We start from the raw sequence: 57,009 nt of genomic DNA on the forward strand, positions 1-57,009 counted from the left end.
CTCTGCCATTGATCCCGCACCATGAATTACCGTCACGCTTACCACGCTGGCAATTTTGCCGATTGCATGAAACACGCCTTGCTGGCGCGCATCCTGTTGCATCTCGGGCAAAAGGACACGCCGTTCCGTGTTATCGATACCCACGCCGGGATCGGTCTGTATGACCTCGGCGGGGTCGAGGCTGGAAAGACGCTGGAATGGCAGGAAGGAATTGGCCGGCTTGAGACGCCTCTCAATGGCGAAGCCGAAGAGTTGCTTGCCCCCTTCCGCGAGGCCTTGCGCGAGGTGAAACTCCGCTTCGGCGATAACTTCTATCCCGGCTCACCCCTGATCGCGAGTTTGCTCCTGCGCGCTCAGGACAAGGCCATTTTCGTCGAAAAGCACCCGGCGGATGTTGTGACGCTCGCCGGGCATCTCGCTCGCGACCGCCGGTTGAAGGTGCTTGAGATGGACGGCTGGACGGCGCTCAAGGCCATGATTCCTCCGGTGGAGCGGCGCGGCGTCGTGCTGATCGATCCGCCGTTTGAGGTGGAGGGCGAACTGGCCCATCTCGGTCATGCGCTGATTGAAGGCCGCCGTAAATGGAATAATGGCATCTTCGCTGGCTGGTACCCGATCAAGGATCTCGGTCACACGGAGCAGCTCGCGGATATCCTGCGCGATTCCGGTGTGCCGCGAATCCTGCGGCTGGAATTGCTTGTCGACCGAGGCGACGATCCCTCACGCCTTAACGGCTGTGGGCTCGTGGTCATCAACCCGCCGTGGAAGTTGGCCGCCGATGCGGAAGTGCTGTTGCCCGCACTGGCAGAACGGCTTGCCCGCGACGATCATGCGGGCTTTCGTTGCGATTGGCTTGCCGGCGAATAAAGCCCATTCGAATCCGTGAATCTGCTTGAAATATCATCTGGCCACGGCAGCACTGCCTGGTGGTGGATGGCTCATGCCACGCGTTTTTGGCAAAAGCATCTTGGCAATAAAAAACCCCGGAGGCTTGCGCCACCGGGGTAATCTTTGCCGATCCGAGAAGGATCAGCTCAGGGATCAGAACGAGTTGAACTTGTAGTTCAGACCAGCGCGGACCACACCGATTTCGGTGTCGTTGCGGTTGTGGTAAGCGGTCGGCAGGAAGTGGTTGCGGTCTTCCTTGCCGAGGTTGATGTACAGACCTTCGACGCGAGCCGTGATGTTGTCGGTGAAGGCGTACTCGAGACCACCACCCAGCGTCCAGCCCGTGCGGGTGCTGCGGTTGTTCTCGTAGAAGAAGCCGTCGTAGTAGAAGCCGTGGCCGTTGCCGCCGCCGCCGTAAGCGAAACCACCGGTGGCGTAGATCAGAGCGCGGTCGATTGCGAAACCGAGACGAGCGCGAACGGTGCCGAACCACTCGATGCCCTGGTCGGAAGCGCCGAGGTAACCGGCGCTCGGGTCGATTGCGAGAGCAACGTTGCTGTTCTTCTTCAGATCAGCGTAGTTGATGTCGGCTTCGACACCAGCGACGAACTGGCCGAACTGGTAGTTGTAGCCGATCTGGCCACCGCCGGTGAAGCCACCGTCGTTGCTGTTGCTGCTGTTAACGAAGTACGTGCCGTTGAACACGCGGTCGCTGTTGTTGCTGTTCCAAGCGTAACCAGCGTTCACACCGACGTAGAAACCGGTCCACGAGAAGATCGGAGCAACGACCGGAGCGATCGGCTCGATCTGACGGCTGGGAAGATCGGCTGCGAAAGCGGCGCCCGAAGCGACCAGGCTGACTGCTGCAACCCCTGCGAGAAGAACCTTTTTCATCTTTCACTCCTTAAAAGCTATTTCTTCGATCAAACGGCGGAAGCCATTCGTGAAGTTGACCCATACATAACCCAACTTCCGCCGCCCGTCTGTGATTTTCTTGCCACAGCGACCTCGCCAATAACGGCGGGAATATGTTGCTGCAATGATTTCGGGCCGATTGGCGAAGTTGCGGAAACGCTGAGCTTTCGCGCGCTGTTTCCGCAACCATTTGCGTGGAAAGCATAATTTTTCACGATGCTCTTCACGCGCCAGTGCCTTTGTCATTTTTGCCAATATTGGGGCGGTCGATAATCGCGTAAGGCGGGATTATGCCATTGATCGTCATGGATAATAGAACGTAAATATCCATTGTTCCATGCGTTCGTCAGAAAAGATGTTTATTATGCCAGCTTAAAAATGATACTTCAGTGTTGCGGTCAAGGCCCCCTTCACCGGAAGTGGGGGACGGTTTTGACCACCGTATAACGTGTGCCTGAGCCTTCCCTTCTGGCCGTCATTTTGTGTGTCGGCGCTCGTGCGATGCGCGGGCGGGGTTGCGGCGAGCCGCGCGCCGTGTCAAAGCGAGGGATGCGGTCCGGGCGTATCCGGGCCATCGGCATCGCAGGATGAATGGATTTTTGCGCCGCGCGGGCCTTGTCGGGGCCGGCGAACAGACCCATCGGTCTTTGGTGTGAGGTTAGGGATCGATGACGCAATCGCCGCTGCCATTGTCCATCTTCATCATCACCCGCAACGAGGTGGACCGTGTGGGTCGCACCATCGCGGCCGTGGCCGGATTGAGCGACGATATCGTTGTGGTCGATTCCGGTTCAACCGACGGCACGCAGGCGTTGGCCGAGCAACTGGGCGCACGGGTGATTCATCATGACTGGCCCGGTTATGGCCCGCAAAAGCGCTTCGCCGAGGACCAGTGCCGCCATCTCTGGCTATTGAACATCGACGCCGACGAACTGGTGCCGCCTGATCTCGCCGAAGAGATGCGCGCGCTGTTCAGCAAAGGCGAGCCCGATGCCGATGCCTACGAGATTCGCATCGCCGAGGTGTTTCCGGGCGAAAAGGCGCCCCATCCCCTGGCCTATGCACTCGCGCCCGTGCGTCTCTACCGCAAGGATAAGGGACGCTATGCGTCGTCGACAGTTCACGACCGCGTCCAGCTCGCGCCGGGAAGCCGGGTCCGGCGGCTGAAAGGCGTCATTCATCATTTCTCGGTGCGTTCGCTCGGCGACCAGCTCGCCAAACTGAACAGTTACACCGATGCTCTCGCCCTTGACCTCGACAAGCGCGGCGCGCGGGTGTCCATTCTTCGCCTGTTCGTCGAGTTTCCGGCCTCTTTCATCAAGGCTTATATCGGCCGCCGGCATATCGTGCGGGGGGTCTATGGCTTCATGACAGCGATGAACTTTGCCTTTTTCCGCTATTTGCGCGTCGCCAAGCATATCGAGCGGCGTATGCTGGCACGCCAGCAGGAGGAGCCACCGGTTGCGACTGTTTTGCAGCCCGGCGCTTCCGAAACACACGGTGAGGGAGACAGCAAGGCATGAGCGAATCGGTTGCCCTTGTCACCGGCGGTGCGCGCCGAATCGGCCGTGCTATTGTCGGTGCGCTTGCCGAAGCAGGATTTGCCGTTGCCATCCATTATCGCCATTCGCGCAGCGAGGCGGAGGAACTGGCCGAGGCTGTGCGGGAAAAAGGTGCGCGCTCTGTCATTCTGGATGCCGATCTGGCCGATGCCGAAGCCGTGGGAACGCTGGTTCCACGTGCGGTGTCGGCGCTTGGGCCGGTAACGCTGCTTGTCAACAACGCCTCGATCTTCGAGCCGGATGACGTCGCCGACCTTGGCCTTGAACTGTGGGAAAAAACGTTCGCCATCAATCTGCGAACGCCGGCCATGCTGGCGCGCGATGTCGCAGCCGCCTTGCCGGAGGGTCAACGCGGCGCAATCGTCAATATTCTCGACCAGCGCGTGCTGCGGCCCAATCCGCATTTCTTTTCCTACACGCTGACCAAAAGTGCGCTGGCAACTGCCACGCGCACCATGGCGCAAGCGCTTGCGCCGCGTATCCGCGTCAATGCCGTCGCGCCCGGTCCGATTATCGTCGGCCCTCGCCAATCAGCCGAAGACTTCGCCCGCCAGAGCGCGGCGACGTTGCTGGGACACGGCCCGTCGCCCGCCGATGTTGCCGCAGCGGTGCTTTACCTGGCAACCGCAACCGGCGTGACAGGCCAGATCCTTGCCGTCGACGCCGGCCAGAACCTGCAATGGCGTACCGTCGACGTGGACGGAATTCCCGAGTAGGTCTCGTCGAAAACATCTACATATCGCACGAACCGTTCGAGCGTCATCTCCGGAAGCGTGCTGACTCAGCCACGAATGCACCAAGGCGGGACTGTCCAGCTTCCATGACCGGCGCCCTCGCTCTTTCCCATGTCGGCAGGGACTGTTCTTCCGCCGGTTGTCGGGCAAGGCGGATCGCATCCGCAACAGCTTCTATCCGGTCGTGTATGGAAATCGCCACTGAATCGGTGAGGACGTTGATGTCCTCGATCGTGTCATAGATACCAGCCACCACACGGTTGGAGGCTTGTCGGATCTCGGCCATGCGGGCCGCGACATCCGTTGTCTCAGCCGGACTTTCGAGAGCTGCGCTCATTGCGTCGACCGAAGCCTTGAGCGCCAGTATCCGTGTCTCGCCCGCGAGATTGTGGATAAATCGGACAATCTCGTCCACTTGCGTCGCAATACCCGAAAGATTGTCGATGGTTCGAGCTGCGTTGTTCCGTATACGGTCGCTGCCGTTGTCGATCTGGTGACCGGAGTCGCTTCGCACGGTATCGAAGTGGGTCGAGATGATCAGGTCCATATCCAGCATGATCGCCCGGGATGCCGCGCTGATGATGCGTGCGGCAGTCTCGTTCGCCTGCATGGGATATCGCGGGCTTTCATACAGACATCCGACCACAGCCGCCAGGCTTCGGAGCAGGACAAGATAGCTGCCGATATAGGATGAGGGCTCAAGGCCTATCCTGTTGCGAGCCTGAACGATATCGCGGACAGATTCCTCATACCCGGTCCCGAAGCCGTCGAGGAAGAGTTTCCGCCAGTGTACGAGCTGTATCTGCTTGATATAGGCAATGCCTATTGTATGCTGATCCGGCGTCAGGCCAAAGTCAGCCAGAAGCCTGCCATGAAGTCCGGCGCCTCCATAGAACTCATCAAGAAGATCTGCAAGGTAATTTTGCACGATATGAAATATGTCGCGCATTAAAACAGAATCGTCCGCACCTATTTTCAAGAAATCTTTTTTGCGACAGATGGCAATATGCTTGTCATTCATGACTTTGGCCTGCTGAAATTTTGTACAAAATATTATAAAGAATGTAGTGCTATCTTTGGAATTCTGATGCCTGACGCAAATATATATAGCATGAACGCAAGTGTTTAGCTATAGGCTTCTTCAGTCGCCATCGCTTCACTTGCTGTCTTTTCAAAGAAGGGAGGTTGAGTTCTTGGGCATCTATTTAATTTATATGGCTATTCCGGCGCAGATTGCGGCTTTTCGGGCCGGCGTGATGTCAGGATTAACGGGGGATAATTCTTGCGATGCGCTGGCTGTTCTATGATGGGGTGGTTCACTCAGTGAGTATATTCGACGACTTGGGAATGCCAGACTGGCCGGCCTTGCGGCTTTGTTTCATTCCATTTGGGGGTCTCGTAGTGACTCTATAATAGTCTGATGGCGGCGATCAGGCGGCCATAATCCGGTTCTCCGCGATGTGTTGTGCGGCGGTAGCTGTAGAAGCGAGTTTCGTCGGCGTAGGTGCACAGGCCGAGATCTTCAAAAGTGCCAGCCCCAGCCGCTTGCGCCCGCGCGGCGATGAAGGCTGGCAGATCGAATAACGCATGCCCGGCGCGTGGCGATGGCGAGAAAAACCGGATCAGTGCTGCGTCGGCCTGCGTGAAGCGGTCGACAAACTCTGGTCCGACTTCATAGGCGGCCCGGCTGATGGTGGGGCCAAGGGCCACTGTAATGCGTTCGCGCCGCGCGCCAAGGCGCTCCATGCTGTCGAGCGTGGCTTCCAGCACCCCCGTAAACGCGCCTTTCCAGCCGGAATGGGCTGCGCCGATGACGCCTGCTTCCGCATCGGCGAATAGCAGCGGTCCGCAATCCGCACTGGCCGCGCCGAGCAGCACGTCCGGACGCCGGGTGACCATGGCATCCGCCATGGGGCGCGCGTCAGGCGTGAACGGCTCTTCCACGATGATGACGTCGGCCGAGTGAACCTGATGCAACGTCAGCAGACTTTCAGGCGGCAGATCGAAATGGGCGGTCATCCGGCGGCGGTTTTCCTGCACGGCCTCGCGTGCGTCCGCCGAGCCGACTCCGCCGTTGAGACCAGCGTAGATGCCCTCCGATACGCCGCCTTGACGGGTGAAAAACCCGTGGCGAACGCCTGTGAGCGCGGACAGCGAAGGCGCTTCGATCGGCGCGACGGCATCGGTTTTGTGCATCATGGCTGGTCTCCTGCTCCGGGTTGGCGATAGCTGCCGAAGCCGGGAAGCAGCGGCAGATCGGGATTGGCCACGGCCATCACCTTGAAGAGATTGCCCATGCCCCGGCTGTCGCTGTCGGTGAGGCGCGCGACCGCGGCGTCGATAGCGACGGCATGGGCCGGTGCATGGGCCTTCAACGTTGCAGCGCGCTCGTTGATGCCCAGATGGTTGAGGAAATCGCCCTGCAACACAGGGCCGTGCACCACCGCGCCTGTCATGAGCGCCGCCTGAGCCAGCGCTGCGAAGTCGACATGGACGGTGACATCCGATTCGCCCGGCGCTTCCAGCACGCCGACGAAGCTGTGGTCGCGCAGGGCTTGCAGCGTCTCGCCATAGCCGGTGCGCAGGTGGCCATAGTCGATGGCCAGCAAAGCCCCGCCATCGCGCGTTACACGCTCCGCGATGTGGCGCATGGCGATGAGGTGGCTCGCCGGGAACTCCATCAGCACGCCGTCCGGCGCGTCGCGGGTGAGGGCGGTTTCCGGTTCCGGTGCGAGGCCGAAGGCAAGGTTCTCGTAAGCGTCGAGGCCGATGAGGCGCTCGTGCCAGTTGCCGTTCGCCCGCACATACTGGCGCACGGGCAGGCAGTCGAAGAACTCATTGGCGATGACGATCACCGGCCCTTCGGGCACCTGCGCGAAGGCGTCATGCCAGTGCGGCGCGATATCGGAATCCGCCAGCGTCGTGGCCTGCAAGCTGCGCAGCACGGGGCTGGTTTCGACCAGATGCAGGTCGATGGCATTGCGAAATCCCGGCACGGCCTTTGCGGCGCGCAGGAAATCCCGCATCAGCGTGCCGCGCCCCGGCCCAAGTTCGACGACGCGCACTTGCGCGGGCGCGCCCATGGCGTGCCACACTTCCGCAGCCCAGAGGCCGATCAACTCGCCGAACATCTGCGACACTTCCGGCGCGGTGATGAAGTCGCCGGAGAGGCCGAGCGGGTCGCGCGTCATGTAATAGCCGTGGCGCGGGTGGCCGAGGCATAGCGCCATGAAATGTTCGACGGTGATCGGCCCGCTCGCGGCGATGGTGGTCTTCAGCTCCTGCGCCAGCGGGGTGTCGGCGGATTCATCAGCGCCTGGCGCGATGTCGTCGGGAGTGGCGTCGTCGGTCGGGTGGGTCACGATACGGTCTCCTGCGTTGACGGCTGGCGTGACAGCGCCCTGACGATCAGCCAGATGCCTGCGATGAGAAGCGGCAGGCTCAACACCATGCCCATGGTGATGCCGCCTTCCAGCGCCGATACCTGCGTGCCGAACAGAAAGCCGAGCTGCGGATCAGGCTCGCGGAAAAATTCGCACACGCTACGCGCCACCGCATAGCCGACAGCGAACACGCCCGTAACCAGGCCGGGGCGGCGGAAGCCGACAATGCGCACCACGACGGCCAGCAATATGAACAGCAACAGCCCCTCGGCAAAGGCCTCGTAAAGCTGGCTGGGATGGCGCGGCAAGGGGCCGCCATGCGGAAAAACCATGGCGAAGGGCAGGTCCGGCGCGGGCCGACCCCACAACTCGCCATTGATGAAATTGGCGATGCGGCCGAAGAAGATGCCGATGGGCGCGACAGTCGCCGCCACATCGAAAAGCGACAGCACCAGCAGGCCGCGCGCCCGCGCCAGCAGGAACATGGCGATGGCCGCGCCCGCCAGCCCGCCGTGAAACGCCATGCCGCCCTGCCATACGGCGAAAATCGACAGCGGATCTTCCAGATACTGGCCCGGACTGTAGAACAGGATGTAGCCGATCCGACCGCCCAGAATGACGCCGAGCGCCACATAGAGCAGCATGTCGTCGATATCCGCCCCGGTCGGCCGCCGGACATTGCCCCACAGCGAGGAGGCCGCGACGAGGCGGCGGGCATAGAACCACCCGCCCACAAGGCCGGCGATATAGGCGAGCGCATACCAGCGAATCGCCAGCGGCCCGATGGAGACGGCCACGGGATCTATGACGGGAAAGGCGACCACCAGAGGGGGCAGGGATAAAAACGCGGCGGACACAGGCATGATGGCTCCAGACTGATGCCGTGAACCGGCGATGCTGGCACGCCGGTTCACCCAAGCCCGTCCGATCCGAAGCGCCGGACCGGCGGCACATGCCGTCACTGTCCCTGTCAGGAGCCGCGCGTCAACCCCACCTGTGGATGGCTCGTTTGAAGATCGCCGGAGCGGTTGGCGATCAGTCGCGGCCGCTGCGGCCTTCAGGCTGGTCGAGGACCACGCCGGACATCGGCTCCACCAGCACCAGCTCGTCGCGGACTTCCCTAACGCCCGGCACGGTCTGGATCAGCACTTTCAGCGCCTCGCGCACCGTTGCGTCGAAGATGGTGCCGCGCAACGTGACGATGCCGTCCACGACCTCGGGGGCGGGGATGTAAGGCGGCGCCCACGGCTCACGCGCAATGGCCTTGGTGATGTTTTCGCGGATAGCGTCGTCGCTGGCCAGCGAGGGGCGTTCGAGATGTTTGCCGAGCGCGCGCAACAGGTCCACGCGGCTGACCACGCCGACCAGTTTTCCGTTGGCGGTGACGGGAACGCGCTTGACCTTGCGCTTCTCGAAAAGCTCGACGATCTCGAACAGCGGCGTGAATTCCGACACCGTGTAGGGCTTGGGCGTCATCACGTCGCGCACGTGGCGGGCATTGGCTTCCACGAAGTCGGCGGCGGCCTTGCCCGGCCCGAGGATGAACTCCAGCCAGCGCGTGCGCTCACGGCGGGTGTCCAGTTCGCTGCGGCGCAGAAAATCGCCTTCGGTGACGATGCCGATGAGATTGCGTTCCGCGTCGACGACCGGCAGGCCGCTGATTTTCTTGTCCAGCATCAATGTAATGACATCGGCGATGAGATCGTCCGGCGAGACGGTGATGACGTCTCTGGTCATGATATCGGCGGCTTTCACGGGGCTTCTCCGGCTTGTTTGTTCTTTCGGGAGCGTCACTATACCGTGGGAGACTGCACGCTCCCTTGACGGAGCGCAAGACCTTGACAGTGGTGTCGAGGCGATTTGGATGGAGACCGGGGCAATTTGTGGTCTTCGTCTTTTTCACGGGCGGGCGTCGCTGCTCTTGCTTGCGCGTTTCAGGGATTTGTTGCACGGTGCCGGGGCGATTGAAGCGGCAGGATTTTTTGCGAAGATGTGGCGCGAGGGGGCGGCATGATGACGATCGACCGACGGTCCATTGGTGCGTGGCTCGCGGCCACCGTGTTCGCCGCCACCTTTGCGGGCGTGCCCGCGCGCGCGGCGGACCCGATCCGCATCGGTGAGATCAACAGTTATTCCGGCATCCCGGCCTTTACCGAGCCTTATCGCAAGGGCTGGCAACTCGCGGTGGAAGAGATCAATGCCGCCGGCGGCGTGCTGGGGCGGCCGCTGGACGTGATCTCGCGTGACGACGCCGGCAGGCCCGCCGATGCCATCACGGCGGCGAACGAACTCGTTTCGCGCGAGAAGGTCGATCTGCTCACCGGCACGTTCTTCTCCAACATCGGCCTTGCGGTGTCGGACTTCGCCCGCCAGAAAAAGATCCTGTTTGTCGCCGCGGAGCCGCTGACCGACGCCATGATCTGGGAACAGGGCAGCCGTTACACGTTCCGCCTGCGGCCCTCGAACTGGGTGCAGGCGGCCATTCTGGCGGAAGAAGCGGCGAAACTGCCGGCAAAACGCTGGGCAACCATCGCGCCCAACTATGAATATGGCCAGTCGGCGGTGAAGGTGTTCAAGCAGATCCTGTCGGAGAAGCGGCCGGACATCGAATGGGTCAGCGAACAATGGCCGCCGCAGGGCAAGATCGACGCCGGCGCGGTGGCTCAGGCCACGCTGGCGACAAGGCCCGACGCCATTCTCAACGTTACCTTCGGTCCCGACCTGGTCAAGCTGGTGCGCGAGGGCAACACGCGCGGGCTGTTCCGCGACCGGCAGGTGGTGAGCTTCATCACTGGCGAGCCGGAATATCTCGATCCGCTCAAGGACGAGACGCCGGAGGGATGGATCGTCACCGGCTATCCGTGGCAGTCCGTCGATACGCCGGAGCATGACAAGTTCCTTGCTGCCTATCAGGCGCGCTTCAATGATTATCCGCGCCTTGGCTCGGTCGTCGGCTACGCGACCATTCGCACGATTGCCGCCATCATCGAACGCGCCGGTTCGCTCGATACCGAGAAGCTGATCGAGGCTGGACGCGGCGTCGAAGTGGAGACGCCGTTCGGCCTGATCACCTTCCGCCCCGCCGATCACCAGTCAACGCTGGGGGCGTTCGTGGGCCGCACGACCGTAAAGGACGGGCGCGGCGTGATGGTGGACTTCACCTACCGCAGCGGCGCGGATTATCTGCCGGATGAAGCCACCGCGGCAAAGCTGCGGCGGCCGGACTGATGGAATTTCTTCTGGTGCAGGCCCTCACGGGCCTTGCCAGCGCGGCGTCGCTGTTCCTCGTCGCTTCCGGGCTGTCGATCATCTTCGGCGTCACCCGCGTCGTGAACTTCGCCCATGGCTCGTTCTACATGGTGGGCGCTTATCTGGCCTATACGCTGACTGAGCGTTTGGCTGGTCCGCTCGGTTTCTGGGGCGGTGTGCTGCTGGCGGCGCTGCTCGTCGGCGTGCTCGGCGCGCTGGTGGAACTGCTCCTTCTGCGCCGGCTGGCGCGTGCGCCGGAACTGTTCCAGTTGCTGGCGACATTCGGCGTCACCCTCATCGTGCAGGATCTCGTCGTGGCCATCTGGGGCCCGGAGGATCTCGTCGGTCGCCGCGCGCCGGGATTGACGGGGGCGGTGGAAATCCTGGGGCAGTTCGTGCCCGCCTACGATCTCTTTCTCATTGCGCTCGGCCCGCTTGTGCTGCTGCTTCTGCATCTGCTTTTCCGCCGCACGCGCTTTGGTGTGCTGGTGCGGGCGGCGACGCAGGATCGCGATATGACGGCGGCGCTTGGGGTGGACCAGAAATGGCTGTTCACCGGCGTCTTCGCGCTTGGCTCCTTCCTTGCCGGTCTGGGCGGGGCGCTGCAATTGCCGCGCGATGCGGTGAGCCATCTCATGGATATGCACATCATCGTCGAGGCGTTCGTCGTGGTGGTCATTGGTGGGCTGGGATCGGTGCCGGGCGCATTTGTCGCGGCGGCCATCGTGTCGCTGCTCAACGCTTTCGGCATTCTGGTGTTTCCCGGCATCGCCATGGTGAGCGTGTTTCTGGTCATGGCGCTTGTGCTGGTGGCCCGCCCGCACGGGCTGTTCGGCTCGCCGCCGGAAAGTCAGCCGCAGCCGATGGCGGTGTCCGGCGCGCCGTGGCGGGCGTTCGACGGGCGGGAGCGGGCGCTGGTGGCGTTCGGGGTGCTGCTCGCCGCCGGGTTGCCGTTCCTCGTCGGCGACTATGGCCTGACGGTGGCGAGTGAAATCCTCATCATGATGCTGTTTGCCGCCAGCATTCATCTGCTCATGTCGGCTGGCGGGCTGGCGCCGTTCGGGCATGCGGTGTTCTTCGGCCTTGGCGGTTACGGCGCAGCGCTCGCGGTGAAGCTGGCCGGCGCGTCGATGCCGCTGGCGCTCGTCGCCGGGCCTGTCGTCGCCATCATGGCCGCATGTGTGTTCGGCTGGTTCTGCGTGCGGCTGTCCGGCGTTTATTTCGCCATGCTGACGCTGGCCTTCGCGCAGATCGTCTGGGCGGTCGCGTTCCAGTGGGTTGCCGTCACCGGCGGCGACAACGGCATCATCGGCATCTGGCCCGAAGGATTTGCCGCTTCCGCCAGTGGCTTCTACTGGATGGCGCTGGTGCTCTGCCTGGGCGGAGCGTTCGCGCTGCGGACCATCGTGCTGTCGCCTTTCGGCTATGCGCTGCGGGCTGTACGTGATGCGCGGCAGCGGGCGGAGAGCATCGGCATTGGCCGTTTCGGCCAGCAATGGTTCGCCTTCGTCATTGCGGGAGGCTTCGCCGGGCTGGCGGGGGCGTTGTTCGCCTATCTCAAGGGCAGTGTGTTTCCGGCCAACATGGGGGTCGGCATGTCCGTCGACGGATTGGTGATGGTTCTGCTCGGCGGTGTCGAAACCATCTCCGGCCCGCTGGTCGGTGCGATGGTCTACAAGGCGCTGTCCGTGTGGCTGCTCAGCACCACCGATATGTCGAAACTCATCCTCGGGCTGCTGATTGTTCTGCTGGTGGCGGCATTTCCGATGGGCATTGTCGGCTGGCTTTCCTCCATGCGCGAGCGCATCAGGCACGTTTCATGAGAAGAGCTGCCGGAGGATGGTTGGCGCAACAGGTTCTGCACGAAACTCTTTTGGCATAAGCCTTTTACCACTATGAGCTTCTTTGCCTGTTTTGTATGCAGGCTGCTCAATGTGTTTGAAAGAGCCCAATTTGTAAGTAATTCAAATTGGGGATGTAAATAAATTACATAACGAATGTATGGTTAATTCTGGTATTTCGCCTGTCTGTCGTCATTTTATCGGATATTGTGAGTTGTCGGTTTCATGAAATTGTGGTCATAAGTCGGCACTGATCAATCGAAGTTTCATCTGCGGGGGCGTCGTGTCGAGCAATTTCACAATCCGGCGGTGCGGACGCGTGCGGGGCGCGCAACTGCGCCGGTCCATGCAGACCCTTTCCATGCGCGTCCTTGTTGTCGCGGCGCTGCCGCTGCTCGCAGCATGCAATTCGGAAACGGAGAGCGCCGAACAGCCGCCGCGCACCGTGCGCACGGTCACGGTCGAGACCCGCGAGGCCGGCGATGTCGTGACGCTTACGGGGCATGTCGAGGCTGCGGATGAAGCCGCCGCGGCTTTCCGTGTCGGTGGGCGGATGCTTGAGCGCCTTGTCAATGTCGGCGACCGGGTAACGGCGGGGCAGGTACTGGCGCGGCTGGATGCACAGAACGCGCGCAACAATCTGCGCTCGGCGGAATCGGCCGTTTCCGCCGCCAACGCCTTGCTGACGCAGACCCGCAACACCTACGAGCGCCAGCGGCACCTGCTGGACCGGGGCTTCACCACCCGGGCGAATTACGATGCGGCCGAGCAGGCGTTCCTCTCCGCGCAATCGCAGGTCGATAACGCGCAGGCGCAACTCAAGATCGCCCGCGACAACCTCGATTACACCGAGATTCACGCCGATGCCGATGGTGTCGTCACCGTGCGCGGCGCGGAGCCGGGCGAGGTGGTGCAGGCGGGGCAGATGATCGTCCGCATCGCGCGTGAAAACGGTCGCGACGCGGTGTTCGATGTGCCGGCCAATGTTTTCCGCGTTGCGCCCTCCGACCCCCTCATCACCGTGGCGCTGAGCGACTCGCCGAATGTCACTGCCGAAGGGCGTGTGCGCGAGGTTGCGCCGCAGGCTGACCCGGTGACGCGCACGTTCCAGACGAAAGTCGGGCTGAACAATCCGCCGGACGCGTTCCGCCTTGGCGCGACGGTGGTCGGCACGCTGCGGCTCGACGCCGGGACGGCCATCGAGCTGCCCGCCACGGCGCTGACCGAGTTCAACCGCCAGCCGGCGGTGTGGGTGGTCGATCCCGGCACATCCACAGTGGAGCTGCGCAACATCGAGGTGCAGCGCTTCAATCCTTCGACAATCGCCGTCGCCAGTGGCCTGAATGAGGGCGAGATCGTCGTCACGGCGGGTGTGCAGGTGCTGCATCCCGGCATGAAGGTGCGTTTCGCGGGTGCGCCGTCATGAGCGACCGCGACACCGCAAAGGGCGGATTCAATCTTTCCGAGTGGGCGCTGGCGCACCGCTCTCTCGTCATTTATTTCATGATCGTGGCGGTGGCTGCGGGCATCCTGTCATTCCAGAAGTTGGGCCGCAACGAAGACCCGACCTTCGTCATCAAGACCATGGTCGTAAACGCCGCATGGCCGGGCGCGACCATCGAGGATACGCTGCTGCAGGTCACGGAGCGGATTGAGCGCACGTTGCAGGAAACGCCGCGCCTCGACAACCTGCGCAGCTTCACCCGCGCCGGCGTGACGACGATCTTCGTCGATCTGGAAGGCGCGACGCCTGCCAGCGAGGTGCCGGATATCTGGTATCACGTGCGCAAGAGCGTCGGCGACATGGCCCACACGCTGCCGCAGGGCGTGCGCGGGCCGTTCTTCAACGACGAGTTCGGCGATACCTTCGGCATCATCTACGGCTTCACGGCGGACGGCTTCACCCATCGCGAATTGCGCGATTACGTGGAAGCCGCGCGCTCGCGGCTGCTCAACGTGCCGGACGTGTCGAAGATCGAGGTCATCGGCGCGCAGGACGAGGTCATCTTCCTCGAATTCTCCATGGCGGAGATGGCGCGTCTGGGCATTGACCGGCAGGCCGTGCTGGCCGCGCTTCAGGCACAGAACGCCGTGCTGCCGGCCGGTATCATCGAGACGGGCGACGAGCGCATTTCACTGCGTGTCTCCGGCGCGTTCGAGAACGAGCAGGATATTCTCGGCGTCAACATCGTGGTGGGGCCGCGCATCGTCCGGCTGTCGGATATCGCCACGGTGCGGCGCGGTTTCGTCGATCCGCCGCAGCCGCTGTTCCGCGTCAACGGCGAGCCGGCCATCGGCCTTGGCATCGCCATGCGCGAGGGCGGCGACATTCTGGCCATGGGTGATGCGATCACCCGCACGATGCAGAATGAGATCATTCCGGAGCTGCCCATCGGCATCGAGGCGACACTGGTGGCCGATCAGGCTGTGACCGTGGAAGGCGCGATTTCGGAGTTCATGGAATCGCTGTGGCAGGCGGTGGCGATCATCATGGCCATCTCGTTCATCAGCCTTGGCGTGCGGCCCGGTCTGGTGATCGCGCTGGCCATCCCGCTGACGCTCGCCATCGTGTTCGCGGTGATGCTGATCGTGGGCATCGACATGCAGCGCATCTCGCTCGGCGCGCTGATCATCGCACTGGCGCTGCTCGTTGACGACGCCATGACCACAACCGATGCTATGATAACGCGATTGGGCAAGGGCGACAGCAAGGAGAAGGCTGCGACCTTCGCCTTCAAGACCTATGCCTTCTCCATGCTGGCGGGCACGCTGGTCACCATGGCCGGCTTCGTGCCGGTGGGTTTCGCCGCCAGCTCGGCGGGTGAATACACGTTCTCGCTGTTCGCGGTGGTGGCCATCGCGCTTGTGGTGTCATGGTTCGTGGCGGTGATCTTCACGCCGCTGATCGGCATCTATCTCATCAAGCCGCCCAAAACCGATAAACAGCCTAAACCCAGCCGCGTGGAAAACGCCTACAAGTCTTTCCTGGCGCTGGCGCTGCGGGGGCGCTACGTGACGATCGCGGTCACGCTTGGCCTGTTCGTTCTGTCCGTGCTGGCGCTGCCGCTTATTCCGAGCCAGTTCTTCCCGTCATCGGATCGTCCTGAGCTGCTGGTGACGATGCGCCTGCCGCAGTCCGCGTCGATTCAGGGCACGGAGAACGTGGTGAAGGCGTTCGAGGAACTGATTGCCGACGACGAGGACATCGAACGCTGGAGCACCTATGTCGGGCAGGGCGCGATCCGCTTTTACCTGCCGCTCGACGTGCAGTTGCCGAACAGCTTCATGGCCGAGGCCGTGGTGGTGGCAAAGGACGTGCCCGCCCGCGAGCGGCTGCGGAAGAAGCTCAACGACATCTTCGAAGAGCACTTCCCGCAGGTGGTGGCGCGTATCTCGCCGCTGGAACTGGGCCCGCCCGTCGGCTGGCCGGTGCAGTACCGCGTGACCGGGCCGGATGTCGCCGAGGTGCGCGAGATCGCGCTGAAGCTGTCGGGTATCGTCTCGACCTATCCGGGTGTCGAGAAGGTCAACTTCGACTGGATCGAACCGGCGCGCGAGATCCGCCTGCGGGTGGATCAGGATCAGGCGCGGCTGCTTGGGCTGTCGTCGCAGTCCGTTGCGGCGATCCTGAATACCGTGATCACCGGCTCGACCGTGTCGCAGGTGCGTGACGACATCTATCTCGTCAACGTGGTTGCGCGCGCCGTCGATGAGGAACGCATGACGCCGGACACCCTGCGCTCGTTGCAGGTGGCCGTTCCGGGCGGGCGCACGGTGCCGCTGTCGCAGTTCGTGACCTTCGAATACGACCAGCACTTCCCGATGGTGTGGCGCCGCGACCGCGTGCCGACGCTGACGGTGCAGGCGGACATGGTGCAGGGCGAGCTGCCGGAAACGGCCGTGAACGCGCTGGCCGAAGGCATCGCCGAACTATCGGCGACGTTGCCGCCGGGTTATGTCATCGAGGTTGGCGGCACGGTGGAGGAAAGCGCCGCGTCACAGGCCTCGGTGGTGGCCGTGGTGCCGCTGATGCTGTTGATCATGCTGACGGTGCTGATGTTCGAGCTGCAAAGCTTCCAGCGCTTGTTCATCGTGCTGTCGGTGGCGCCGCTGGGGCTGATCGGCATCGTGGCGGCGCTGCTGCTGTCGGGCCGGCCGCTGGGCTTCGTGGCGATCCTCGGCATCCTGGCCTTGCTGGGCATGATCATCAAGAACGCGGTGATCCTGATCGGCCAGATCGAGGCGGAGCGCAAGACCGGCAAGACCGTGCGCGAGGCCGTGACGGAGGCCAGCTCGCTGCGTTTTCGCCCGATCCTGCTGACCGCGATTTCGACCGTGCTCGGTATGATCCCGATCGCGCCGACCGTGTTCTGGGGGCCGATGGCCTTCGCCATCATGGGCGGCCTGTTCGTGGCCTCGCTGCTAACGCTGATCTTCCTGCCCGCGCTCTACGTGACGTGGTTCGGGCCGGATTCGCGGCTTGAGAACACGCCTGAGCAGAACCCTCCCGCGCATAACTCTCCAACGCAGGGGACGGTGGCATGAGCGAGGCGACGGCCGGGCGCGGAACCGCCTTTCTCATCGGCGTGATCGCCACCATTCTGGCGGTCGCGGCGCTGTCGGTGGCAAGTTCCATCATCGCGCCGATTTTCTTCGCGCTCTTCACCATCGCCATCGTGTGGCCGTTGCAGCGCGCGTTGCAGGATCGCGTGCCGCAATTGCTGGCTCTGGCCATAACGCTGGTGATTACCATCGTGGTCATCGGCGCGGTGCTCAGCCTCTCCGTGTGGGGCTTCACCCGCGCGGGACAGTGGATCATCGCCAACGCGGCGCGGTTTCAGGAGCTTTATATCCAGAAGACGCAATGGCTGGAGGATCAGGGCATCGTCGTGGCGGGCTTGCTGGCGGACAGTTTCAACGTCAACTGGCTGGTGCGGATATTCCAGAACTTCGTGCTGTGGGCGAACAACCTCGCAGGCTTTGCCGTGATCGCCTTCATCTTCCTGCTGCTGGGGCTGCTGGAAGTCGACATCATCGAGCGCAAGCTGTCCAAATCCGGCGACTGGGGCATCCGGCTGCGCAACGCTTGCGGCGAGATCGCCGAGAAGTTCCGCCGTTACATGGGCGTGCGCACGCTGATGAGCGTGATGACGGGCCTCGTGTTGTGGGCGTTCGCCGCGGTCACGGGGCTGGAGCCGGCCATCGCGTGGGGCATGATCGGCTTCTCGCTGAACTACATCCCGTTCATCGGGCCGCTGATCGCCACCGTGCTGCCGACGCTGTTCGCGGTGGTGCAGTTCGAATCGTGGCAGAGCGCGGTGCTGGTGTTCGCGGGGATGAACCTGATCCAGTTTCTGATTGGCAGCTATCTGGAGCCGCGCGTGGCGGGCAGCGCGCTTGCCGTGTCGCCCTTCATGGTGCTGTTCGCGGTGTTTTTCTGGAGTTTTCTGTGGGGAATTCCGGGCGCTTTCATCGGCGTGCCGGTGTTGATCGCCATTGTCACGCTATGCGACGAATATCAGTCCAGCCGCTGGGTCGCGGAGCTTTTGTCGGGAAAGGATGAGGCATGACAACTATCGGATCTGACATTGTCCGGGGAACTGTGGAAGATCCGTTGGGGGTCGATCTTGCGTTTCAGGGCGGAGGCTCGCACGGTGCGTTCACCTGGGGCGTGGCCGAGACCATTCTCGACGACCCGACGCTGAAGATCGAGAGCATCAGCGGCACCTCGGCGGGCGCGATGAACGCGGCGGCGCTGGCTTATGGCTATGTTCTGAACGGCCGCGAGGGCGCCAAGGCTGCCATGGAAAACTTCTGGCGCAAGGTCAGCGAGGCAGCCCGGTTCAGCCCGTTGCAGCGTGCGCCGCTCGATGTGCTGCAGGGTAACTGGACGCTGGATAACTCGCCCGGCTACGTCTTCTACGATCTGGCCAGCCGGCTGTTCTCGCCCTACGATCTCAACCCGTCGAACCTCAATCCGCTACGCGATATTCTTGAGGAAAGCATCGATTTCGAGAGGCTGCGTCAAGCGCCGATCAAGGTGTTCATCAACACTACGAACGTGCGCACCGGCCTGCCGCGGGTGTTCCGCAACCACGAGCTGACGGCTGACGTGCTGCTGGCTTCCGCCTGCCTGCCGCTGGTGCATCAGGCGGTGGAGATCGACGGCGACGCTTACTGGGACGGCGGCTTTTCCGGCAATCCGCTGCTGACACCCATCGTCCGCGAGAGCGACGCGCGCGACACCATCATCGTCCAGATCAACCCCATCGAGCGGCCCGGTGTGCCGAGGACGGCGCGCGACATCCTCAATCGCCTCAACGAAATCGCTTTCAACGCCAGCCTCAAGAAAGAGCTGCGGGCGATTGCCATGTTCACGCGCCTGCTCCGCGAGGAGGGCGAGCTTGAGCATGTCACCTGGGCTGAGGAATGGGCGGATATGCGCATCCACCGCATCACGACGCCGCTGCTGACCAAGCTGGGGGCATCGTCGAAGATGAATGCGGAATGGGAGTTTCTGACGCTGCTGCGGGAAGAGGGCAACGTCACGACCAGGGCCTTCCTGCGCGAGCACAGGGGAGATCTGGGCGTGCGGTCCACGTATGACATCGACGAACTGCTCCACAACATCCTCGAGCAGGCCTGACAAGGGATCGTACCATGAGCATTCTGGGTATCCTGATAGCCCTTGGGCTACTGATCTGGCTCGCCTATCGCGGCTGGAGCATTCTGTTGCTGGCGCCTTTGTGCGCCGTCCTTGCCGCACTGCTCGCCGGCCAGCCGCTGCTGGCCAACTGGACGCAGGTGTTCATGCCGAGCGCTGCGGACTTCGTGGCGCAGTTCTTCCCCATCTTCCTGTTGGGCGCGGTGTTCGGCAAGCTGATGGAGGCCAGCGGCTCCGTCGAAGCCATCGCCGATTACATGACGAAGAAACTCGGCACCGGGCAGGCCATCCTCGCCATCGTGCTGGCGGGCGCGTTCGTCACTTATGGTGGCGTCAGCCTGTTCGTTGCCTTCTTCGTGCTCGCTCCCATGGGGCATGCGCTGTTCAAGGCGGCCAACATTCCCCACCGCCTGATGCCCGCCGCCATCATGCTGGGCGCGGCGAGTTTCACCATGACGGCGATGCCCGGCACTCCGGCCATCCAGAACGCCATTCCCATGCCGTTCTTCGGCACCAACGCTTTCGCGGCGCCGGGGCTTGGCATTCTGGCGTCGGCCATCATGCTGGCGTTCGGCCTGTGGTGGCTGAAGCTGCGCGAAAAGCAGGCGCGGGCGGCGGGTGAGGGCTATGCTTTCGTCGGCGGGGGCGAGGAAATCGCCGAATCCGCTGCCGAGGATGAGACCATCCGCGAGCGGGCGACCACCGCGCGTGAGTTCGACCCCGAGGAAATCGGCCGCGGCGGAATGGCGCGCACGGTTCCGCCGTTTGCCGTTGCGGCGTTGCCGCTGGTTGTGGTCGTCATCGTCAACCTGCTGATGTCGTTCGTGGTGTTGCCGAATTACGATGCCTCCTATCTCACCACGGATGCGTTCGGCAACGTGACGCTATCGGCTGTCGGCGGGGTTTGGTCGGTTATCGTGGCGCTGCTGGTTGCCATTCTGGTGCTGGTGGTGACCAATTTCTCCCGCCTGCCGGATATCCGCGTCACGCTGGATTCGGGCGCGAATGCCTCCGTGCTGCCCATCCTCAATGTCGCCAGCCTTGTCGGCTTCGGCGCGGTGGTGGCCGGGCTGCCGGCCTTTGAAATGGTGAAGGAGTGGGTGCTGGGCATCGAAGGCGGCCCGCTGGTGTCGCTGGCTGTGTCCACCAACATCCTTGCCGCGCTGACCGGCTCCGCCTCGGGCGGTCTGACCATCGCGCTCGATGCCCTCGGCCCGACCTACATGCAGATCGCGACCGAAACGGGTATCGATCCCGGCCTGATGCACCGTGTGGCCGTGATCGGCGCGGGCACGCTCGACAGCTTGCCCCACAACGGCGCGGTGGTGACGCTGCTGGCCGTCGTGGGCGCAACGCATAAGGACAGCTATCTGGACATCGTGATGGCGGCCATCGTCGGCGGTCTCATCGCGCTGGTCGCCGTGGTTGCGCTTGGCTCTCTGGTCGGATCGTTCTGATCGGGCTGCAAGACCGTTCACGACGATCTCATCTCAAGGCGCTTTTCGACCCCGGCGGCAACCGGGGTCGATTTGTTTTTGCCGCGCATGGAGATACATTGACGCTCGTGATAATTTGGACGCTCGTGATAATTTGCGGGCGTATGATGAGGACGCGCAAGACGTCCGCCAGCGGGAGACAGGGAGCAGCCATGAACAAGCCGAGCCACGGCGACGATTATGCCAACGACATCACCCCGGCTGAAATCGAGGAGGCCGTGCGCTGGCGTCGTCATCTGCACGCCCGGCCCGAACTGGCGTTCGAGGAGCATGAAACGTCCGCCTTCGTCGCCCGCGAACTTGCCGGTTTCGGCTACGAGGTCCATACCGGCCTGGGGCGCACCGGCGTTGTGGGCACGCTGCGCAAGGGGTCCGGCAGCCGCACGATCGGCCTGCGCGCGGATATGGATGCGCTACCCATTCTCGAAGCGACCGGGGTTGACTATCAATCGCGCGTACCGGGCAAGATGCATGCCTGCGGCCATGATGGCCACACCGCCACGCTGCTGGCGGCGGCAAGGCTGATCGCCCGCACGCCGTTTGACGGCACGGTGCATCTCATCTTCCAGCCGGCCGAGGAAAATGAAGGCGGCGCGCGGGAAATGATTGCTGATGGCCTGCTGCGCCTGTTTCCGCTGGATGCGGCTTACGGCATGCACAACTGGCCGGGCATGGATGTGGGGATTTGCGCCGTGCGCGAGGGGCCGATGATGGCCGCTTCCGGCACTTTCGAGATCACGGTGGCGGGACGCGGTGCGCATGGGGCGATGCCGCATCAGGGCGCGGACCCGGTCGTCGCGGCCAGTGCCGTCGTCGGTGCGTTGCAGACCATCGCCAGCCGCAACGTGCCGCCCATCGAGGCGGGCGTCGTTTCGGTGACGCAGATCCACGGTGGCGATACGTGGAACGTCATTCCGGAGGCGGTGGTGCTGCGGGGCACGACGCGCTGGTTCCGCGATGCGGTGGGCGAGGTGGTGCGCGAGAGGCTGCACACGCTGGCGGCCTCAGTGGCGGCGGGCTATGGCTGCCGGGCGGACGTGGTGCATAAGGATGGCTATCCGGCCACCGTCAACAATGATGCCAATGTCGCTGTGGTGCGGCAGGTGGCGGCGCGACCTGAGGTCGGGCTGCGGATTGCCGAGTTCGATCTCAACACGGCGTCCGAGGATTTCGCCTTCATCCTGCGCGAGGTTCCCGGCGCGTATTTCATGCTGGGCGGCAAGCGGGAAGGGGAGAATCCGAATCTTCACTCGCCGCGTTTCGATTTCAACGATGCCATCATTCCACATGGCGCGCGGTTCTGGCGGGAACTGGTGCGCGTGAGCCTACCGGCCTGAGCGGCGGCGAGAGCCGAACGCCTCGCCGACGGCGATCACCGCGACGCAGATTGCCACGAGCACCAGCGATGCGGCGGCAGCGGCCGGAAAGTCGCTGCCGGTCTCGGAAATCTTGCTGTAGAGAACCAGTGGCAGGATGTTGACCTGCGTACCCACGAGCGCCAGCGCCGTGCCATACGCGCCGATGGCCACCGCCGCCGTCAGGCAGAACGCAGCGACGAGGCTGGGCATGATCTGCGGCAGCATCACGTCGATGAAGGCGCCAAATCGCCCCGCGCCAAGCGACCGCGCCGCCGAGAGCTGTGCGCGGTCGAAATTGCCGATTGCCGGCAGAACGATCAGCACGACGCGCGGTATGAGATAATACGAATAAGCAAGACCGAGCCCCAGCGGCGAGTAGATGAACGCCCCGACGACTGACGGATCGAACCCCGCTTTCGCCAACAGCAGCGTGACGAAACCGGCCCGGCCCAGCAGCAGGATGAACCCGTAGGCGACGATCAGACCAGAGAACGTCAGCGGCAGGGAGATGGCGATCAGTGTCGCCGTGCGCAGACCGGGCTTGAAGCGGGCGAGCGCCAGCGCGACACCGACACCGACCACAAGGGAAAACAGCGGTGCGGCGGTGCCCAGAATGAGTGTGCCGCGCAAGCCGTTCCAGAACACTGGATCGGCCGCAAGGCGCGCGAACGCGCCGCCGTCTTCCGCAAATGCGCCTGATAGCACGGCGCCGACCGGCAGCAAAAAGAACAGGCCGATCAGCGCCGCGCCCGGCGTGGCGAAAGCGGCGAGCATGCGGTTTGAAACGCGGGAGTTCATGGCCGGGTGCTCGCCGTCATCGTCCGGTCGTTCCTATTGCCCGAGGACGGCTTTTGCCCAGCCGGCATCGATCTCGGCCTTTTTGGCGGTCGCCTTGGCGATGTCGAGCGGGCGAACCTGCGGCGATGCCGGCAGCTTGTCGGCGATGGCCGGCGGCAGCTCGATGCCGGGCACGGACGGGCGCACATAGCCTTCGGCAAAGATCTTCTGGCCCGGATCGCTGAGCACGAAGTTGAGCCACAGCTTGCCCGCATTCGGGTTGGGGCCGTTCTTCACCAGCGAGATGGCGTAGGGCGCGGCGGCCGATGCCTCGGCGGGAATGACCACGGCGATGTCGTCGCCCAGCCCGTCCGTGTACTTGGCGCGCAGGCCGTCGTTCTCATAGCCGATCCAGATCGGGATCTCGCCCTTGATGAATTGGGCGTAGGGCGTTGTGCCCACCGTGCGCAGCACATTGCCGGCCTTGGTCAGGCGGCCCAGATAATCGATGCCCGGCGTCACGTTGTCCATGTCGCCGCCGTTGCCGAACGCGGCGGCAAACACCACCACCTGCCCCTGCCCGGTGGAGCGGGGATCCTGATAAACGATGGTGTTCTTGTAGTCCGGCTTCAGCAGGTCGGCCCAGTTTTGCGGAACCGCCTTGACCAGCTTGGTGTTGACGAGAAACGCCACGCTGAGTGTATGCACGGCAAACCAGCGGGCCTCCGGATCACGCAATTCGCCGGGCAGGCGGTCGAAGTTCACCGGGCGGTAGCTTTCCACGACCCCAGCCTTCGCGGCGTCGAGCGCCGAACCGGCGAAGTAATAGGCCGTATCGGCCTGCGGGCGGTTGCGGGCCTTCGCCAGCGCCACCACCGTCGCCGCCGATCCGAGATCGTTGTAGACGAGTTCGACGCCCGGATAACGCTCCTTGAACGCCTTGAACTCACCGGCCCAGTTGGCCCACGTCGGGCCTGTGTCGAAGGAAACGACGAGGCCCTCGCTGCGGGCGGCGTCGTAAAGCGCTCGCTCGCCCGCGTAATACTCTGCGCCGTCGAAGGCGAAGGCGGAAGTCGTCAGGCTCATTGCCATCGCGGCAGCGGTGGCGATGCCTGTCATCAGTTGCCGTCTGTTCATATCGATGGTTCCTGTCTGTCGAAATCATGATGATCCAGCGAGGCGGGGAGTGCTGGCGCAGCCCCCGCTTTACGATCTCGTGCCGGCGGCATCCGCTCCAGGCAGCAGCCGCACGGCCTCGGCGGGGATGGATACCCGCCCGACCGCGCCGCGCGCGTGCGTTTCCAGCCGGATGAGCCCGCCGTCGACGCTGAGGTCGATGCGGCGGACAGGGCCGAGGTAGCGGTCGGCGACGACCGTTCCCCGGAAATCGTTGACCCGAGGCGGCTGCTCCGGCTCGGCAGGCAGGATGCGTTCGGGCCGCACCAGCACCGTCACTGCCGCGCCGGGGGCATATCCCTCCGTGGGGCAGGCGAGGGTGCCGATGGGTGTCCGCACGCGGCCGGTCTGTTCCACTGTGCCCGGCCAGAGGTTGGACTGGCCGACGAAAGCCGCCACCTGGGCATTGACGGGCGTTTCGTACAGCTCTTGCGGCGTGCCGGTCTGAATGATCCGTCCATCATGCATGACGACGATCCGGTCGGCGATGGACAGCGCCTCTTCCTGATCGTGCGTCACCAGCAGCGTGGCGATGCCGGCGGCGCGCTGAACGCGGCGGATCTCGTCGCGCATGCTGGTGCGCAGCCCGGCATCCAGCGCCGAGAGCGGTTCGTCCAGCAGCAGGCCGCGCGGTTCGAATATGAGCGCGCGCGCCAATGCCACGCGCTGCTGCTGTCCGCCGGAAATCGCCGTCGGCCAATCATCGCCGCGCCCTTCCATGCCGACCCGGGCGAGCATCTCCTGCGCCCGCGCGCGCCGTTCCGCACGGCGGATGCCGCGCACCTTGAGCGGATAGGTAATATTCTCCCACAGGCGCATGTGCGGAAATAACGCGTAGTTCTGAAAGACGACGCCGAGGCGGCGGTCCTCCGGCGCAAGCGGGCCAACATCCTGCCCCTCGACCAGAATGCGCCCGGCATCCGGCTGCATGAAACCGGCGAGCAGTTTCAGGATGGTCGATTTGCCGGAACCGGAAGCGCCGATGACCGCGACAAGCTCACCCCGCGCGATGTCCAGCGCGATGTCGAACACCCCCGCCGTGCTGCCGGGATAGATGAAGGACACGTTGTCATAGGTCAGGCTCATGCCGCACCTCCGCTGCCGCGCGCGCCGCCAATTCTCGCCGCCGCGCCGCTGGCAAGGGAGGCGGCAACCGCGAGAACAAGAAGCACGACGGTCGCCGCGCAGGCAAAGCCGGTTGCGCCGTAGAAGGCTTGCAGCAACACAACGGGGTATGTGCGCGATAGGAACCCCGCCACGAGGTTGGAAAGCTGAAACTCGCCGATGGACAGAGCCGCCACCGTCAGCAGCGCAGACAGCAGGCTGGGTTGCAGCAACGGCAAGGTTACGTCGCGCATCCGCGCGGCAAAAGACGCCCCGAGCGTCGCGGCTGCTTGCTCATACTCGTCAAGGCGGAGCTGATCCATATCCGCCACCAGCGCCGTGACGGTATAGGGCAGGGTGAGCACAACGTGCCCGGCCGCCAGCAGCCAGAAACTGCCGAGCCACGGCAGCGTGTCGGACGAGAACACGAGGATGAAACCGAAAGCCAGCACCAGTTCCGGCACCGCTACGGGCATCAGCGTCACCAGCCGTGCCGCGAGCCGCACGCCGCCGCGGGCCCCGGCATGGATGGCGTAAGCCAGCGGCACGCCGATGAGCACGTTGAGCGCGCAGGTGAAGGCGACGACCTGAAGGCTGGTGATGAACGCGCGACGGAAGCTTGGATCGCTGGCAACCTCGGCATACCACCGCCACGTAAAGCCAGATGGCAGCAGGGTATTGCTCCACGTTTCGCCAAATGAACCAACCCCCAGCAGCACGACAGGCGCGGCCAGGAAAAGCAGATAGGCGAACGCGATAAAAGGCAACGTCGAAAACCCCGGTGCTTTCGATGGCGGATTGATGCCTGTATTGTGGCATTCTCCGAGCCGTACGCAAAGAGCCAGAGTGAATATTTTGACAGGTCTTTTTATTAAACAGCCGTAGCCCGTTAATAGATGAAACGGCTAAGTAATAGTATGCAAAGTAGTGGTCCGAAAGAACTGCGTCCGGGTTGCATCCATGCTTCGTGCCGGTTCAGGATTTGGAAAAGCGCGCCCCGGTGATCCGCAGCAAGCTGACGAAGCCTGTTTCCGGGTCGGTCCATGATCCCACTTCCAGCGTCCCGGTGACGTCGATGGGGGCGTTGTATTGCACGAATGTCTGCGCGCTCTTCAGATAAACCACGACGATATCATCCGGCCAGTCGGCATCCGAGGAGCAGAAGGGGCAGATGGACATCGGCGTCGAGGACAGGACGAAGAACTTCGCTTCCGCCTTGAGAGGTGGCGCCATGAAGCCGCGCATGGATATGGTGTTGCCCTTCAGCTCCTTGACGCGCGGGGAGAACTCAAGCCCCAGCACGCTGATCTTGCCGTAAAGCTCGTCGAACCCAAGGCTGGGCGTGGCGGCGAAAGCGGGAAGCACACCGATGCTGGTCAATCCCGCAGCGCAGGCGAAAGTCATGAACGACCGCCGGTTGAGATCGCGCATGGCGTCGGCAGCGACACCGTTTTTTCTGACATCGCGGGTCATGGTCTCGTTCTCCGTGGATCATTTCCGCGTCTCGGTAAGACGCGGAAATGATGTCGTCATGCAAATTCAGGCCAGAGCATTTCGGTATTTCGTTGAAACGCAGAGATGCTCTGTCTTGTTGGTTTTACGCGTTGTCTTCACGCAGAGGGGTATCCGCTTTGCGTGAAGACGCTTGAGTGCCTCAAGTCGGCACGTGCTTTATTCGTCGGTCTTTGCTTCGCCGAGGGAGAAGACATCGGCGAGAACGAAGAAGACGTCCGAGTTTTCCATGTAGCCGTGCAGCTTCTCGGAACCCGGACCCTGCGCCTGAAGGACGACGTCGTCAACGGCATGGACGCCGGTGTCCTCGGAGGTGGGGATGTTACCGATGCGAAGCACGGCGCCGGGCACGTTCTTGTAGGCTTCGTTGGCGACGTACTCGCCCTTTTCGTTCTTGAGGGCAGGCACGAAAGTCCCGTCCATCTTCGGCCCGAACGTTTCGTAGTAGTCGGGATAGTTATTGGCGAAGACGGCCAGCGGACGCTTCACGTCGATGGTGTCGGGATAGCCGTCGCCGTCGGTGTCCTTGTAGTCGGGGAAGCCGCCGTTCTGGTAAGTGCCGACGCGCTGGCGCATCGGGGAAGCGCGCTCGATGGAGCCTGCACCCTCGACCTGGGCGTTTTCGTTCAGCTCAAGCACTTTCTGCTCTTCCGGCGTAAAGTTCCGGTCGATGGTGCCGATGATGGAAACGCCGTGGGTGTGGTCGGCGGTGGTGATGATCAGCGTGTCGGGATGCTTCTTCGCGAATTCCTGCGCGATGCCGACAGCCTTGTCGAGCGTGATGGTCTCGACGATGGCGCGGTCGAAGTCCAGCGGGTGCTCGTACTTGTCGATCAGGGCGCCTTCGACCATCAGGAAGAAGCCGTCTTCGTTCTTTTCCAGCACGCTGAGGGCCGATTCCATCATTTCCGGCACGCTGGGCTGGTTCGGGAACTTCTTGGCATCGCCAAGGCCCAGCTGCATGTTGACGGTGCCTTCCATGTTGCCGGTGGAGAACAGGCCCAGCACCTTGCCGGAGTTGGTTTCGGCGGCAACCTTGGTCAGCTCGTCGCGGTCGGTCGCGACTGCGTAGCCCGCTTCGCGGAACTTTTCGATGTAATCGATGTCGTCCTTGCGCTTCGAGCCGGGCGTGCTCTTGGGCAGGAAGTAGGCCGATCCGCCGCCCAGAATGATCTCGGGCTGCACATCATAGAACATGCCGACGATTTCAGGCTTGTCGGCGCGGCGGCGGGTGTGCGAGACGACGGCGGCCGGCGTAGCGTCCTGCAGCTCGGCGTTCGAAACGATGCCGATGGCCTTCTTCGGCGCCATGCGGCGAATGGCTTCGGCGATGGTTTCCTGCCGGGGCTGGTCGAGCGAATTCTCGTTGCGGGTGGCGTAGACGCCAAGCGCGTTCACCGCGGACTTCTGGCCCGTCATGTAGGCGGACATCGTGTTGGCGCTGTCGGCGGCGATGGAGTCGGTGGACGACGTGCCGATGAAGGCCATGGCCGGCAGCGTATCCATGTTGAGCTTGCCGTTGGCCTTGCCCTCGGTGTTGCCCTTGGACATGATGCGTGCGCCGGTGCGCATGGAAACGGTCATGCCGTCGCCGAGGATGAAGATGATGTTCTTGGCGCGGGCTTCCTTCGGCGTGCCCGATACATCCCACTTCACGCTGCTGCGGAACGTCTTGCCTGCTGCGTCCTTGCCCTCGGCGACGACGGTGTAGGCGCCCGGCTCGACCAGCGAAACCTGCTTGATGACCAGCGAGGAGCCATCCTTGCCGTTCTCGTTTTCGATGTACTCGGCCTTTTCATCGAAGACTTCGGCGAAGGGCTTGTCGTTGAGGGTGAGCGTGATGTCGCTTTCCTTGACGACAGTCGGGAACTCGACCTTCAGGTCGAACTTGCCGCCCGAGAGCAGCCGTGCGCGATCGATGGGATAGATCTTGGTGCCAGCGCCTTCGGCAGCGATCAGAACTTCGTTTTCGAGTTTCTGCACTTCGCCGGTCTGTGCCAGTGCAACGCCCGGCACAAGAGCCGTGGTGGAAATAATGGCCAGCGTGAATGCTGCCAGTGTGGAGTGACGCATGATGTCCCCGCTTGCGTTATGCAACGTTGTTACATAGCAAAGGTCGTTATCGACTCTCTTTGCTCAAGAGTTGCGCGCGAAAACTATAAATTCTAAATGTCACTTGAATGAATACGCGGCAAATGAACATAGTTGCATTAATTGGATAGTATTATTATTTATTTTGGATGGATCCATATCTTGTTTGTCATAAACGACTGCTATCCCGTAGCTCCATCAGATGCTTCCGCCGAACGCTTAGGTTTCCGGAAGCGTCAAGGGCGCGACATCGCCGAATTGCCGCATCGTCTTCAATTGGCGGCCGCGTCGTTCCATACTTCGGGAGCAAGTGATGGCAGGGCTTTCGCTATCCGGTGTCAGGGTGGAGTTTCCGGGTCTGGCCGCCCCGGTGCTCGATATCGCGGCGCTCGCGGTGGCGCGGGGCGAGGACGTTGCCGTGACCGGGCCTTCGGGATCCGGCAAGACAACGCTCATCAACGTCATGACCGGGCTGGAAAAGCCCGCCGCCGGCTCGGTCCGCTGGGACGATACGGATCTCGTCCGGCTCGGTGAATCGCAGCGCGATGCGTGGCGTGCCGGCCACGTGGGGCTGGTCATGCAGGAATTTCACCTGTTTCCGGGCCTCAGCGCCATTGAAAATGTGCTGCTGCCGGTTCGGTTTCGCCTCTTTTCGGTTCCCGCCGCCACGCGCGAGCGTGCGCTGGCGCTGCTGAAGCGGGTTGGCCTTTCGCGGCCGGATCAGGATATCGCCACCATGTCGCGCGGCGAGATGCAGCGCGTGGCGGTGGCGCGGGCGCTGCTGGGGCGCCCGGCGGTGTTGATCGCCGACGAACCCACGGCCAGCCTTGACGCTGCAAGCGGCGCGGTGGTCGCGGATCTGCTGATCGAACTGGCGCGCGAGGAAAACGCCACGCTGATCGCCGTTACCCATGATCCGCGCCTCTCCGGCCGTCTCGGGCGGCGGTTGTCGCTGGTCGCGGGCCGTATCGCCGAAGATGTGGCGCAGGGCGAGGGCGCGGCCCCATCCTCCGCCACCCCCTATACGCCTCCGGCTGCCTCGCAGGGACAGGTGACGCCATGATTCCGGTTCGCTTCATCGCTGCCGATCTTCGCCGTTTGTGGGCGGGATCGCTGGTCATCGTGCTGTTGATCGGCCTTGCGACGGCCCTTGGCATCGCGGTCGGTATTCAGGAACGCGCCTTGCGGCTCGGCAGCGCCCGCGCCGCAGACAGGTTCGACCTCGTGGTCGGTGCGGCGGGGGCGGAAACGCAACTGGTGCTCAGTTCCGTCTTCCTTCAGGCCGCGCCGCTCACACTGCTGCCAGGCAGCGTGCTCAAGGATCTGGCTGAAGATCCGCGTGTCGATTGGGCGGCTCCGGTGGGCTTCGGCGATTCGTTCAACGATCTGCCGATCGTGGGCACCACCGGCGAATTCCTCACCGACAAGGGCCGCCGCCCGCTGGCCGAGGGCGAGGCTTTCCAAAAGCCCACTGACGCGGTTGTCGGCGCACTCGTCGATCTTCGGTTGGGCGACACCGTGAAGCCGGTGCACGGGTTGCCGGGAGAAGCCGGCCATACCCATGATGAACTGGCCTATACCGTCACGGGACGTCTCGCCGCCACGGGCACACCGTGGGACCGCGCCATCCTCGTGCCCATCGAGACGGTCTGGAGCATTCACGGACTCGATGGGCACACCGCCGACGCGCATGACCATGATCATGATCATGGGCACGACCATGCGCATGAAGACCACGATCATGATCACGATCACGACGGCGTTCAGGATCATGCGGCGGAGGATCACCTTGGCCCGCCATGGGCTGCGGGGATTCCCGGCGTTCCCGCCGTCATCGTCAAGCCGAAATCCATCGCCAACGCCTATCAACTGCGCCAGCAATATCGCACCGACACCACGCTCGGCGTTTTTCCGGCGGAGGTGCTGACGCGCCTTTATGCGACGCTGGGCGATGCGCGCGTAATACTGACGGCCATCGCGATCGGCACGCAGGCGCTGGTCGGTGCGGCGGTGGTGCTGGTCTGCGTTGTCCACCTGTCCCAACGCCGGCGGCAGATCGGTGCACTGCGGGCATTGGGCGCGCCGCGTCTTTCCATTTTCGGCGTCGTCTGGGTGGAGCTTCTGCTGCTGATCGGCCTCGGGGTTCTGCTCGGTCTCGGTCTCGGCCTGCTGGGCGCGAAGGTGGCGGCCTCCTTCTTCACGCAGCAGAGCGGCATCGCGCTGCCCGTATCGCTGGAATGGTCGGATGTCGGCTTTGCCGGGATGCTGATGCTGGTGGCGGCCGTCATCGCACTCGTGCCGGCATGGCTCGCCTATCGCCAGCCGGCTGCCGCCGCGCTGCGGGGATGAAACGGGACGGTCAGGGAGCAGGGCCGCTCTGGGGCGGCGCTTGACGCTCCCTGATCGCCAGAATGATCGGCACCAGAACGGCTGCCACGATGCCGGCTGCAAAACCGTTGTTGTAGAGGTTCAGGCCGCCGTGCAGGGCACCCACGGCCAGCGCCGCCGATGAGTGCAGGAACCCTGCGGCCAAGCCCCAGTGCCAGCCAAAGCGCCCGGCGATGGGGGCAAGGGTGGTGCCGAACAGCGCCGCGAGCACGATGGCCGGGTCGTTGGCATTCCACGGCTTGGCCAGCGAACCGAGGAACACCCCGATGATGATGGGCGTGAAATTGCCCGGATGCTTGCCCATGGCGGCAAAGCCGACGATGGCGAAGATGCCGCCGATCACCGGGCCGTTGAGATCCGCGCCGATCAGCAGGATATAGCCAAGCCCGACAAGGCCGCTGAGGCCCATGTTGACCAGCGTGGCGCCAAGCCCCGCGAGGGCGATGAAATCCGTCGGCGCTTGCCCGGACGAAGCGAGGATCGTCTTGAAACCGACGAGCCAGCGGCGGTCGAGCAGGATGCCGCCCATGATGAGCGCCCCGAACCCCACGACCAGAAAACTGCCCAGCACCAGCGTATTGCCGGATGTCCAGATCATCACCGGGGCGGGCACGAACCCATAAGATTTGTAGATGGCGACGATGAGCGTGCCGACGATGCCGGCGACGAACCCCATGTTGTAGAGGTTGTAACCCATGTGGGTGCGGAAGAGATGCGCGGCGACCGGCGGCAGCACGAAACCCGACACGAGGCTGGTAGCAACGGCGAGCGGCAGGCTGACGGGCAGCGACAGGGCGGTGCTGAACAGGATTTCCGAAAACATCGGCGCCAGCGCCGCGCCGAAGAACGCGGTGTTGATATGGACGCTGAACGGATCGCCGCGAAAGCGCGCATAGAGATAAACGCCCGCGACGGTGCACCATATGTTGAGGACGTTCTTGCCGAAAAGCGAAAACCCCAGCATGAGAAACAGGCACGCCACCGTTGCCGCGCTCAGCCGCGCCCCGCACAGGTAGTAGCAGGCAATCGACAGCAGCGTCGTGAGCCCGGCGTTGAAGAACGCACCCCCGATGCCACCGACGCCGATATAGTCCGTGATCAGCGTATCCCTGACCAGCAGGATGCGGACGAATCCGGCCAGCACATCGCCGGCCGGGTCGACCATGAAAGCGAAGGCCATGAACGCCGCCGCGCCAAGCGCCGCGACGAGCAATGCCCGCCCATCTGTTGTTGGAGCCGATGGCGCGGTGGCGGGAGAGGAGGGTGGTGAGCCCGAAAAGCGCTGCGCCGCTGCCTGCCGCATGCGGCGCAGGATTGCACTCATGGGGATGCCGGCGGGGATGCCGGTCTGGGACGCGACATGTCGAAGCGTGTCTGCGGGCTGATCTCGAAATAATCTCCGCGCCCGCCCCCGCGCGCCACCGGCAACGCCGCCGTGGTGTCATAAACGCCATCGCGCAGGCACGCCCGGTCTATATGCACCGCTACAACCTCGCCCAGCACAAGCCAGGTGTCTGTTTCGGCTCCATGCCGATCCAGCAGGCGAATGGTCTGCGTATGTCGGCATTCGAAAGCGACGGGGCTTTCCAGAACGCGCGGGGCGGCAACGATTCGGCCCGCGACCGGCGTCAGGCCCGAGAGCGCGAACTCATCGGCGCCGCGCGCCACGGGTGCTGAAGTGGCGTTCATCGCTGTCGCCAGTTCTCTGGTCACGAGATTCCAGCAGAATTCGCCGGTTTCCCGCACGTTCAGCAGCGTGTCCTTCTCGCCGCTGCTGGCGAAACCGATGATCGGCGGTTCGCCGCTGAACAGATTGAAGAAGCTGTAAGGCGCGAGATTGAACCCGCTCGCGGCGCGGGTCGAAATCCAGCCGATGGGGCGCGGAGCCACGATGGCGTTGAGCGGGTTATGCTTCAACCCATGCCCGTGCTCGGGCTCGTAAAAGTGGAACCTGTCGGACATGATGTTGCTCGCCGCCGCTCAGGAGCGTCTGAGTTGATGCCCTGCGGTGAAGAGCTTCGCCAACGCTGCCGAGGCGATGCGTGTGCGCAGCGAATCCGCCCGGCTGGTGAGGATGATCGGCACCCGCGCGCCGAGCACCAGCCCGGCGGCATCAGCATCCGCGAAATACAGCAGCTGCTTGGCGAGGATGTTGCCGGCTTCGAGGTCCGGCACCAGCAGGATATCCGCCTGCCCGGCGACCGGGGAGGCGATCTCCTTGGAGCGCGCGGCCTCCATATCGATGGCGTTATCGAAGGCGAGCGGCCCGTCCACTTTCGCGCCGGTAATCTGCCGGCGCGCGGCCATGACGGTGAGCGCCGCGGCATCCAGCGTGGCCGGCATCTTCTCGTTGACGGTCTCGACCGCTGCCAGCGCCGCGACCAGCGGCTCCTCAACGCCGAGGGCATGCAGAAAGTCGATGGCATTCTGCACGATGTCGCGTTTCTGCAGCAACGTCGGCTGGATGTTGATGGCCGCGTCCGTGACGATCAACGGCTTGCTGTAAGCCGGAACATCCATGACATAGACATGGCTGATGCGCCGTTCCGTCCGCAGGCCCGCGCCCTGCGCCAGCACCGCCGAGAGTAACTCATCGGTGTGCAGGCTGCCCTTCATCAGGCTGGCGACTTCCAGCGTTGCGGCAAGCTCCACCGCCCTTGCCGCCGCCGCATGGCTGTGCGGGACGGATTCGATCTTGATGCCCGCCAGATCGACGCCCGCTTCGTCAGCCGCCTGCCGGATCCGGTGCTCTGGGCCGATGAGAATGGGCTCAACGAAGCCCTCGCGGAATAATTCCACGGCAGCCAGAATAGAGTTCGTGGAGCACGGATGCACCACCGCCACGCGCAATGCTTCACCCTGCCGGGCTTCGTCCACGAAGGATTCGTAAAGGTCGTGCCGTCGCAGCGAGACTTTCGGCAACGTGGCACGCGGCCACTCCACCCGCTTTGTGGGCGCGATCACGGTGGCTGCGCCTGTCAGCACCACCTCGCCAAGCTGATTGACGCATTCGGTGTCGATGATGACGATGTTCTTGCCCGGCTTTTTCTCGCGCACGGTGACGGTGGCGGTGATGGTGTCACCGAGCGCCACTGCCTTCACGAAGCGCAGATCCTGGCCGAGATAGATGGTGCCGGGGCCGGGCAGCTTGGTGCCGAGCACGGCCGATATCAGCGCCGCCGTCCACATGCCATGCGCCACCACGTGGCCGAAGACGCCGCCGGCGGCGAACTCGCTGTCGAGATGCGCCGGATTGACGTCGCCGGAGACGGTGGCGAACAGATCGATGTCGTCCCGCCCGACAACACGTGTCAGCGACGCGGTTTCGCCGATCTGCAACTCGTCGAACGTGCGGTTGTGCAACAGACCGTCGTCATCGGCTGCGTCATTGCCGCCGTTGGCGGTATATCCGTTGGAGGCGTTTCCGCTGGTGGCGTTGCTCATCGTTGCGTCACCTCGTCGATACAGCGCAATGTTTGCAGCACGGGACTTGCAGCTTGGGACTTGCAGCTTGAGAACCGCGCCATCCTGCATCGACGCGCCTGCAATGTCGACACGAAAACATCGCCGGGCCGCTTGAGCGCAGCTATTTCTAGCAAGCGTGTGCGCCAGCGCGCGTGATGACAGGCCGAGAATCAGGAAGACATGCCGAGAGCTTGCAGATACAACTCCAGAATAGCATCTTCCTCGACCCGTTCCTCGACGGGCTTCTTGCGAATCTGGACGATCTTGCGAATCGCCTTGGCATCGAAGCCGCGCCCTTTCAATTCGGCGTACACTTCCTTGATGTCGCCGGCGATGGCGGCCTTTTCCTCTTCGAGCCGCTCGATACGCTCGATGAACTGCCTCAACTCATCTGCGGCAACGCCGCTGTCGGCTACGTCTGTGACCATTGAACCTGCTCTGGAATAGTCTGCGCTCACGCTGTTTTATCGCAGTGAACGCACGTTACGGTGAATATAGGACAGATCGGATCGCACCCTCGTCCCCAATCTGCGCCGCCGCACAATAGGCGCGGCGTTTCCGTGTGGCAAAAGCTTTCATGCCAGGCCAAGGTGCGACATGGGCATCATTGTGGATGGATGCCCTGCATTTCGCCTCCTGACACACATTCTCCCCGATCAGGCGATTCCATCGGATTGCAAAGCACTCTAAAAGTGGCGGGTGTCACGGCGCGTCCGCGCAGCCTACAGGAGAAGTTCGACCTCATGCATCGTTCAATGTGGCCATTTTCGATGTTGCCCCGCCTGCGGCGGGTCGCCGTGGGTCGTTGCGCGTCCATGATCGCGGTGGGCGCGCTGGCAACCGCCGCGACGATGTTGTCGACAGGTGCGGCGTTCGCTGACCTGCGCATCTGCAACATGACGACGAGCCGGGTCGGCGTCGCGCTCGGATATCGCGACAGTCGCGGCTGGCTGGTGGAAGGCTGGTGGAATCTCGGGGTGCGCAGTTGCGAAACGCTGCTCAGCGGCCCGCTCGCCGCGCGATACTATTATATCCACGCCGTGGATTACGACCGGGGCGGGGAGTGGGCTGGCCAGTCTCTAATGTGCACGAAAGAGACGGAGTTCTCGATTCGCGGCACCGAGAACTGCCTTGCACGCGGCTTCGACCGGACCGGGTTTTTCGAAGTCGATACCGGCCAGCAGAAAAGCTGGACCATCCAGCTGACCGAGCAGAACCAGCAAACTCCGGTGCCCTGAACAAATAAAGCGCCTGTGCTGACGAAATCAGACCAGGCGCTCTCAATTCTATGTTTGACGGCAAACGGTTCTCACCTTCCGATCAAATGGTCCCATCTGATCGGAAGGTTTTTAACGCTCGCCCTGATCGTCGCTTTCGTCTTCATCGTCGCCGGTGTGCGGGGCGAACACGCCGCGCAGATCGACGTTGTCCGCTGCATCACGCTCGCTGGCGGGTTCGCTGTCCTCGTCCTGCTGAAGCGTCTTGAGGCGGGCGAACACGTTCTCGACGTCAAGGTCAGCCTCGCCGCCGCGACGCGGGTCGGCCTCGTCGCTGTCGCCAAAGCGCGGTGCGGTCGAGATTTCCGCGGGCAGCAGGCTTCCGCCACTATCGACTTCCGTGCGCGGGGGAGCGTCCTTGATGGCGCGCGATACCTCGAAGTCCAGATCGATCTGCGAGCACAGGCCGAGCGTCACCGGATCGGCGGGAGACAGGTTGGCCGAGTTCCAGTGGGTGCGCTCGCGAATCTGCTCGATCGTCGACTTGGTGGTGCCGACGAGGCGCATGATCTGCGCATCCTTGAGTTCCGGATGGTTGCGCAACAGCCAGAGAATGGCATTGGGCCGGTCCTGACGCCGGGACACAGGCGTATAGCGGGGGCCGCGCCGACGCTTGGCCTCCGGCAGCTTCACTTTTGGCGGCGCGATCCGCAGCACATGCGCGGCGTTGCGCTCGCCGAGTGCGATCTCGTCACGGGTGAGCTGGCCGGAAACGGTCGGGTCGAGGCCCTTGATGCCGGATGCGACCTCGCCATCCGCGATCCCCTTGACCTCAAGGGGGTGCAGCTTGCAGAACTCGGCGATCTGCGTGAAGGTCAGCGCCGTGTTGTCCACAAGCCAGACGGCGGTGGCCTTGGGCATCAGCGGTCCGGTGCTCATAAGGTGCGGCTCCTTGTGCCATGGTCCGCCGCATCGTGCCGGGCGGCAGGTTGCGGCTTGGGTTGCGGGGGCGGTCGGCAGCAGGCAAAAGATCCCGTTCTCCGGCCCGGCTTGAAATGCCGGGGCGGTCGACAGCCACCAGATTGATGGGAAGACATCGCCCAATATAGGCCCTGTCGGCAGCATTGGCAATTGATGGTTGATGCAAAAATTGCCCATCCGAATTGCCCATGCGCCCGGATGCGCCCAGATGCGCCATTCCGCCCCTTTGTTCTGGCGGCGCGGTGTTGCGGAAACGCCGCCAGAAGCAGGGGGTTATCGCGCCTGACGATTACTGTTCGGACAGTTTCGCCAGCAACGTGTCGGAGAACTGCGCATTGGAATAAACGTTCTGAACGTCGTCGCTGTCTTCCAGCACATCGATGAGGCGCAGCACCTTTTCGGCGGCCTCGTCGTCAACGGCGACGTCGGTCTGCGCCTTCCAGATCAGTTTTGACGCGCGCGGCTCGCCGAACGTCGCCTCAAGCGCCTTGGACACGGCTGCAAGTTCGCCCTGTTCGCAATAGATTTCATGCGTTTCGTCGGTGGAGACGACATCGTCCGCGCCGGCTTCGATGGCGGCTTCCAGCACCGTGTCGGCGCTGCCAACGGCGGCGGCGAACTCGACGAGGCCGACGCGGTCGAACATGAACGACACCGCCCCGGTTTCAGCGAGGTTTCCGCCTGCCTTGGTGAAGGCCGAGCGCACTTCGCCGGCGGTGCGGTTGCGATTGTCGGTCATCGCCTCGACGATCACCGCCGTTCCGCCGGGGCCATAGCCCTCGTAGCGAATTTCTTCGTAGTTCTCGGAATCGTTGCCGGCGGCCTTCTTGATGGCGCGCTCGATGTTATCCTTGGGCATGTTTTCCGCCCGTGCCGCGAGAATGGCGGCGCGCAGACGCGGATTGAGGTTGGGATCGGGCATGCCGAGTTTGGCCGATACGGTAATTTCACGCCCCAGCTTGGCGAACAGCTTGGAACGCACCGCGTCCTGCTTGCCCTTGCGGTGCATGATGTTCTTAAACTGTGAATGTCCTGCCACAAGTGCCTCCGGGATGCGGGCGGCGCGCTGGACCCCGGACGAGCCCGGGCGGCCGGCCCGGATATGGTAATGATGCCCTGCGACTCACGACGCACAGCGAATCCCGGCCGGAATACGCTCTGACGACGGGTGCAGCAGCGATGGACGTTGTGTCATTGCGCATAAACGCAAACGCCCGCGCGCGCAACCCGGTGGCACGCGCGAAGCGGGGCGGAGAAAGGCCCGGAATGCGTTTTTGGTCTCCGCGCGTGCGTTTTGTTGCGTTTGCGACAGCCGGAGAAGGATCAGTCCCTGCGTTCGCCGATGGCAAGCGTCAGCGGCTCAAGGCCGTCCACACCAGCGACGAGGGTGTCTCCCGGCACCAGCGGGCCAACGCCGTGCGGCGTGCCGGTGAGGATGACGTCGCCCGGCGCCAGCGTGAAGAATGCCGACAGGCGGGCGATGATTTCCGGGATCGTCCAGATGAGCTGGTCGAGGTCGGATTCCTGCACCACCTTGTCGTTGACAGTGAGCCAGATGCGTCCCTTGTCGAGGTGGCCGGCTTCCGAAACCGGGCTGAGCGGACCGACCGGAAATGAACGGTCGAACGCCTTGGCGATTTCCCACGGCTTGCCGTCACGGCTCTGGATGTCGCGGCGGGTCAGGTCGAGGCCCACGCCGTAACCCCAGATGTGATCGAGGGCGCTGGCCTCGTCGATGTCGCTGCCGCCCTTGCCTATGGCTACCACGAGTTCGACTTCATGGTGCAGGTTGTTCGTCTGCGACGGGTAGGGAATGGTCGTGCCCGAATCCACAACGGCATCTGCGGGTTTCTGGAAGAAGATCGGCGGGTCGCGTTCGGCATCGCCGCCCATCTCGGCAACGTGGGCGGCATAGTTGCGGCCGATGCAGTAAACCCGGCGCACGGGGAAGCGCGCGTCCGTGCCATGCACCGCGATGCTCGCTTGCGGGGGCGGCGGAATGACGTAGGTTTTTGCGTCGGGCGTTGTCGCTGACATAACTGTGGCCTCCACTATGGACTTCAAGGCGATGGGCTTGAGCCGCGACTGTGCCGCGAACTGCCGGCCGGGGCAATGTATGCGGACGGGGTCGGCGCAAAATAAAACCGGCCGTCACGGGCATGACGGCCGGAAAACAGGCTGCAACCGCGATCAGCGGTCGTGGAAGTCGGGAGTGCGCTTCTCGATGAAGGCGGTCATGCCTTCCTTCTGGTCTTCGAGCGAGAACAGCGAGTGGAAGACGCGGCGCTCGAAGCGCACGCCTTCCTGAAGCGTGAGTTCATCGGCGCGGTTGACGACTTCCTTCGCCAGCAGCACGACCGGCAGCGAGTAGGAGGCAATGGTCAGCGCCGTCTTGATCGCGTCTTCGAGCAGTTCCGCGGCAGGTACGATGCGCGCCACAAGGCCGATGCGCTCGGCTTCCACGGCGTCGATGAAGCGGCCCGTGAGCACCAGTTCCATTGCCTTGGCGCGGCCGACGAGCTTGGTCAGGCGTTGGCTGCCGCCCATGCCGGGGATGACGCCGAGCTTGATTTCCGGCTGGCCGAACTTGGCGTTGTCACCGGCGATAATGAAATCTGCCATCATGGCCAGCTCGCAGCCGCCGCCGAGCGCGAAGCCCGAAACCGCCGCGATCACCGGCTTGCGCGTGCGGGAAAACTGCTCCCACGCGCCGAACCAGTCGGCCAGATACATGTCGGTGTAGCTCTGCGGCTGCATCTCCTTGATGTCCGCGCCGGCGGCGAAGGCTTTTTCCGAGCCGGTGATGACGATGGCGCCGATGGCGGGATCGGCATCGAAGGCCGCTGCCGCTGCCAGCACATCCTCGGTGAGCTGCCGATTGATGGCGTTGAGCGCCTTGGGGCGGTTCAGCGTGATGAGGCCAACGCGTCCGCGTGCGCCTTCGCCCTTCACTTCTGTCAGGATGGTTTCATAGCTCATCGTGCGTGCTCTCCTTCGTTCCCGCCCCGCAAAAACTGGATGATGGCGGAGAAATCTTCGTTGCCATGACCGAGTTTATCGAAGAGGTCAAACAGTTGTGTGGCATGTGCGCCAAGCGGTGTCGATGCGCCTGATGTCAGAGCAGCCGCCTGTGACAACTTCATGTCCTTGAGCATCAGCGCCGCGGCAAAACCGGGTTTGTAGTCGCGATTGGCCGGCGAGGTCGGCACCGGGCCGGGTACGGGGCAGTTGGTGGTCAGCGCCCAGCACTGGCCGGAGGATGTCGAGGCGACGTTATACAGCGCCTCGTGCGTCAGGCCTAGCTTTTCGCCCAGAACGAAGGCTTCCGCCACCCCGATGGCGGAAATGCCGAGGATCATGTTGTTGCAGATCTTCGCCGCCTGCCCAGCGCCCGCGCCGCCGCAATGGACCGTGCGTTTGCCCATGGCCGCCAGAACTGGTTCGCCGCGCGCGAAGGCTGTTTCGTCACCGCCGACCATGAAGGTCAGCGTTGCCGCCTGCGCGCCTACCGTGCCGCCGGACACCGGCGCGTCGAGAGTGAGCACGTCCCTGCCTGCGAACAGGGCATGGGCCTTGCGCGCGCTGTCCACGTCGATGGTGGAACTGTCGATGACGATGGCGCCCGGTTTGACATGCGCGGCGATGGCGTTCCAGACATCGAGCACCAGCTTGCCGTTGGGCAGCATGGTGATGACGACATCGGCGCCCGCCGCCGCTTCGGTTGCCGTGGCGACCACGGACACGCCTGCCGCCCGCGCAGCCTCCAGCGCCGCCGGTACGAGGTCGAAGCCCGTGACCCGGTGCCCCGCCTTGACCAGATTGGCCGCCATCGGCCCGCCCATATTGCCGAGGCCGATAAAGCCGATTGATGTGCTCATGCGTTCGCTCCCCTGATTATTGTTGTGTCGTGTCAGCCGGGGAGCGGCCGGCGGCAGAACCGTTCGGCTGCCCTCCCGGCCGCCCACGCGGTTTCAGCGCATGGTCGGAATGACGAACTCGGCGCCGTCCTTGATGCCCGAGGGCCAGCGCGAGGTCACGGTCTTTGTCTTGGTGTAGAAACGGATCGAATCCGGGCCATGCTGGTTGAGGTCGCCGAAGCCCGAGCGCTTCCAGCCGCCGAAGGTGTGGTAGGCAATCGGCACCGGGATCGGCACGTTGACACCCACCATGCCGACATTGACGCGCGCCGCGAAATTGCGTGCCGCATCGCCGTCACGGGTGAAGATGGCGACGCCGTTGCCGTATTCATGGTCTGAGGGCAGCGCCAGTGCGTCCTCGTAGCTGTCGGCGCGCACCACGGTCAGGACCGGGCCGAAAATCTCCTCCTTGTAGATTTTCATATCGGTGGTGACGTTGTCGAACAGCGAGCCGCCGATGTAGAAGCCGTTCTCATAGCCCTGCAATTTGAAGCCGCGCCCGTCGACCAGAAGCGACGCGCCTTCCTCCACGCCCGAGGCGATGTAGCTCTCCACGCGTTGCAGCGCGTCGCGCGTCACCAGCGGGCCGTAGTCGGCGGCGGCATCCGTTGCGGGGCCGATGCGCAGGCTCTCGACGCGCGGCACGAGCTTTTCGATCAGCCTGTCCGCCGTTTCCTTGCCTACCGGCACGGCGACCGAGATCGCCATGCAGCGTTCGCCCGCCGAGCCGTAGCCCGCGCCGATCAGCGCATCGACGGTCTGGTCGAGGTCGGCGTCGGGCAGGATGACGGCATGGTTCTTGGCCCCGCCGAAGCACTGGGCGCGCTTGCCGGTTTCAGCCGAGCGCGTGTAGATGTATTGCGCGATGGACGATGAGCCGACGAAGCCGACAGCCTTGATGTCATGATCGTCGAGAATGGCGTCGACGGCCTCCTTGTCGCCGTTGACGACGTTGAGCACGCCGGGCGGCAGGCCGGCTTCGAGGAAGAGTTCCGCGATGCGCAGCGGCACGGACGGATCGCGCTCGGACGGCTTCAGGATCATCGCGTTGCCGCACGCCAGCGCTGGAGCGGCTTTCCAGAGCGGGATCATGGCCGGGAAGTTGAACGGCGTGATGCCCGCAACCACACCGAGCGGCTGGCGCATGGAATAGACATCGATGCCGGTGCCGGCCGAATCCGTGAATTCGCCCTTGAGCAGATGCGGAATGCCGATGGCAAATTCCACCACCTCAAGCCCGCGCTGAATGTCGCCCTTTGCATCCGGCACTGTCTTGCCATGCTCGCTGGCGAGCAGCTCCGCCAGTGCGGTGTATTCCTTGTTGGCAAGTTCGAGAAACTTGATCAGCACGCGGGCGCGCTTTTGCGGGTTCTGGGCGGCCCAGCCGATCTGGGCTTCCTTGGCGTTCTCAACCGCCGCGCGCAGTTCCTCGCGGGAGGCGAGCGCCACGCGCGCCTGCACCTCGCCGGTGGAGGGGTTGAAGACGTCGGCGTAGCGCCCGCTGCGACCCGCGACGCGCTTGCCGCCGATGAAATGTCCGATTTCGTTCATGTGTTTCGCTCCCGACCCGGCTGGGGATGCCGCCGGTTTTTGTGGTTGTGTTCCCGATTGGGCAGCAATTTTGTGTAGCGTGGAAATATGCGGCATGGTACCGGCAAAATTCCTGTGTCGCTGTGCATCAATCCACATAGGGGCGCGCTAACGGAGAAACCCGAGATGGTTCAGCCCTTCAATTGGGATTTGCTGCAATCCTTCCTCGCCGTGGCGCGTGCTGGCCGATTGACGCTGGCGGCGCGGCGGCTGGGAATAGACCATTCCACTCTCAGCCGGCGTCTGGTGACGCTGGAAACGGCGCTGGGCGCTGCGCTGTTCGAGCGCACCATGACCGGCTACAAGCTCACCACTCACGGCGAAAACCTGCTGCGCCACGCCGAAAACATCGAAAGCTCAGTGCTGGCGCTGCAATCCGACATGGCGGACAGCAGTTCCACGGTATCGGGGGCGGTGCGCATCGGCGCGCCAGACGGCTTCGGCGCGGCCTTTCTTGCGCCGGTGATCGGCAAGCTCGCGGCTGCCCATCCGGGGCTGGATATCCAGATTGTGGCGACACCGCGCAACTTCAGCCTGTCGCAGCGCGAGGCCGATATCGCCATCACCCTGTCGCGCCCCTCGCATGGGCGGCTGCATGCCCGCCTGCTGACGGACTACGAACTTGGCGTCTTCGCCGCGCGCGACCGCGAAGATTTGCGACACGGCCTTGTCAGCGCCGAAGATTGCGCCAGCCGCCCGTTCATCAGCTACATCGACGATATGATTTTCACGCCCGAGCTGGACTACCTGTCGTCGATCGCACGGGACATTACGCCGCGCATCAAAAGCTCCAACCTGATCGCGCAATATCAGGCGACCGTCGCCGGGGCGGGGCTGTGTGTGCTGCCGTGCTTTCTCGTGGCGGGCGACACGCGGCTCGTGCGGGTGCTGCCTGAGGTCGGCATCACGCGCACGTTCTGGTTGCTGGTGCATAGCGACATGCGCGATCTGGCACGCATCCGCGTCACAGCCGATTTCATCGCCGACGAGGTGCGCAAGGCGCGCGGGCTGTTCCTGCCCGCTTCAGGCTGATGCTGTGGCCTGCTTCTGGCGTCGATACGCGCCGGGTGTCAGGCCGCTCCATTTGCGGAAGGCGCGGTGGAAGGCGCTGGGTTCCGCAAAGCCCAGCTCGGCGGCGATGTCGCCCACCTGCCTGTCCGTTTCCGCCAGAGCGGCGAAGGCGCGTTCGCGGCGGATCTCATCCTTGATCTCGGCGTATGTCTCGCCCTCGCGGCGCAACTGCCGCCGCAGCGTCGAGGCAGGTATGCGCAGCACCTTCGCCATGGCGTCGAAATCCGGCCATGCCTGTGGCGGTGTGTTGTTGAGACGGGCGCGCACCTGCGCGTTGATGCCGGAATCGTAGCGGTAGCGGATGAGGATATTGGCCGGCGCGCGGCGCAGGAACTCCTTCAGCGCGGCTTCCGAACGATTGATGGGCAGGCGCAGGAAGCGCGCATCGAATGTGAGCGTGCTGGCCGGCCTGTCAAAGGTGACGGGCGCGCCGAAGAACAGGCGATAGTCGCCGCCGCTGGTCGGCTCCGGCCCGCGAAAGTCCACCCCGCGCAGCGGCAGCCGGCGGCCGGCCAGCCAGCACGCCAGCCCATGCACCATGATCCAGTAAGCCCGATAGGCGAAGGCCGAACGGGGCGGCGTGTTTTCGTGCAGGGTAATGGTGCCCAGCCCGTTCTCGACGGTCAGCTCGCCGCGCGGCTCGTCGATGATCAGCGTGAGGAAGCGCAGCGTCCGGCGCAGCGCCCGCCCAAGATCGGGACTGTCCAGAACCGCCCGGCAGATCATGGTGAAGCTGCCAGGCCGCATCGCCCGCGCGCCGTGGCCAAAATACTCGTCCTGCAGCGCCTCCGCGATGCCGAGCCACATCAGGCCATATTGATCCGCCGTGATGTAGCTGTCCGGTAGCGCAAGCGTCTGCGGGTCGATCCTGGCTTTTTCCAGCACCGGCAGCACATCCAGCCCGCGCAGGCGCATGGGTTCCAGTGCCTCCCGGGCGAAGCCGGAGGTTATCATCCGCCGGGGCGGTTGGCTCGCGGGTCGCAATGGCGCGGCGGATGATTTTTCCAACATGGCAAAACCGATCACTTAATTCCGGCAATATCGGTCATTGAATGCCACATCGAGCCACGCTAGCACAAGAGGAACAAAAAGTTTCGCATGCTACCGTTTCGGGCGGCGCGCCGTGCAGGGCGCCAAAGCATGCAGAAGCAAAAGACATGCTTGATGAAAAGACATGTTTGGGAGGACAGGATCTTGGTTAACTCAGCCGGCGATTTCGAGCGCGATTACGCACAGACCTATGCTGCTTTCGATCTGGACACGGAAGCCGCGGAGCTTGTGGGCAGCCTCTCTGACGGCATCAACGCCTGTGTCGAAACCATCGACAGATACGCGGACACGGGACGTGTCGCCCTCTACTGGGAAAGTCAGGATGGTCGCTCGGCTCAATATACGTTTGCCGAGCTGCAAAAACTGTCGGCGCGTTTCGCCAACCTGCTGGTCGCGCAGGGCATCGGCGCCGGGGATGTCGTGGCGGGCCTGCTGCCGCGCACGCCTGAACTGCTCGTGACCATCCTCGGGACATGGCGCGCCGGCGCCGTCTATCAGCCCCTGTTCACGGCTTTCGGCCCCAAGGCCATCGAGCACCGCCTGCGCACCAGCGGCGCGAAGCTCGTCGTCACCGATGCCGCCAACCGCGCCAAGCTGGACGAGGTGGAGGGGCTGACGTTCAAAATCGCGCAGGTGCCATCCGGCAAGCCGTTGCCTGACGGCGACATCGATTTCAGCGCCGAACTCGACCGGCAATCCGAAACCTTCGAGCCGGTATTGCGGCGTGGCAGCGACCTCTTCCTGCTGATGTCCACCTCCGGCACCACCGGCTTGCCAAAGGGCGTGCCGGTGCCGCTCAGCGCGTTGCTGAGCTTTTCCGCTTACATGCGCGAGTCGGTGGATCTGCGGCCAGATGACATATTCTGGAACATCGCCGATCCCGGCTGGGCCTATGGTCTCTATTATGCCGTCACAGGCCCGCTGCTGCTCGGCCACGCGACCCTGTTCTACGATGGCGGCTTCACGGTGAAGGACACTTACCGCATCATCGACAAGCACGGCGTCACCAATCTGGCCGGGTCGCCCACCGCCTACCGGCTGCTGATCGCCGCCGGTCCCGAGGAAGCGGCTGGCGTCAAGGGAAAGCTGCGGCGCGTCAGCAGTGCCGGCGAACCGCTTAATCCCGAGGTCATCCGCTGGTTCGCCGAGCATCTTGCGGCGCCGATTTACGATCACTACGGCCAGACGGAAACCGGCATGGTGGTGTGCAACCATCATCGCCTCAAGCACACGGTGCATCAGGGTTCCGCCGGGTTGCCGCTGCCGGGATACAGGGTCGCCGTTCTCGACGATAACCTCAACGAGCTACCGCCGCACACGCCCGGCGTGCTTGCCATCGATATCGCCCGCTCGCCGCTGCTGTGGTTCTCCGGCTATCTCAACCAGCCGACGCCCGCCATCACCAACGGCTATTACCTCACCGGCGATGTGATGGAGCAGGCCGAAGACGGCAGCGTGGCGTTCGTGGGCCGTTCGGACGATGTCATCACCTCATCGGGCTATCGCATCGGTCCGTTCGATGTTGAGAGCGCGCTCATCGAGCATCCGGCCGTGGTGGAAACCGCTGTCGTCGGCAAGCCCGACATTGAGCGCACGGAGATCGTCAAGGCGTTCGTCGTGCTCTCTGACAAGGCCGAGCCGTCCGACGAACTGGCGGAGGAGCTGAGGCAGTATGTGCGCAAGCGCCTGTCCGCCCACGCCTATCCGCGTGAGATCGAGTTCGTGGCCGAACTGCCCAAGACGCCGAGCGGCAAGCTGCAACGCTTCATCCTGCGCAATCAGGAAATCGCCAAGGCCCGCGAGCAGGCGGTCCAATAACAACAGGAGGGGAGCATGCAGGTTGCGGACAGGGTTTTCCTGATCACCGGCGGCGCGTCGGGGCTTGGCGCGACGGTTGCGGAGCATCTGGTCGAGCAGGGGGCGAAGGTCGTTCTCGCCGACATCGGCCGCGAGGCCGGCGAGGCGAAAGCGGCGGAACTGGGCGAGGCCGCCCGTTTCGTCGCCACCGATGTCACCAATGCCGAGCAGGCGCAGGCCGCCGTGCAGCGCGCGGTTGGCGATTTTGGCCGTCTCGACGGATTGGTGAGTTGCGCCGGCGTTGCGCCGGGCGAACGGGTCGTCGGGCGGCAGGGGCCGCATTCGCTGGAGCTGTTCAACCGCGTCATCAACATCAACCTCGTCGGCACGTTCAATGTGCTGCGGCTGGCGGCGGATGTCATATCCCGCAACGAGCCGGGCGAGGATGGGGAGCGCGGCGTCATCGTCAACACAGCCTCTGTGGCGGCATTCGATGGCCAGATCGGCCAGGCGGCTTATGCGGCGTCGAAGGCTGGCGTCGCGGGCCTGACGCTGCCGGTGGCGCGCGAGCTGGCGCGCTTTGGCATCCGTGTCGTCACCATCGCACCCGGCATCTTCGAAACGCCGATGATGGCCGCCATGACGGAGGAAGTGCGTGCCTCGCTGGGCGCGACGGTGCCTTTCCCGGCCCGTCTCGGCAAGCCGGTCGAGTTCGCGGGTTTGGTGCAGCACATCATCGAAAATCGTTATCTCAACGGCGAGGTCATTCGCCTCGACGGCGCCCTGCGTATGGCGGCCAAATAACACCGTTGCAGGCAATTCGGGCATTGGGAGGAAACCAACATGACCACGCATGATCCGATCGTGATCGCAGGCTATGCCCGCACGCCCATGGGCGGTTTTCAGGGCGATTTCAAAGACGTGACCGCATCGCAGCTTGGCGCGGACGCCATTCGCGCGGCACTGGCGCGCTCCGGCGTCGATGCGCAGACTGTCGAGGAAGTGGTGTTCGGCTGCGTGTTGCCGGCAGGGCAGGGGCAGGCGCCCGCCCGTCAGGCGACGCTCGGCGCGGGGCTGCCGCTGTCCACGGGCGCGACGACCATCAACAAGATGTGCGGCTCCGGCATGAAGGCTGCCATGTTCGCCCACGATCTGCTGCTCGCCGGCAGCGCCACCGTTGCCGTGGCGGGCGGCATGGAGAGCATGACCAACGCGCCCTACCTGCTGGACCGCGCCCGCGGCGGTTATCGCATGGGGCATGGCAAGGTCTCCGACCACATGTTCCTCGATGGGCTCGAAGACGCCTACGACAAGGGCCGGCTGATGGGCACCTTCGCCGAGGATTGCGCCGAGGCTTACCAGTTCACCCGCGAGGCGCAGGACGAATTCGCCATCGGCTCGCTCACCAAGGCGCAGAAGGCCATCACGGATGGTCTGTTCCGCGACGAGATCGCGCCGGTAACGGTGAAGGCCGGCAAGGCCGAGCGGGTCGTGTCGGACGACGAGCAGCCGCCAAAAGCCAGGCTGGACAAGATTCCGACCCTGCGGCCCGCCTTCCGCGAGGGCGGCACGGTGACGGCGGCCAATTCGTCCTCGATCTCGGACGGTGCGGCGGCATTGGTGCTGTTGCGGCAGTCGGAGGCGGAGAAGCGCGGCCTGACGCCAATCGCCGCCATTCGCGGCCACAGCACTCACGCCCATGCGCCCAACCTGTTCGCGACAGCTCCCATCGGCGCCATCAACAAGCTGTTCGAGCGCACCGGCTGGACGAAAAACGATGTCGATCTGTTCGAGATCAATGAGGCATTCGCCGTCGTCGCCATGGCGGCGATCCATGATCTGGGCCTCGATCCGGCGACGGTGAACATTCACGGCGGGGCATGCGCGCTTGGCCATCCCATTGGCGCGTCGGGCGCGCGGGTTATCGTCACGCTGCTGGGGGCGCTGAAAGCGCGTGACCTGAAGCGCGGTGTCGCCTCGCTGTGCATCGGCGGCGGCGAGGCGACGGCCATCGCCATCGAGCGGCTGAACTGACACAACAATAAAAGAGGGAGGAAACAATGATCCTGACAGAAGATCAGGTCGCCATTCAGGAAGCCGCCCGCGCATTTGCGCAGGAGCGGCTCCGGCCCTTCGCCGAGGAATGGGATCGCAAACACGAGTTTCCCCACGACGCCGTTCGCGAGCTGGGGGAACTGGGCTTCCTCGGCATGCTGCTGCCGGAGGAATACGGCGGCTCCGACACCGGGCAGGTGGCCTATGCGCTGGCGGTGGAAGAAATTGCTGCCGGCTGCGGGCCGATCTCCACCATCATGAGCGTGCACTCATCGGTGGGTTGCATGCCGATCTACCGCTATGGCACGGAGGAGCAGAAGCGCCGCTTCCTGCCGGCGCTCGCCACTGGCGAGGCCATCGGCGGCTTCGCGCTGACGGAACCGCAGGCAGGCTCCGACGCCAGCGGGCTCAAGACGCGCGCGGTGAAGGACGGCGATCATTATGTGCTCAATGGCTCCAAGCAGTTCATCACCTCCGGCAAGAACGGCAAGACCATCATCGTCTTCGCGGTGACGAACCCGGAGGCCGGCAAGAAAGGCATCAGCGCCTTCATCGTGCCCACTGACACCCCCGGCTATGAGGTGGTGCGCGTGGAGCTGAAACTCGGTCAACACCCCTCCGACACCTGCCAGCTTGCCTTCAACGACATGCGCATCCACGAGAGTCTGTTGCTGGGGCAGGAAGGGCAGGGTCTCGCCATCGCGCTGTCGAACCTTGAAGGCGGGCGCATCGGCATCGCTGCGCAGGCAGTTGGCATGGCGCGCGCGGCCTTCGAGGCGGCGCGGGATTATGCGCGCGAACGCAGCCAGTTTGGCAAGCCGATCATCGAGCATCAGGCGGTGGCGTTCCGCCTGTCCGATATGGCAACGCGGATCGAGGCGGCGCGGCAGCTCGTGCTGCACGCTGCATCGCTGAAGGAAGCCGGGCAGCCGTGCCTGCGGCAGGCTAGCCAGGCTAAGCTGTTCGCATCCGAAATCGCGGAAAAGGTCTGCTCCGACGCCATCCAGATCCACGGTGGCTACGGCTATCTGGCGGATTTTCCGGTGGAGCGTATTTATCGTGACGTACGCGTCTGCCAGATTTATGAAGGCACCAGCGACGTGCAACGTCTCGTTATTGCCCGGGATCTTTAGGAGGATACAGGATGAGCGGACCTTTAGCCGGGGTAAAGATCGTGGAAATGGTCGGCCTCGGGCCGGGGCCGTTCGCCGCGATGATGCTCGCCGATCTGGGTGCGGACATCGTCCGCATCCATCCGAAAAATGCCAGGCAGCTGCTGGCGTTTCTTAACGGGCCGCATGACCTGCTGGCGCGCGGACGTCCTTCCATCGCTATCGACGCCAAGTCCGAGGCGGGGAAGGCCGCGTTGCTGGATATCATCGGCGCGGCGGATGTGCTGATCGAAGGTTTCCGCCCCGGCGTGATGGAGCGCCTTGGGCTGGGGCCGGATGTTGCGCTGGCAAAAAATCCGCGCCTCGTCTATGGCCGCATGACCGGCTGGGGGCAGACCGGCCGTCTGGCGAAGACGGCGGGGCATGACATCAATTATCTGTCCGTCACAGGGGCGCTCAACGCCATCGGCACGAGAGGCGGAGCGCCGGCCATCCCGCTCAATCTCATTGCGGATCTGGGCGGCGGTGGCATGCTGCTGGCGCTTGGTATCGTCAGCGCATTGCTGGAAGCGCGTCAGTCCGGCAAAGGGCAGGTCGTGGATGCGGCCATGGTGGATGGCGTCGCGTCCTTGTCGGCGATGATCCTCGGCATGCGTCAGGCCGGGCTTTGGAATGGCGGGCGCGGCGAAAACCAGCTCGACGGCGGCGCGCATTATTATGGCGTCTACGAATGCTCTGACGGCAAATGGCTCGCCGTGGGGGCCATCGAGCCGCATTTCTACAAGGCGTTTCTGGAGCGGGCGGAGCTGCCGTTCGAGGAATTTGCCGAGCAGGAGAATGAGGCGCTGTGGCCCGTGTATCGCGAAAAGATCGCTGCTCGCATCCGCCAGAAGACGCGTGACGAATGGGCGGCCATCTATGAAGGCACCGATTGCTGCGTGACGCCTGTTCTGGATTGGGAAGAGGCGGCGGATTATCCGCATTACCGCGACAGGGCGACGTTCGTCGAGGTGGAGGGCGTCACACAGCCCGCCCCCGCGCCGCGTTTCAGCCGCACGCCGGGCGAGATCGGCGGCCCGCCCCGGCCGCCGGGTGAGGATGCGTCCACCGTTCTTGCCGGCTGGGGGCTGGATGCGGCGACGATTGCCAGATTGAGCGAATCCGGCGGAATCTAAAATACTATGCCGGCGAATCTTTCGGCTTTCCGAGAGATTCGCCGGCTTGTTATCACGTATAGATGCGTTCGTCGGCGATGACCTTGCCGTCGTTGGGCAGTTCACCGACACCGACGATTTCGGCGGTTCCGCGAACCTTGGTGATTTCGTGCAGCGTGGCAGCGAGCGCGGTTATCAGCGCTTTGGCATCGGCTGAGTTTGAGATGGGCGATTCTGCCAGCAGCATCATCTGGTCCGCTTCCCCATCGCGCGTAACGACAAGGCGCAGTTTGCCGAGGCCGGGATGGGCGCGGCCGATTTCCGCGATTTGTTCCGGGCGCACGAACATGCCCTTGATCTTGGTCGTCTGGTCGGCGCGGCCAAGCCAGCCTCGGATACGCTGATTGGTGCGTCCGCAGGGACTGGCGCCCGGCAGGATGGCGGAAAGGTCGCCGAGCGCAAGCCGGATGATCGGATGCAGCGGATCGAGCGCCGTTACCAGCACCTCGCCGATTTCGCCATCGGGCACGGGATCGCCGGTGCCGGGGCGGACGATTTCCACGATCAGCCCTTCGTTAACCACCAGCCCTTCGCGGGCCGGCGTCTCAAAAGCGACGACGCCGAGTTCCGCCGTGGCGTAAGCCTGATATGCCTCGACGCCGCGTTCGGCGATTTCCTTCTGCAACGAAGGCGGAAAGGCCGCGCCGGAGACGACTGCCTTCTTGATAGAGGATATGTCAGCGCCCTTATCGCGCGCGGTGTCGAGCAGGATCTTGAGAAAGTCCGGCGTGCCCGTGTACCCAGCGGGCCTATAGGCTTCGATGAGCTGCAGTTGCGCATCGGTATTGCCCGGCCCGGCGGGGATGACCGGGCAGTCGAGAGCGTTCGCGCCTGAATCGAAAATGAAGCCGCCGGGCGTCAGGTGATAGGAAAAGGTGTTGAGCACGATCTCACCGGCGCGAAAGCCTGCCGCATGCAGCGCCCGGGCCGAGCGCCATGCATCACGCCCGTTGACCTCGGGCTCGAAGATCGGTCCGGGCGAGGCGAACAGCCGGCTATAGATCGGCGAAGGCGGGGCCAGAAGGCCGCCGAAAGGCAGGCTCGCGGCGTGCAGGGCGGGCAGGTCGGATTTGCGTAACACCGGCAAGCGGGCAAGGGCGGCCCTGTCGCGAACGGCTTCGGAATCGATATCCTTCAGTCGCTCCGCCCAGGCGGGCAATTCCCGCGCGGCGTCCAGCACTGCCGGGAGAGCGGCGAAAAGCTCGGCCTCCCGCGCAGCAGGATCGCGTGTCTCGATCTGATGATTAAAGGCGGTCATGCCGTTTCTCCGGTTTCTTGAAACTGTTTCCAGCAATCGGGTCGACAGGGTTATAAAGCGTCCGGCAGTGCGCTCCGGTGAGGCAGGTAGTGCGGTATCCCGAGAACCGGAGCGCAGTGGACTTCTGTCCATGAGCACCGGAAGCGCAGAACGTCCCGCCAAATGACCGCCGGAGTAGCGCCAGCGATCGACCCATCAGGAGAGCCACCGTTTGCGGCGCTTATAACTCTTCACCTCGCGGAAGGACTTCCGCTCCGCACCGCCGACGCCGAGATAAAACTCCTTCACGTCCTCGTTTTCGCGCAAGGAAGAGGCCTCGCCATCCATCACGATGCGGCCCGTCTCCATGATGTAGCCATAGGTGGCGTAGCGCAGGGCGATGTTGGTGTTCTGCTCCGCGAGCAGGAAGGACACGCCCTCCTTGGTGTTGAGATCGCGCACGATTTCGAAGATTTCCTCCACCACCTGCGGCGCCAGCCCCATGGATGGCTCATCGAGCAGGATCATGGACGGCTTCGACATCATGGCGCGGCCGATGGCGCACATCTGCTGCTCACCGCCGGACGTGTAGCCGGCTTGCGAGCTTTTGCGCTGGCGTAGACGCGGGAAATAGTTGTAGACCTTCTCCAGATCGCGCTTCACCGCGCCCCAGCCGTCACGACGGGTGAATGCGCCGGTGAGCAGATTTTCCTCGATGGACAGGTGGCCGAAACAGTGCCGCCCTTCCATCACCTGAATGCAGCCGCGCCGGACAAGTTCGTTGGGCGACAGCCGGTCGATCCGCTCGCCATTGAACTCGATGCTGCCCTTCGTCACCTCGCCGCGCTCCGCGTGCAGCAGGTTGGAAATGGCCTTGAGCGTGGTGGTTTTGCCGGCGCCGTTGGCCCCGAGCACGGCCACGATGCCGCCCTTCGGCACGGTGAGGGACACGCCCTTGAGCACGAGGATGACGTGGTCGTAAATGACCTCGATATTGTTCACCGACAGGATGACGTCGGCGGCCTGCTCCGGCGCGGGAGTGCTGACGGGATTGAGGCTCATTGAAAATCCTCCGTGAGCCCTCTCCCGTGCGGAGGGAGAGGGCGCTGTCGATGCGATTGTCAGGCGGGGGAGTCGCAGGCTTCCGTGCGCTTCGGCCAGCCGGAGTTTTTCTCGGCGTACTCTTTCGCCGCGGATTCCAGCAAGGGCTTGACACGGTCGCGCAGCGGGTCGATCGGATCCGTGATGCGCACCCACTTGTCGCCGTCCCACTCCTGCACGAAGGTTGCCTTGTGGCCATTATGGTCTTTGCAGGTGAGCTTCAGCGGCTCGGCGAAGCCTTCGAGGCCGAGTTCCTTCAGGCGCTCGGGGGTAAGGTCGATGCTTTCCAGCCCGCGGCGCACATCCTCGCCGTCCACCACCTTCTTGCCGGTGATCTTCTGGGCGTTGGCGATGGCCTCCGCGATCAGCAGCGAGTTATAGAGGCCGCGATTGTAAAGCACCTCGCCGACCTTGGCCTTGTCCGTCTTGCTCTTGCCGGCGTCGACGACATGCTTGCGGATGTCTTCGATGGCTGGGAAGTCCGCGCCCACCGCATGCCAGTTGAGGGCCTTGATGCCCTTGGCTTGCGGGCCGGCGGAGCGAACGTCATCCTCGCCCGGCCACCAGATGGAGATGAGCTTGTCGCGCGGATAGTTGATCTTGACGGCTTCCTTGATGGCCGTGGGGTTGAGCGCGCCCCAGCCGAACAACACCACGTAATCCGGCTTGTCGCGGCGGATGCTGAGCCACTGCGACGACTGGTTCTGCATGTTGTCGGCGGGCACCGGATAGAGCTTCAGGTCGAAGCCGATTTCCTTCGACAGTGATTCCAGCAGTGGAATGGGCTCCTTGCCGAAGCCGGCATCCAGATAGACGTAGCCGATCTTCTTGTCCTTGAGGTTCTCAAGGCCGCCTTCCTGCTCGCCGATGTAGTTGAGAATGCTGGACATGCCGTCCCAGTAGGTATTCGGCGGGTTGAAGATCCACGGGAAGGTCTCGCCATCGGCCGAGGCGGAGAGGCCGTAGGCCATGGAGAGCACCGGCACCTTGTCCACGCTGGCGCGGGGAATCAGCGACAGCGTGGTGCCGGTGGACCACGGATTGACGATGACCGGCTTCTTGGCTTTCACGGCCTCGTAGCACTCGACACCTTTCTTGGCGTCATAGCTGGTTTCGCATTCCTCGATGCGCAGCCGCACGCCGCCGATGCCGCCGTCGCGCTCGTTGAGCATGGCGAGATAATCGTGCAGCCCGTTGGCGATCGGAATGCCGGAGCCGGAGAACGGCCCGGTGCGGTAGGTGAACAGCGGCACGTAGATCTCGTCCTGGGCCTGCGCGCGTTCGATGGCGAAAATCGATGCCGAGGCGATCACGGCCGAAAGGGCAATGGCCTGATATGTCTTGAACATGTCTCTCTCCCGGTGAGTGGGGCCTTTCCGGCTCCCGTTCTTGGCTTCGGTCCCGTCAGTAGGGGAACGGCCATGTCCTGAGCTTCTGCTTCGCCGTCTGCCACAGGCGGGCAAGGCCGTGGGGTTCGACGATCAGGAAGAAGATGATGAGCGCGCCGATGACCATGTGGTTGACGTGCTCCACGGTGGCGGGGCTGACGGAAAAGCCGAGGCTTTCCGGCAGGTAGCGCAGCACGATGGGCAGGATGTAGATGAACGCTGCTCCCATGAACGAGCCGATCAGGCTGCCAAGGCCACCGATGATGACCATGAACAGGATCAGGAACGATATGTGGATGGAGAACACGTCCGGCTCCGCCGATCCCAGATAGAGGAACACCATCAACGCGCCTGCGACGCCGGCGTAGAACGACGAGACGGCGAAGGACAGCAGCTTCGTTTGCAGCAGCTTGATGCCCATGAGTTCGGCGGCGATGTCCATGTCGCGCACGGCCATCCACATGCGGCCGATGCGGCCATGCACGAGGTGGGCGGCGGCCAGCGTCATCACTGTCACGATGGAGAGCACCACGAGGTAGCGCACTTCCGGCAGGGCGTTGGGGCCGGTGATGGCGAAGCCGAACAGCGTGCGGGTGGGCACCTCGATGGCGCCGGAGACGTTGTTGTTCGTCAGCCACGGAATGCGCACGAAGCACCATTGCAGGAAGAACTGCGCCGCCAACGTGGTCACGGCCAGATAAAAGCCCTTGATGCGCAGGCTGGGCAGGCCGAAGAAAACGCCTACCGCCGCCGAGAAAAACCCGGAAATGAGGATCCAGACGATGATGTTGACACCCGGAAACGCGGTGGTGAGCTTGTAACAGGCGAAAGCGCCCACACCCATGAAGCCGGCGGTGCCGAGCGACAGCAGCCCGGTGTAGCCGGTGAGCAGGTTAAGCCCGACGGTGGCCAGCGCATAGACGAGGAACGGGATCATCACCGCGCTGATGAAGAAGCTGTTGCCGAAGAGCGGCACGGCAATGAAGGCGATGGCGATGATGACGGCGACGCCGATCTTGTCCTGAAGGATCGGGAAGATCGCCATGTCATCGGCGTAGTTGGTCTTGAACTGACCGGCCTCACGGTAAAACATGGATCGGTTTCCTTCAGATACGTTCGATGATCTTGTCGCCGAACAGGCCCTGCGGCCGGAACAGCAGGAAGACGAGCGCGATGAAATAGGCCAGCCAGCTTTCGATGCCGCCGCCGACCAGCGGTCCCCAGTAGAACTCGCCCAGCTTCTCGCCTACGCCGATGATGAGGCCACCGACGATAGCGCCCGGCACCGACGTAAAACCGCCGAGGATAAGCACCGGCAGCGCTTTCAGGCCGACGATCTGGAGCGCGAACGACACGTCCGAGCGCGCGCCCCACATGATGCCCGTGGTCAGCGCCACGACGCCGGCCGTGAACCACACGATCACCCAGATCTGGTTGAGCGAGATCCCGACGGACAGCGCGGCCTTGTGGCTGTCCGCCACCGCGCGCAACGCCCGGCCGATGCGCGTCTTCTGGAAGAACACGGCAAGCCCGGCCACCATGATCGAGGCGATCAGCGCTGCGGCGATGTCGAGCTTCTGCAACGAGACGAAGCCGCCGAGAAGCTCGAAATCCACCGAGCCGGTGGGCAGGTACAGCTCCTGCGTGATCATGGATTTGGGGTTGCCGCCGAACACCAGTTCGCCAAGCCCGATCAGGAAATACGTCAGGCCGAAGGTGGCCATGAACAGGATGATGTCCGGCTGGTTCACCAGCGGGCGCAGCATCACCCGTTCCACGCCCACGGCCAGGACGTACATGACGCCCACCGTCAGCACGAGGGCAAGCAGGGCGGGCACGCCGATCTCGAACAGGCCCACCAGCGTCAGCGCCGCGAACACCACCATGATGCCCTGCGCGAAGTTGAACACGCCGGACGCCTTGAAGATCAGCACGAAGCCAAGCGCGATCAGCGCATAGAGCACGCCGGACACCAGTCCTTCCCACAAGGTCTGGATGAGGAGGTCCGGCGCGTCGACCATCTGCACGAAGGGGTCGATGAAGATGCTGTACAGGATGTCCATGGGGGCTTCCTCAGTGCGCCACGCCGAGATAGGCGTCGATGACCTTCTGGTTGTTCTTGACCTCGTCGGGCGAGCCGTCCGCGATCTTGCGGCCGTATTCCAGCACGACGATGCGGTCGGACAGGTCCATGACGACGCCGATGTCGTGCTCGATCAGCGCGATGGTGGTGCCGAACTGGTTGTTGACGTCGAGGATGAAGCGGCACATATCCTCTTTCTCCTCAAGGTTCATGCCGGCCATGGGCTCATCGAGCAGCAGCAGTTCCGGCTCCATGGCCAGCGCACGGCCAAGCTCGACGCGTTTTTGCAGGCCATAGGGCAGGCGGCCGACCGGCGTCTTGCGGATGGCCTCGATTTCGAGGAAGTCGATGATCTCCTCGACGAACCTGCGGTGCTCGATTTCCTCGCGCAGGGCGGGGCCGTGGCGCAGCAGCTGCCAGAAGAAGCCGGAATGCATCTTCAGCGTGCGCCCGGTCATGATGTTGTCGAGCGTGGACATGCCCTTGAACAGCGCCACATTCTGAAAAGTGCGGGCGATGCCCTGCGCCGCCGCTACCGAAGGGCGCATGCGGGCGCGCGTCTTGCCGCGAAACGTGATGCGTCCTTCCTGAGG

50 protein-coding genes (1 of these 50 only partly in view) are annotated in these 57,009 nt (G+C 63.6%); 20 read left to right on the forward strand and 30 right to left on the reverse strand.

From position 1 onward, the window contains the following. Window positions 1-21: 21 nt before the first annotated feature. On the forward strand, window positions 22-867 hold the full coding sequence (locus FHS81_RS07075; RefSeq protein WP_183751400.1) for a 23S rRNA (adenine(2030)-N(6))-methyltransferase RlmJ: 846 nt from the start codon (window positions 22-24) through the stop codon (window positions 865-867). Window positions 868-1,041: 174 nt separating this feature from the next. Here FHS81_RS07075 and FHS81_RS07080 read toward each other — a convergent pair whose 3' ends face one another. Beyond that, window positions 1,042-1,782, reverse strand: coding sequence for an outer membrane protein (locus FHS81_RS07080; protein ID WP_183751402.1), 741 nt, complete (start codon window positions 1,780-1,782; stop codon window positions 1,042-1,044). Between the two features lie 3 nt (window positions 1,783-1,785). Next, a complete protein-coding gene (locus tag FHS81_RS07085) occupies window positions 1,786-2,049 on the reverse strand; it encodes a hypothetical protein (protein ID WP_183751404.1) in 264 nt (87 codons plus the stop codon). A 422-nt stretch (window positions 2,050-2,471) separates the two neighbouring features. Between FHS81_RS07085 and FHS81_RS07090 the strand changes: the two genes are divergently transcribed. Both FHS81_RS07090 and FHS81_RS07095 read left to right on the forward strand, forming a co-directional pair. Further along, a complete protein-coding gene (locus FHS81_RS07090; protein ID WP_183751406.1) occupies window positions 2,472-3,326 on the forward strand; it encodes a glycosyltransferase family 2 protein in 855 nt (284 codons plus the stop codon). After that, window positions 3,323-4,081, forward strand: coding sequence for an SDR family oxidoreductase (locus FHS81_RS07095; RefSeq protein WP_183751408.1), 759 nt, complete (start codon window positions 3,323-3,325; stop codon window positions 4,079-4,081). The genes FHS81_RS07090 and FHS81_RS07095 overlap by 4 nt, the downstream gene beginning before the upstream one ends. Before the next feature lie 43 nt (window positions 4,082-4,124). Here the strand turns inward: FHS81_RS07095 and FHS81_RS07100 are convergent, their stop codons facing one another. The 5 genes from FHS81_RS07100 to FHS81_RS07120 form a co-directional block, all read right to left on the reverse strand. Beyond that, complete coding sequence (locus FHS81_RS07100; RefSeq protein WP_281374420.1) at window positions 4,125-5,120, reverse strand: protoglobin domain-containing protein; 996 nt, start codon at window positions 5,118-5,120, stop codon at window positions 4,125-4,127. Window positions 5,121-5,506: 386 nt separating this feature from the next. After that, window positions 5,507-6,295 carry a peptidoglycan editing factor PgeF gene (gene pgeF, locus FHS81_RS07105; protein WP_183751962.1) on the reverse strand — a complete coding sequence of 263 codons (789 nt, stop codon included), beginning with the start codon at window positions 6,293-6,295 and terminating at the stop codon, window positions 5,507-5,509. Next, window positions 6,295-7,461 (reverse strand): class I SAM-dependent methyltransferase, encoded by a 1,167-nt coding sequence (locus tag FHS81_RS07110; protein ID WP_343052446.1) that lies wholly within the window; start codon window positions 7,459-7,461, stop codon window positions 6,295-6,297. Before FHS81_RS07110 ends, pgeF begins: the two co-directional genes overlap by 1 nt. Then, the gene (lgt, locus tag FHS81_RS07115) at window positions 7,458-8,318 is read right to left on the reverse strand and encodes a prolipoprotein diacylglyceryl transferase (protein ID WP_183751966.1); all 861 of its coding nucleotides are present in this window, start codon (window positions 8,316-8,318) and stop codon (window positions 7,458-7,460) included. Before lgt ends, FHS81_RS07110 begins: the two co-directional genes overlap by 4 nt. Before the next feature lie 199 nt (window positions 8,319-8,517). Beyond that, window positions 8,518-9,237 (reverse strand): CBS domain-containing protein, encoded by a 720-nt coding sequence (locus FHS81_RS07120; RefSeq protein ID WP_183751412.1) that lies wholly within the window; start codon window positions 9,235-9,237, stop codon window positions 8,518-8,520. A gap of 255 nt (window positions 9,238-9,492) precedes the next feature. Here FHS81_RS07120 and FHS81_RS07125 point away from each other — a divergent pair, with 255 nt between their 5' ends. The 8 genes from FHS81_RS07125 (at window position 9,493) to FHS81_RS07160 (ending at window position 22,069) form a co-directional block, all read left to right on the forward strand. Further along, the gene (locus FHS81_RS07125; RefSeq protein WP_428982439.1) at window positions 9,493-10,710 is read left to right on the forward strand and encodes an ABC transporter substrate-binding protein; all 1,218 of its coding nucleotides are present in this window, start codon (window positions 9,493-9,495) and stop codon (window positions 10,708-10,710) included. Next, window positions 10,710-12,554: an ABC transporter permease gene (locus FHS81_RS07130; RefSeq protein WP_183751414.1), complete on the forward strand. Its 1,845-nt coding sequence runs from the start codon at window positions 10,710-10,712 to the stop codon at window positions 12,552-12,554. The genes FHS81_RS07125 and FHS81_RS07130 overlap by 1 nt, the downstream gene beginning before the upstream one ends. A gap of 301 nt (window positions 12,555-12,855) precedes the next feature. Beyond that, window positions 12,856-13,998 carry an efflux RND transporter periplasmic adaptor subunit gene (locus tag FHS81_RS07135; RefSeq protein WP_343052447.1) on the forward strand — a complete coding sequence of 381 codons (1,143 nt, stop codon included), beginning with the start codon at window positions 12,856-12,858 and terminating at the stop codon, window positions 13,996-13,998. Further along, window positions 13,995-17,117, forward strand: coding sequence for an efflux RND transporter permease subunit (locus FHS81_RS07140; protein ID WP_183751416.1), 3,123 nt, complete (start codon window positions 13,995-13,997; stop codon window positions 17,115-17,117). The genes FHS81_RS07135 and FHS81_RS07140 overlap by 4 nt, the downstream gene beginning before the upstream one ends. Then, window positions 17,114-18,142, forward strand: a complete 1,029-nt coding sequence (locus FHS81_RS07145; protein ID WP_183751419.1) for an AI-2E family transporter — start codon at window positions 17,114-17,116, stop codon at window positions 18,140-18,142. Before FHS81_RS07140 ends, FHS81_RS07145 begins: the two co-directional genes overlap by 4 nt. Next, window positions 18,139-19,218, forward strand: a complete 1,080-nt coding sequence (locus FHS81_RS07150; RefSeq protein WP_183751422.1) for a patatin-like phospholipase family protein — start codon at window positions 18,139-18,141, stop codon at window positions 19,216-19,218. The genes FHS81_RS07145 and FHS81_RS07150 overlap by 4 nt, the downstream gene beginning before the upstream one ends. Before the next feature lie 14 nt (window positions 19,219-19,232). Continuing rightward, window positions 19,233-20,693: a GntP family permease gene (locus tag FHS81_RS07155; RefSeq protein WP_183751424.1), complete on the forward strand. Its 1,461-nt coding sequence runs from the start codon at window positions 19,233-19,235 to the stop codon at window positions 20,691-20,693. Window positions 20,694-20,884: 191 nt separating this feature from the next. Further along, window positions 20,885-22,069: a M20 aminoacylase family protein gene (locus FHS81_RS07160; protein WP_183751426.1), complete on the forward strand. Its 1,185-nt coding sequence runs from the start codon at window positions 20,885-20,887 to the stop codon at window positions 22,067-22,069. Here FHS81_RS07160 and FHS81_RS07165 read toward each other — a convergent pair. From FHS81_RS07165 to FHS81_RS07190, 6 genes are all read right to left on the reverse strand, one after another. Continuing rightward, entirely contained in the window at window positions 22,058-22,888 is an 831-nt protein-coding gene (locus tag FHS81_RS07165; protein WP_246374890.1) for an ABC transporter permease, read from the reverse strand. The two genes, FHS81_RS07160 and FHS81_RS07165, sit on opposite strands and share 12 nt — an antisense overlap. Window positions 22,889-22,921: 33 nt before the next feature. Further along, window positions 22,922-24,004 (reverse strand): extracellular solute-binding protein, encoded by a 1,083-nt coding sequence (locus tag FHS81_RS07170; RefSeq protein WP_246374897.1) that lies wholly within the window; start codon window positions 24,002-24,004, stop codon window positions 22,922-22,924. A 69-nt stretch (window positions 24,005-24,073) separates the two neighbouring features. Beyond that, on the reverse strand, window positions 24,074-25,129 hold the full coding sequence (locus FHS81_RS07175; protein ID WP_183751428.1) for an ABC transporter ATP-binding protein: 1,056 nt from the start codon (window positions 25,127-25,129) through the stop codon (window positions 24,074-24,076). Then, entirely contained in the window at window positions 25,126-25,914 is a 789-nt protein-coding gene (locus FHS81_RS07180; protein WP_183751430.1) for an ABC transporter permease, read from the reverse strand. Before FHS81_RS07180 ends, FHS81_RS07175 begins: the two co-directional genes overlap by 4 nt. A gap of 208 nt (window positions 25,915-26,122) precedes the next feature. Beyond that, window positions 26,123-26,620, reverse strand: coding sequence for a hypothetical protein (locus tag FHS81_RS07185; RefSeq protein WP_428982440.1), 498 nt, complete (start codon window positions 26,618-26,620; stop codon window positions 26,123-26,125). A 198-nt stretch (window positions 26,621-26,818) separates the two neighbouring features. Further along, entirely contained in the window at window positions 26,819-28,732 is a 1,914-nt protein-coding gene (locus tag FHS81_RS07190; protein ID WP_183751432.1) for an alkaline phosphatase, read from the reverse strand. Between the two features lie 331 nt (window positions 28,733-29,063). On the opposite strand from FHS81_RS07190, the gene FHS81_RS07195 reads away from it, so the two are divergent. Both FHS81_RS07195 and FHS81_RS07200 read left to right on the forward strand, forming a co-directional pair. Beyond that, a complete protein-coding gene (locus tag FHS81_RS07195; RefSeq protein WP_183751434.1) occupies window positions 29,064-29,813 on the forward strand; it encodes an ABC transporter ATP-binding protein in 750 nt (249 codons plus the stop codon). Beyond that, a complete protein-coding gene (locus FHS81_RS07200; protein WP_183751435.1) occupies window positions 29,810-31,099 on the forward strand; it encodes an FtsX-like permease family protein in 1,290 nt (429 codons plus the stop codon). The genes FHS81_RS07195 and FHS81_RS07200 overlap by 4 nt, the downstream gene beginning before the upstream one ends. Before the next feature lie 10 nt (window positions 31,100-31,109). On the opposite strand, the gene FHS81_RS07205 is transcribed toward FHS81_RS07200, so the two are convergent. From FHS81_RS07205 to FHS81_RS07220, 4 genes are all read right to left on the reverse strand, one after another. Then, a complete protein-coding gene (locus tag FHS81_RS07205) occupies window positions 31,110-32,462 on the reverse strand; it encodes a DUF1576 domain-containing protein (RefSeq protein WP_246374899.1) in 1,353 nt (450 codons plus the stop codon). Continuing rightward, window positions 32,459-33,100: a flavin reductase family protein gene (locus FHS81_RS07210; RefSeq protein WP_183751437.1), complete on the reverse strand. Its 642-nt coding sequence runs from the start codon at window positions 33,098-33,100 to the stop codon at window positions 32,459-32,461. Before FHS81_RS07210 ends, FHS81_RS07205 begins: the two co-directional genes overlap by 4 nt. Window positions 33,101-33,118: 18 nt before the next feature. Further along, on the reverse strand, window positions 33,119-34,582 hold the full coding sequence (locus FHS81_RS07215) for a bifunctional enoyl-CoA hydratase/phosphate acetyltransferase (RefSeq protein ID WP_183751439.1): 1,464 nt from the start codon (window positions 34,580-34,582) through the stop codon (window positions 33,119-33,121). Between the two features lie 191 nt (window positions 34,583-34,773). Then, on the reverse strand, window positions 34,774-35,031 hold the full coding sequence (locus FHS81_RS07220; protein WP_183751441.1) for a DUF2312 domain-containing protein: 258 nt from the start codon (window positions 35,029-35,031) through the stop codon (window positions 34,774-34,776). A 315-nt stretch (window positions 35,032-35,346) separates the two neighbouring features. On the opposite strand from FHS81_RS07220, the gene FHS81_RS07225 reads away from it, so the two are divergent. After that, window positions 35,347-35,841, forward strand: a complete 495-nt coding sequence (locus FHS81_RS07225) for a DUF1036 domain-containing protein (RefSeq protein ID WP_343052448.1) — start codon at window positions 35,347-35,349, stop codon at window positions 35,839-35,841. Between the two features lie 111 nt (window positions 35,842-35,952). Here the strand turns inward: FHS81_RS07225 and FHS81_RS07230 are convergent, their stop codons facing one another. From FHS81_RS07230 to FHS81_RS07255, 6 genes are all read right to left on the reverse strand, one after another. Then, entirely contained in the window at window positions 35,953-36,759 is an 807-nt protein-coding gene (locus FHS81_RS07230) for a DUF1013 domain-containing protein (protein ID WP_183751443.1), read from the reverse strand. Between the two features lie 331 nt (window positions 36,760-37,090). After that, complete coding sequence (locus tag FHS81_RS07235) at window positions 37,091-37,840, reverse strand: YebC/PmpR family DNA-binding transcriptional regulator (RefSeq protein ID WP_183751445.1); 750 nt, start codon at window positions 37,838-37,840, stop codon at window positions 37,091-37,093. Window positions 37,841-38,124: 284 nt separating this feature from the next. Then, on the reverse strand, window positions 38,125-38,838 hold the full coding sequence (locus FHS81_RS07240) for a fumarylacetoacetate hydrolase family protein (RefSeq protein ID WP_183751447.1): 714 nt from the start codon (window positions 38,836-38,838) through the stop codon (window positions 38,125-38,127). A gap of 153 nt (window positions 38,839-38,991) precedes the next feature. Then, a complete protein-coding gene (locus FHS81_RS07245) occupies window positions 38,992-39,780 on the reverse strand; it encodes an enoyl-CoA hydratase (RefSeq protein WP_183751449.1) in 789 nt (262 codons plus the stop codon). Beyond that, a complete protein-coding gene (gene mmsB, locus FHS81_RS07250) occupies window positions 39,777-40,715 on the reverse strand; it encodes a 3-hydroxyisobutyrate dehydrogenase (protein WP_343052456.1) in 939 nt (312 codons plus the stop codon). Before mmsB ends, FHS81_RS07245 begins: the two co-directional genes overlap by 4 nt. Before the next feature lie 57 nt (window positions 40,716-40,772). Next, window positions 40,773-42,269, reverse strand: coding sequence for a CoA-acylating methylmalonate-semialdehyde dehydrogenase (locus FHS81_RS07255; protein ID WP_183751453.1), 1,497 nt, complete (start codon window positions 42,267-42,269; stop codon window positions 40,773-40,775). Window positions 42,270-42,434: 165 nt separating this feature from the next. Here FHS81_RS07255 and FHS81_RS07260 point away from each other — a divergent pair, with 165 nt between their 5' ends. Next, window positions 42,435-43,340, forward strand: a complete 906-nt coding sequence (locus FHS81_RS07260) for a LysR family transcriptional regulator (protein WP_183751455.1) — start codon at window positions 42,435-42,437, stop codon at window positions 43,338-43,340. Here the strand turns inward: FHS81_RS07260 and FHS81_RS07265 are convergent. Continuing rightward, window positions 43,332-44,390 carry an AraC family transcriptional regulator gene (locus FHS81_RS07265; RefSeq protein ID WP_246374901.1) on the reverse strand — a complete coding sequence of 353 codons (1,059 nt, stop codon included), beginning with the start codon at window positions 44,388-44,390 and terminating at the stop codon, window positions 43,332-43,334. The two genes, FHS81_RS07260 and FHS81_RS07265, sit on opposite strands and share 9 nt — an antisense overlap. Before the next feature lie 153 nt (window positions 44,391-44,543). Between FHS81_RS07265 and FHS81_RS07270 the strand changes: the two genes are divergently transcribed. The 5 genes from FHS81_RS07270 to FHS81_RS07290 are packed head-to-tail and all read left to right on the forward strand — an operon-like array spanning window position 44,544 to window position 50,568. Continuing rightward, window positions 44,544-46,247, forward strand: coding sequence for an acyl-CoA synthetase (locus tag FHS81_RS07270; RefSeq protein WP_183751457.1), 1,704 nt, complete (start codon window positions 44,544-44,546; stop codon window positions 46,245-46,247). Window positions 46,248-46,262: 15 nt separating this feature from the next. After that, entirely contained in the window at window positions 46,263-47,030 is a 768-nt protein-coding gene (locus FHS81_RS07275; protein ID WP_183751459.1) for a 3-hydroxyacyl-CoA dehydrogenase, read from the forward strand. A gap of 39 nt (window positions 47,031-47,069) precedes the next feature. Beyond that, entirely contained in the window at window positions 47,070-48,260 is a 1,191-nt protein-coding gene (locus FHS81_RS07280; protein ID WP_183751460.1) for an acetyl-CoA C-acyltransferase, read from the forward strand. Between the two features lie 26 nt (window positions 48,261-48,286). After that, a complete protein-coding gene (locus FHS81_RS07285) occupies window positions 48,287-49,414 on the forward strand; it encodes an acyl-CoA dehydrogenase family protein (RefSeq protein WP_183751461.1) in 1,128 nt (375 codons plus the stop codon). Between the two features lie 11 nt (window positions 49,415-49,425). Next, complete coding sequence (locus FHS81_RS07290; RefSeq protein ID WP_183751462.1) at window positions 49,426-50,568, forward strand: CaiB/BaiF CoA transferase family protein; 1,143 nt, start codon at window positions 49,426-49,428, stop codon at window positions 50,566-50,568. 52 nt (window positions 50,569-50,620) lie between these two features. On the opposite strand, the gene FHS81_RS07295 is transcribed toward FHS81_RS07290, so the two are convergent. From FHS81_RS07295 to FHS81_RS07320, 6 genes are all read right to left on the reverse strand, one after another. After that, window positions 50,621-51,865, reverse strand: coding sequence for a phenylacetate--CoA ligase family protein (locus tag FHS81_RS07295; protein WP_183751463.1), 1,245 nt, complete (start codon window positions 51,863-51,865; stop codon window positions 50,621-50,623). 195 nt (window positions 51,866-52,060) lie between these two features. Further along, a complete protein-coding gene (locus tag FHS81_RS07300; protein ID WP_183751464.1) occupies window positions 52,061-52,906 on the reverse strand; it encodes an ABC transporter ATP-binding protein in 846 nt (281 codons plus the stop codon). Window positions 52,907-52,965: 59 nt separating this feature from the next. Continuing rightward, window positions 52,966-54,294, reverse strand: a complete 1,329-nt coding sequence (locus tag FHS81_RS07305; protein ID WP_183751465.1) for an ABC transporter substrate-binding protein — start codon at window positions 54,292-54,294, stop codon at window positions 52,966-52,968. A gap of 55 nt (window positions 54,295-54,349) precedes the next feature. Next, complete coding sequence (locus tag FHS81_RS07310) at window positions 54,350-55,426, reverse strand: branched-chain amino acid ABC transporter permease (protein WP_183751466.1); 1,077 nt, start codon at window positions 55,424-55,426, stop codon at window positions 54,350-54,352. A gap of 13 nt (window positions 55,427-55,439) precedes the next feature. Then, window positions 55,440-56,396, reverse strand: coding sequence for a branched-chain amino acid ABC transporter permease (locus tag FHS81_RS07315; protein WP_183751467.1), 957 nt, complete (start codon window positions 56,394-56,396; stop codon window positions 55,440-55,442). A gap of 10 nt (window positions 56,397-56,406) precedes the next feature. Beyond that, on the reverse strand, window positions 56,407-57,009 hold the 3' portion of the coding sequence (locus FHS81_RS07320) for an ABC transporter ATP-binding protein (RefSeq protein WP_183751468.1). It continues 219 nt past the right edge of the window; the window shows 603 of its 822 coding nt (coding positions 220-822); the start codon falls outside the window, past its right edge; its stop codon occupies window positions 56,407-56,409.

The sequence above is a fragment of the Pseudochelatococcus contaminans genome, from assembly GCF_014195635.1.
GTDB classification, from domain to species: Bacteria; Pseudomonadota; Alphaproteobacteria; order Rhizobiales; family Beijerinckiaceae; genus Pseudochelatococcus; species Pseudochelatococcus contaminans.

Excerpts from the sequence above, each read along its gene's own strand:
- FHS81_RS07185 (WP_428982440.1), bottom strand. The coding sequence starts at position 26,620 with ATGACCCGCGATGTCAGAAAAAACGGTGTCGCTGCCGACGCCATGCGC.
- FHS81_RS07205 (WP_246374899.1), bottom strand. The coding sequence starts at position 32,462 with ATGAGTGCAATCCTGCGCCGCATGCGGCAGGCAGCGGCGCAGCGCTTT.
- FHS81_RS07125 (WP_428982439.1), top strand. The coding sequence starts at position 9,493 with ATGATGACGATCGACCGACGGTCCATTGGTGCGTGGCTCGCGGCCACC.
- FHS81_RS07130 (WP_183751414.1), top strand. The coding sequence starts at position 10,710 with ATGGAATTTCTTCTGGTGCAGGCCCTCACGGGCCTTGCCAGCGCGGCG.
- FHS81_RS07225 (WP_343052448.1), top strand. The coding sequence starts at position 35,347 with ATGCATCGTTCAATGTGGCCATTTTCGATGTTGCCCCGCCTGCGGCGG.
- FHS81_RS07165 (WP_246374890.1), bottom strand. The coding sequence starts at position 22,888 with ATGAACTCCCGCGTTTCAAACCGCATGCTCGCCGCTTTCGCCACGCCG.
- FHS81_RS07260 (WP_183751455.1), top strand. The coding sequence starts at position 42,435 with ATGGTTCAGCCCTTCAATTGGGATTTGCTGCAATCCTTCCTCGCCGTG.
- FHS81_RS07315 (WP_183751467.1), bottom strand. The coding sequence starts at position 56,396 with ATGGACATCCTGTACAGCATCTTCATCGACCCCTTCGTGCAGATGGTC.
- FHS81_RS07140 (WP_183751416.1), top strand. The coding sequence starts at position 13,995 with ATGAGCGACCGCGACACCGCAAAGGGCGGATTCAATCTTTCCGAGTGG.
- FHS81_RS07095 (WP_183751408.1), top strand. The coding sequence starts at position 3,323 with ATGAGCGAATCGGTTGCCCTTGTCACCGGCGGTGCGCGCCGAATCGGC.
- FHS81_RS07270 (WP_183751457.1), top strand. The coding sequence starts at position 44,544 with ATGAAAAGACATGTTTGGGAGGACAGGATCTTGGTTAACTCAGCCGGC.
- FHS81_RS07195 (WP_183751434.1), top strand. The coding sequence starts at position 29,064 with ATGGCAGGGCTTTCGCTATCCGGTGTCAGGGTGGAGTTTCCGGGTCTG.
- FHS81_RS07255 (WP_183751453.1), bottom strand. The coding sequence starts at position 42,269 with ATGAACGAAATCGGACATTTCATCGGCGGCAAGCGCGTCGCGGGTCGC.
- FHS81_RS07245 (WP_183751449.1), bottom strand. The coding sequence starts at position 39,780 with ATGAGCTATGAAACCATCCTGACAGAAGTGAAGGGCGAAGGCGCACGC.
- FHS81_RS07190 (WP_183751432.1), bottom strand. The coding sequence starts at position 28,732 with ATGCGTCACTCCACACTGGCAGCATTCACGCTGGCCATTATTTCCACC.
- FHS81_RS07075 (WP_183751400.1), top strand. The coding sequence starts at position 22 with ATGAATTACCGTCACGCTTACCACGCTGGCAATTTTGCCGATTGCATG.
- FHS81_RS07310 (WP_183751466.1), bottom strand. The coding sequence starts at position 55,426 with ATGTTTTACCGTGAGGCCGGTCAGTTCAAGACCAACTACGCCGATGAC.
- FHS81_RS07285 (WP_183751461.1), top strand. The coding sequence starts at position 48,287 with ATGATCCTGACAGAAGATCAGGTCGCCATTCAGGAAGCCGCCCGCGCA.
- FHS81_RS07295 (WP_183751463.1), bottom strand. The coding sequence starts at position 51,865 with ATGACCGCCTTTAATCATCAGATCGAGACACGCGATCCTGCTGCGCGG.
- FHS81_RS07220 (WP_183751441.1), bottom strand. The coding sequence starts at position 35,031 with ATGGTCACAGACGTAGCCGACAGCGGCGTTGCCGCAGATGAGTTGAGG.
- FHS81_RS07290 (WP_183751462.1), top strand. The coding sequence starts at position 49,426 with ATGAGCGGACCTTTAGCCGGGGTAAAGATCGTGGAAATGGTCGGCCTC.
- FHS81_RS07275 (WP_183751459.1), top strand. The coding sequence starts at position 46,263 with ATGCAGGTTGCGGACAGGGTTTTCCTGATCACCGGCGGCGCGTCGGGG.
- FHS81_RS07210 (WP_183751437.1), bottom strand. The coding sequence starts at position 33,100 with ATGTCCGACAGGTTCCACTTTTACGAGCCCGAGCACGGGCATGGGTTG.
- FHS81_RS07230 (WP_183751443.1), bottom strand. The coding sequence starts at position 36,759 with ATGAGCACCGGACCGCTGATGCCCAAGGCCACCGCCGTCTGGCTTGTG.
- FHS81_RS07160 (WP_183751426.1), top strand. The coding sequence starts at position 20,885 with ATGAACAAGCCGAGCCACGGCGACGATTATGCCAACGACATCACCCCG.
- FHS81_RS07200 (WP_183751435.1), top strand. The coding sequence starts at position 29,810 with ATGATTCCGGTTCGCTTCATCGCTGCCGATCTTCGCCGTTTGTGGGCG.
- FHS81_RS07100 (WP_281374420.1), bottom strand. The coding sequence starts at position 5,120 with ATGAATGACAAGCATATTGCCATCTGTCGCAAAAAAGATTTCTTGAAA.
- FHS81_RS07305 (WP_183751465.1), bottom strand. The coding sequence starts at position 54,294 with ATGTTCAAGACATATCAGGCCATTGCCCTTTCGGCCGTGATCGCCTCG.
- FHS81_RS07150 (WP_183751422.1), top strand. The coding sequence starts at position 18,139 with ATGACAACTATCGGATCTGACATTGTCCGGGGAACTGTGGAAGATCCG.
- FHS81_RS07085 (WP_183751404.1), bottom strand. The coding sequence starts at position 2,049 with ATGACAAAGGCACTGGCGCGTGAAGAGCATCGTGAAAAATTATGCTTT.
- FHS81_RS07280 (WP_183751460.1), top strand. The coding sequence starts at position 47,070 with ATGACCACGCATGATCCGATCGTGATCGCAGGCTATGCCCGCACGCCC.
- FHS81_RS07170 (WP_246374897.1), bottom strand. The coding sequence starts at position 24,004 with ATGAACAGACGGCAACTGATGACAGGCATCGCCACCGCTGCCGCGATG.
- pgeF (WP_183751962.1), bottom strand. The coding sequence starts at position 6,295 with ATGCACAAAACCGATGCCGTCGCGCCGATCGAAGCGCCTTCGCTGTCC.
- FHS81_RS07240 (WP_183751447.1), bottom strand. The coding sequence starts at position 38,838 with ATGTCAGCGACAACGCCCGACGCAAAAACCTACGTCATTCCGCCGCCC.
- FHS81_RS07265 (WP_246374901.1), bottom strand. The coding sequence starts at position 44,390 with ATGTTGGAAAAATCATCCGCCGCGCCATTGCGACCCGCGAGCCAACCG.
- FHS81_RS07145 (WP_183751419.1), top strand. The coding sequence starts at position 17,114 with ATGAGCGAGGCGACGGCCGGGCGCGGAACCGCCTTTCTCATCGGCGTG.
- FHS81_RS07175 (WP_183751428.1), bottom strand. The coding sequence starts at position 25,129 with ATGAGCCTGACCTATGACAACGTGTCCTTCATCTATCCCGGCAGCACG.
- FHS81_RS07080 (WP_183751402.1), bottom strand. The coding sequence starts at position 1,782 with ATGAAAAAGGTTCTTCTCGCAGGGGTTGCAGCAGTCAGCCTGGTCGCT.
- FHS81_RS07300 (WP_183751464.1), bottom strand. The coding sequence starts at position 52,906 with ATGAGCCTCAATCCCGTCAGCACTCCCGCGCCGGAGCAGGCCGCCGAC.
- FHS81_RS07215 (WP_183751439.1), bottom strand. The coding sequence starts at position 34,582 with ATGAGCAACGCCACCAGCGGAAACGCCTCCAACGGATATACCGCCAAC.
- FHS81_RS07090 (WP_183751406.1), top strand. The coding sequence starts at position 2,472 with ATGACGCAATCGCCGCTGCCATTGTCCATCTTCATCATCACCCGCAAC.
- FHS81_RS07155 (WP_183751424.1), top strand. The coding sequence starts at position 19,233 with ATGAGCATTCTGGGTATCCTGATAGCCCTTGGGCTACTGATCTGGCTC.